The following is a 57,671-nucleotide window of genomic DNA, read 5'->3' as shown; positions in this document are numbered from 1 at the left end:
GTATTCTTGGCTATGATCGCTCATGGCTGATTTATTTTTGTAGTTCCCAACAAATAACCCCATGATAACCATGGCTAAGGGACCAGAAATATGGAAGTGGATACAGGTGGCATAACCTGCCATTACAAAGGCGATTGTAAGCAATACCTCGGCCTCATAGTTATCAATGGATCTCAATAGACGATATAAAATAAAGCCAAGGATCAGTCCAAAGAGTGTACCCCCGACAGCTTCTTGGATAAATAACACGCCGAAGGCTCCGTAGTCGATCTCCCCCGATCCCGATTTAAGTGTGGTCAAGAGGGCTATGAAAACAACCACGCCGACGCCGTCATTAAACAACGATTCTCCGATGATGATAGATTCTATTTTCTTTGGAACATTTGCTTTTGCTAGAATTCCGAGCACGGCGATGGGATCTGTTGGGGAAATCAAAGCGCCAAAAATCAAACAATAGATAAACTCAACGTATACGCCCAACGCCAGGCATAGGCCATACATTAATGTGGCGACGGTGGCACTGGAAATCAATACCCCACCAAATGCGAAGAGGGAGATGGGTTTCCATTGTCGTTTAATGTCGCTCCACTCAGTGTGCAGAGATCCTGCAAAAAGCAGGAAGCCAAGCATGATGTTGAGTATATAGTCACTAATATCGGCATGTTCGATAATATCTTTTATTTCCGAATAGTAATATTGATTCCAGAGCTTGCTACTGATAATAAATAGCGATAAAAGGGTAGACAGAAAAAACAACCCAATCACAAAAGGCATTTTTATGAACCGGTGATTTAGGTAGGAGAAAACGGCTGATATGCCAATCAATATTGTCAACGTAAAGTAAATTCCCATCTGCGGTAGCCATTTGTTGTAAATCCCGGAAAAAGCGCCATGCTCTTGTCGACGAATTGCGTGGTACCGGTTACGTAGCCGTTCTCGTCGGAGGCGAGCCACACGGCTGTTTTTGCCTCGGGCGTCGCCCAGGCATCGTGATTGATATTGGTTTTGATCTCGGCCAGTATGTTTTGCGCATGTTGTTCTTCTGTGTCATAAGGATGGTTGGTAACGCCTTTTGCACCTTTGCTGGCCATTGCGATGGCAATACCGTAGCTGGCCTGGTTTTTTAGGGATAGATCCATGAATCTTTATTTAAAGACTAATATGTCGCCAACGTCAATGTATGACGCCGAATGAATTCGTTTGTGTATAAGAGCCCTCCTGTGGTAACAACTGAGAAGGGGATGTTGTTACAGACGGTCATACGACTGTTTTTTTTCTTATAACTGGAGCCCGCCCCTTACCGCTAGTTCACAACATTAAATCGGTATAATAATTCTACGGGAGGCTTGTTCAGAAGGTGTATTAGGTTAAATCGCGATGGAACATGTTGTATTGATCATATTGACACTTGGATGGTTGATTAGCGGCGCTGCATTATTATTGAAAATCTTAAAACGATTGGGGATTTGGAAATAATCGGTGAATGGCAAGGCTGCGCCTTTGGTTTGTCAGCCCTGTTAAGGTATATGATTTTTTGGGGTAGCGCTTCTTTGAGAGAAGTTGGAAAAGAGAATGAATCCCGCTTTATTTCTCTTGGTAGGGTCCATGATTGAGAGGCGCCTTACAAAAGAAATGTTACGAGTCCTCGCTTGTTACAGGAATGATCGATCTGCTTAACACAGTTATTAATCTTCCTGGGTGTATCACGAATGGCGTGGAATAATATTGGCGATCAAATCCGAATTCTCGCCAAATGTTTTAGCGAAAATGGATTAATGTTGCGTGCGTGCGGATGACGAAGTGTAATCTGTTGCCAGCCAAATAAAAAAGACTGCACTTCCCAGGCCCATGTAGAAGCTATTAACTAGATTCCCCTCCCTATATCCAACGAAAAATGCACCAGCGATTAACGTGAAAGAGATGGCTAGTTCAATCCGGCCGTGTGTTTTGAATGGAATGATCTTGAAAATGCCAAAATCAAAATTTGTACACAGCGTCAGCGCGAGATGAATAGGCCCCCAAGTAAAAATCCAAAACGCAGCTGGAAGCTTGAGGTGAAACAACGCAGGAGCGAAGATTAAGAATACTACGAACAGGTAGTCGATGATGCCGTGGAGCTTAGACTTTATTATTACGAGATGTTTCATTTTCATACTTAGCACACTCCTTTAGTTATCGGGCAGCATGGCCACCACTGTTGCTAGTGGAAAACAATATTCCAACGTCTTGTCTGGTTTTGGGGATGTGCTCAAGGCCTGTCAATTGACCAGCCAGGGAGTTGAACCGATCATCTTCCTGAATGGCCGTTTCATAACCGGCGATGCTCACGTAGGCATAGATCCGGGAAGCGACGGGGGGTGAAAAGATATCGTGCACGATCACATTGGTGAGCTCTTTGACAGCGGTATGAACATATTCCGGGTCATGGGTTTTCGCCCTCCAGTCTTCCAATGCAGGTGACGCGCAACCTGCGATGGTACTGACCATCAGAAGGTAGATTCTTTTTTTCATGTTTGTTCTCACGTTGCGGGTAAGTCAAAACTAATGCATTATCGCGAGGGAACTGGGCTTTAATATCGATTTATAGCCGATTTAATGTGAGTTTAATGGCGCTGTAAACTTCTGTGAAACGTAGCCTCAGGTGGGCTGCCGAATGCGTTTGGGTCGGCCGAATTGATGGCAAAAACAATCGCTCCGGAGAGCGACCGGCCGCAGGCATGGAGAGATTAAAAAGGTCGCATGAGCCCAACCTCTTTGCAGAAGTTAGCCTGACCTTGAGCGGCTTAATGATCAATGGAATTTTCTGAAATGATAACGGTATACTTTCTTTTTCTTTATAAAACTTAACGTGTCGGCATAGTATGGTTTCTTCACGGAATCTCCCACCTGGGCGATGCTGCCAAAGCTGGTGTGCCCATTGAAGGGCACGGGCTCAGGTTGAAAAAAATACTCGGTCGAATCGTTGTTTAACTTGAAATGAACTCCCTGGAATCCTGATTTTATATATGAAATCTCACCCTCCAATTCCGCAGTATAAAAGGTTGTGAAATGTCTTTTCTTATGCCATTTTGTTCTCATCCAGGTTCGGTAGACAAACACGGTGAGCATAAAGCCAATTATTCCGATCAGAATAAGCCTCTTTTCCATAGTCATCGTTGCCTGAACACCAGATAAATTTGAGGATCAGACTAGATTTTAGTTTTTGAAGATATTCATTTAGATGATAAGTCTAACGCCTCCCAATTCGGCTACTTTATAGGGGAACCTATTTCCCGGTGAGGCAATAAACATAAAATTGATTGGGATATTCCAATTTTTGCTGAGCGATCGAACCAGTTCCGGCGTGAAGCTGCCGGTGAGTTGCACAAATTCAATGTCAATTTCGGGGTAGGCTCGGTCCAAAACGTCCAGATCGCTCAGGAATGTCTTTGGCATGTCCTGGCCTTCTTTGAGGACCGTAACGATTTTTAACCTGTTGGTGGGTTCGTTCTCGTGAACGTACATCATTACTTTATTCAACGAAGCAATTGAATCGGCCTTTGAAAAATACACGAATTGTTGGTTGTTAAGCCGGTGCATGTGGAAGGTTAATTTGATCCGCAGGATGCGGGCTATCGCAGATAACGTTGAAAAAAAGCTATCGATCACGACCAGGGCCATTCGGAACAGTTCCACTCGATTTAACATAAGCATGATGATGAGAATGGCGGGAACGAAGTACTGTAGAAATACCAGCAAATATTCCGGATGCAATTTGATGTTACCATACAGAGCCACCGTCACTGCCCCCACGGCCACAACCACTGTTATCGGAGAGGCATAGACAGGCCGTGGTAAACTATCGCGTTTCATTTTGAGAAGAAAATTTCCAATGCCGAAGTAGATCATGACCGACAGGAAACTGATGGTATATACGCCAGCGAGAGCGGCCAACTGGCCCTGCGTTACAAACAGGACGGAAAGGCATAGAAGAAAAAAGAGAATCAAAATTCGATATGCGCTGCCGCGGCGATTTTCCTTTAACGTAAACTGAGGCAAGATGCGATCCAGCGCCATACGTTTAATCAGTCCGCCGACCCCAACATAAGAGGTGAGCACCGCGCCACTGAGCACCAGTACCGCATCTATCGAGATGAGGGTGCGAAGCCATGTTCCTCCGGTAGTAAAGCCGATGTGGGATAGCAGGGCTTCCTGATGGGACACAACCTCTGCTTTCGATACCACCAATATGGCCAGTAACGCCATGAGCGGATTGATGACGGCGACAGAGATCCACATGTTGCGAAGTGTTTTGCGAAATACTCCCGGCGCTTGCTCCTCTACAAAATTGGCCGAGCTTTCAAATCCTGAAATGCCGAGCATGGCTGCGCAAAAACCAAAGTAGATGGCCGACATAAAATTGCCTTCAACAGGGATCTGAAAATTCCACACGGCAATCTGCCAGCCGTGCGTAAACACAAACCAGACTCCGCTCCCGAGGAGAAAAACCATCGAACTGAGGTGAAAAATGAAAATGATGGTGGCCACTACCGACGATTCGGAAATTCCAAGGATGGTGAGAAAAAGGAAGAAACTCAATAAACCGATGGTGGCTAAGAACACAGAGAGGGTGGGCAGCAGGGTGTGCAAATAATGCATGGCCTCCGAAGCGGAAAGCACCGCCGTTGCCATATAGGACAATATAGTCAGGCACGCGGCAACCGAGGCATTGCTCTTGCTGGTGGTGTTGAGTAACACGTTGTAAGCTCCTCCATTCAAAGGCAAAGCCCCGACAACCTCCCCATAGATCTTACGAAACAGATACAGCACGCCGGCGACAATCGTTAGAGCAAGCCATGCATATTGCCCTGCATACACTATGGTAAGGGCCGACACATATAGACAGGAAGACGTGATGTCATTGCCGCAGATGGCCGTGGCATGAAGTTCATTGAGTTTTTTTATCGGATGCATCTGTGGAGTCCGTTGAGATTTTAAAAGTTGGTGCCTGGTAGTCGGCAGGCAGGTAGCGAGCGGGTACCGTTGTCCTATTGCCGTCACGTGCCGAACGGTAATGTGGCGACATGATTTCTACGCCGGCTTCATTGAAGGCATCCTGAATGTTTTGATGCAGGGATGAATAGATCGCCGTCATCTGCTGCGAGTCCTGGGTGTGAAGGTTGATCTGATACGCTACATAAAAATCATCCAGACTGGTTTGAAAAACAAAAGGCCTGTGGTTTTCGTCGACAAATATTCCGGTCGTTTTCAAGGCCGCGGCAATGAGCAGTTCATGGACTTGTTTCCACGGAACATCATAGCCAATGGTTACCGTGGAGTGAAGGATTAGACCGCGCTCTTGCGCCGAGGTGGTGTAGTTGATCGTATGTCCGGTAAGAATGGTGGAGTTGGGTATAGTGATTTCTTCATTTTTGATGGTTCTTATCCGCGTGACGAGCATAGACTTCTCCACCACGTCGCCTGAAACATCGCCGATCTTTACCCGATCGCCCACTTTGAAGGGCCTCATGTACGTGATGACCAGCCCGGCAACCGCATTGGATATGGCCGAAGAAGACCCCAAAGAAAATATTACACCCAGGAATACAGAAACGCCCCTGAACACGGGAGAGTCTGAACCGGGTAGATAGGGAAATATGACGATAAAACTAAAGACCCACAGCAGAAACCGAACAATGTTGAAAGTGGGTTTGGCCCAATCGGGATAAAATCCCTGGATGTTCAACACCTGGCTTTCGATTTCCCCGGCAATAAAGCCAAGGAATTTGATTACATAGTGCGTCACGGCCAGGATCACGGCGATGGCAAACAGGTTGGGAAGGTAATCGATAAGTCCCCAGAGAACGGCCTGTACCGGGGAGAGGATCCAGTCGATAAGTTTATCGGCAATGCTGCGGGTCCAGGGAAAAACGCTGAAGAGCAGCGGTAAGGCAATATACAGCGTGAGCGCGATGATGAATAGGCGAAGGATGTTGACAAGAAAAACGATCACTTTGAGTTCTCTCGCGCTGTCGAGCAATTGGTAGCCTTTGATGCGGATGCCTCGGATGGCGTTGCCTTTCAATCTGGCCAACCGGACCAGTATACGTTTGAAGAGCTTGTTGATCAATCGAATCATCACATAGATTCCCAGCAGGATCAAGAGAATGGACGCCACTCGTGTAAGCAAACTGGTTAGGCTATGCTCCTCTCGTTCGCCCCGTATGGCCTGGCGGATTGCGTCGCGGTAGCGAATAGCCAACGTAACCGGCTTTTCCTCGTACCACATCGCTTCAAGTTCATTGATGCTCATGATGAGTTGATCGTGAAAAACGATCTCCGGCGACATTTCCGAGATGCTTACCTGAAGGGAGTCCGGCTGAAATTTAAAATCCTCATAGAGCTGGACAATTTTTTCACTAATGGCTTTTACTCGATCCTCTGGGCCGAAGCTGCCAACGCGCGTATACACCATAAATAAGGTATCGCCAAATGGCGCCACCGGGGCGCCATGCGAAGAGGCTTTCATGGCCCGCAATTGATGACGCCGTTTTAGTTGATGAAGTGAATCTTGTGTTACCATGGCGTTGAGCTTTGCCATCAAAGCGTCGCGATGACGTGCTTGCTGGCTACCGGTCAGCGCCTGAATTTCTGCTTGAAGAGCCACTCGGCGAAGGGAGTCGGCCGTGTGCGTGCTGTCCATTTGCTGCATCAGCCGCGTGACATGCGGGAGATCTGGGGTGTCCATGGACTGACCATGCAGCGGCTGCGCAAGCATTGAAATCAATGCCCAAAGGAGTACATACTTCATTGTATCGCTGTTAAGTGCACTCAAAGATCGCCTTTTTCTATCAAGGGAATGGAGGGATGATTTTGCAGGGCCGAAATAAGTGTGGTCGAAGGCACTAGCGTCCTTTGGATAATCGGGGCCTCTTTCCAAAAAAAGCGATTTTTGTTCGGATGAGGTCGATGAGACTCGATTCAAGGGCAAGGGGAGTCTGATCGGTCATCTCATGCGGGCTTCTGCGCAAGCTTAAGACTGGCATATGGCGATATGCTGAATCCACGGCTTGTCCCATGGTGGTAGCGCCTACAATGCGCGTGGCCTTTTCCACGGCGCTTGTCATCACCAGCAGTTCCGGACGAAAGCGGTTCAACAGCCGCGGTAAATCGAACTCGACCAGGTGATCATAGATTTTGTGCGTGCAAGTCCCTTGATTGTCGCAGATACGGCCACAGACAAAGTCAAGTAAGGAAGCCAGTCGCCTGAGTTCGTGCCGTTCGCCCGATACGGTCAATCCCACCAGAAGGACCTTTGAATGATTCATCTTCACGAGCCGGCGAACCATTCTGAATTTGTCCAAAACCCGAGGGCTCCACAAGATGGGGATAAGAATCCTACCAAAATCGATCCGGGGTTGACTGGAAGGAATGGTCAGCACAGAGCACGGAGCAAATTCCATCACACGTCGAGTTGTAGATCCGAGTTTCCTTGCATGAATACCCTGGCTCTGTGTGCCAATGATGATCAAGTTCATTTGCATCACACTGGCAACGTAGCAAATTTCATCTGCCGCAACGCCCGACTTCACGGTGGTCTCAATTTCTAGGCCTGTGTCGGAGATCCATTTTGCGGCATGGCGTTGAAGATTTTCTTTCGCCATGCCCATTAATTGCGACTGTGCCTGGATATATTGTTCCTTGTCATCCGTTGTCGACAGGGGGTCGATGTGTTCAATGACCTGGATCAGAACAACCTGCGCATGGAATTGTTGAGCAACGGCAAAGGCCGATTCTAAAACGGCCAAAGACGCCGGAGAGAAATCCAAAGGAACCAAAATCTTCATCCTATCGATAGCGTTATTTATGGCCATGGGTGACAAGCGTTGGAGTATGTTCGATGGTGTGCGCGTTTTTTAACGTGGCGCATTCAATATTCGGGTGGCGGTGGAGCAACGATGAAAAGATCTCTTTCCCCTCGCTGGTCGTCAACGGTTGCTGGAATGCAGCGTTCGCACCCATCCGCAAGTACGTGTCAGCCACCACCGAAGGCATCATGCTGGACAGTACACCGATGAAGCACGCATCCAACGCCCTGTTCTCGCGAAGCGTTTGCAGACAGCGCGTCCCGGATAACCGTTTTAAGTCGGCATCCAAAAAAATGCAAGTCGGCATGTGTTTGAATTCGTGTTGAATCATTTCGAGCGCCTCGTCGGCATAGATGAAGCTAATGCACTGAACCGTTGGACAAACGTCGTGCAAAATGTCCTCCAACCAATCAAGCGTCGTATTGGAATTGGCAATAAGTACAATGTTTTCTTTTTGCATAGGTGCTGCTTCATTATCAACTGCAAACATTCTGCCAACGCCATTTTTAAAAAGCGAAAAGTAGCGCTTTCCTTTTTCATCTATCCCGATAGGGTGTAAAACGAGAATTAAATCGGTATTAAATCGACATTAAACATGGGGCGTTGTAGGATAGGGGCTTGGTGATGGACTTCTGTTCTATAACTTTTTGCTGAACGTTGTTGTTGTTCCTATCGCGTGTATAGGATGAAGACGATGATCAATTTCAGCGTTATGAAAAAAAATCAATATGGTAAATTAATAATGTCAGTCGGAATTTCCGGGGTGACGATGTACGGCGTTATGTTTTTAAATGTTGTACAGGGCAATCATATTTATTTAAGTGCCACGCGACTTTACATGAGCCTTCTGATGACCGCGCCGATGGCACTAATCATGCTGGTGGTGATGCGACACATGTATGAAGACAAACGGGTAAACGCCTTCATCGCCGCCACAGCGATCTCGGTCTTCTTCACATCATTGTTTTTTTTGCGCACGCAAGTGGGTGTCGGAGACAAACACTATATGAAGGCCATGATACCCCATCACTCATCGGCCATCCTCACCAGTGAACAGGCTAACTTGAGAGACCCCGAAGTGCGTCAGTTGGCCGACCATATTGCAACATCGCAAAAGCAAGAGATCGCGCAGATGAAAAAAATTCTGACACGATTGAAGGCTGAATAGGGCTGATATTAAATCGAAATTAAAGACGGATTAAATCGATTATAAAGTTGATGCTGACGCTTGGTAAATGCTCATGGTGGTAGGATTTTTGGTTCTTTCATGGTGAAAAAAGTCCCCCGATAAGCGATCTGCATCTTATGAAAGTTTTAATACACATTTGTCTGTTGGCATTCTCCGGTACGTTTTTTTTTGCATGCAATGAAAGCCGGGCCAGCCGAAATAAAGATACACTGCCCGAACTGGAGGTGATGACCTTACGGGCACAAAACATCTCTATTCCGCGTGCCTACATTTGCCAGATCAATGCGGTGCAGTATGTGGAAATTCACGCCCGGGTACAAGGATACCTGGAAGACATATATATTGATGAAGGACAACTGGTCAGGAAGGGGCAACCACTGTTTCGGATCAGTTCCAACGAATACAAAGAGATGGTCATCAGGGCTGAGGCCAATGTACAACGTGCCCTGGCCGAAGCCAAGGCAAAAAGCCTGGAAGTAGAACGCATTGCTTTGATGGTGGACAAGCACGTGATTTCCGAATCGCAGCTGCAGGTGGCCAAAGCCCAACTGGATGCTGCATCCTCTGGGGTGGGAGAGGCCCGGTCGGTGTTGGAAAACGCAAAGATCAATCTGAACTATACCTTTATACGCGCACCGTTCGACGGGGTCATCGACAGAATCCCTTTTAAGAAGGGAAGCCTTATCAACTCGGGTACACTCCTTACTTCATTGTCCAATATCGATGAAGTGTTTGCCTATTTCAAAGTGTCTGAAACCGAATACCTGCAGTTGCTCGGCAAAGAGATAAAAGGCCGGAAAATCAATGCGGCCCTTGCTAAAATTTCCTTGGTGCTTGCCGATGGGTCCCCGTATCCCTTAAAAGGCACTATCGAAACAATCGAAGGTGATTTTGATCGTGAAACAGGATCGATCGCCATTCGCGCGCGCTTTTCAAATCCTGATTTTATTTTGAAACATGGCGCATCCGGGAAAGTCCTGTTGCAACGCACCTGGAACAACGCCCTGTTGGTTCCGGAAGCTTCTGCCTTCACCATTCAAGATAAAAACTATGTCTATATGGTCGACAAAAATAATATTGCCCGGGCGCGAAATTTTAATACTCTGGCCCGATTTGATCATTGCTTTGTGGTGAGTGGGCTTAGCCCCGGGGAGCGGATCCTCCTGGAGGGATTGCAACAAATTCACGATGGGCAACCGGTGAAGCCCAAAGCTTACTCCGCCGATTCGATCCGTATCAGTCGTCAGTAGAGACCCATCAAAGTAAACATCGCCATGTTCGATATATTCATCAAAAGGCCCATCCTGGCCACTGTCATTTCCATTCTCATCACCTTCCTGGGGCTTCTGTCGCTATTGAAGCTTCCCGTTACACAGTTCCCATCGATTGAGCCGCCCTCTGTGACGGTAACGGCAAATTACACGGGTGCCAACGCAGAGGTCTGTGCAAAGACAGTAGCCACTCCGTTAGAGCGCGCCATAAACGGGGTTCCTGGCATGACCTATATGTCCTCGGTGTGCAGCAACAACGGCATTACGTTGATTCAGATATTTTTCGAATCGGGAACGGATCCGGACCTGGCAACCGTGAATGTACAAAACCGGGTCACCAGTGTGCTTGATGAGTTGCCCGAAGAAGTAATCAAAGCCGGTGTGATTACCGAGAAAGAAGTCAGTAGTATGCTGATGTATCTCAATATCACCAGCGCCGATAGTCTCCAGGATGAAAAATTTGTTTACAATTATGCAGACATAAATATTCTCCATGAACTTAAGCGCATCAACGGCGTTGGTTTCGTGGAAATTATGGGTGCCCGGGACTATGCCATGCGGGTGTGGCTGAAGCCCGATCGCATGGCCACTTACAACGTGTCGGCGCAAGACGTTATCCAGGCCATTCGCGAGCAGAATGTCGAAGCGGCGCCCGGCTCGACGGGTATCAGTTCCGACAAAGAAGCGCAGGTGCTTCAGTACGTGTTGCGCTACACGGGAAAATTCAACACCGAGGAGGAGTACGAAAACATCGCGGTGAAGTCGCGGCCGGATGGTGCGATCTTGCGGGTGAGAGATGTTGCCGATGTAGAGTTTGGATCCCTGGACTATGATATGGTGTCGACCACGGATGGAAAACCTTCCGCCTCCATTATGATCAAGCAAAGGCCGGGCTCCAACGCGCGCGAAGTCATCGCGGCAATCAAATCCAGGATGGCAGAATTGGAGGCGTCCTTTCCGTCTGGGATGGAGTATAACATCGCCTACGACGTTTCCCGTTTTCTCGACACTTCCATTGACGAAGTCGTTCGGACGCTGGTGGAAGCCTTTCTGCTGGTGTCGCTGGTGGTGTTTATTTTTCTCCAGGATTTTCGCTCCACGCTCATTCCCGCCATTGCTGTTCCGGTTTCCCTGATCGGTACGTTTTTCTTTATGGACCTGTTTGGTTTTTCCATCAACCTGCTCACCCTGTTTGCTCTGGTGCTTGCCATCGGCATCGTAGTGGACAACGCCATCGTGGTGGTAGAGGCCGTTCATGTGAAGATGCATACCGAGAAATTGTCGCCCCGCAGCGCCACGCTGGCGGCCATGAAAGAGATCGCCGGTGCCATCGTAGCCATTACGCTGGTGATGTCGGCCGTGTTTATCCCAGTAGGATTTATGACCGGCCCAATTGGTGTATTCTACCGGCAGTTTTCCCTGACGCTTGCCATCGCCATAGTTATTTCTGGCGTGAACGCCTTGACCTTGTCGCCGGCCCTGTGCGCTATGATGCTCCGGCCACAACACGCTGCGAAGCAGGGACTGTTGCAGCGGGCCTTCCATCGCTTCAATGAGATCTATTCGAGGCTTGAACATGGATACCGCAATCTGCTTTCCCGGCTTTTGAAGCGGAAGGCTGTGATCGTGACCATGCTTATGGCCTTTGTGGCGGCAACCGTCGTCACCAGTTCATTTCTGCCGACGTCCTTTATCCCCACGGAAGATCAAGGAATGATCTATGTAAACATAACCTTGCCCGCCGGCGCCACCGTTGAACGCACCCAGGAAGTGCTTGACCAATTGACACGGCTTACGACAGGGGAGGACGCCATCGAATCGGTGTCGACACTGGCAGGCTACAGCCTGATGACTGAATCGGCAGGAGCCTCCTATGGCATGGCGATGATCAACCTGAAGGGCTGGAGTCAGCGGGAAGAATCCGTCAACGATCTCATCAAATCCCTGCAGGCAAAGGCGTCGGCTGTGCATGATGCGGAAATCCAATTTTTTCCACCGCCCGCCGTGCCGGGTTTTGGAAATGCCAGTGGCTTCGAACTGAGACTGCTGGATCACACGGGGGGAGACTTGATGAAGACCGCAGAGGTTACCTCCAAATTTATCGGTGCACTGAACGCGCGCCCCGAAATTCAAAATGCATTTACCAGCTTTGATCCGAATTTTCCGCAATACCTTCTCCGGATTGACTATGATAAGGCCACGCAGCTGGGCGTGTCGGTTAAAAATGCCATGGATGCCTTGCAGACGTTGGTGGGAAGTTTTTATGCATCCAATTTTATTCGGTTTGGACAGATGTACAAAGTGATGCTGCAAACCGGTCCGGGTTTTCGCACACAGCCCCGCGACATTCTAAAGCTCTATGTAAAAAACGATCAGAACGAAATGGTGCCTTTCTCCAGTTTCATGACCCTGGAGCGCACCTTTGGCCCCGAGCAACTGACGCGCTATAATATGTTTACCGCCTCTATGATCAACGGGGAGCCATCCCCCGGCTATAGCAGTGGCGACGCACTGGCGGCCGTAACAGAGACCGCGGCCAGCACGCTACCCAAGGGCTACACGTTCGACTGGTCTGGCGTGTCGCGCGAGGAGGTGAAATCGGGCAACCAGGCGCTGATCATCTTTATGATCTGCTTGTTTTTTGTTTACCTGTTGCTGGCTGCCCAATATGAAAGCTATCTACTCCCCCTGGCCATCATTCTTTCCTTGCCGGCTGGAGTTTTTGGCGCCTATCTTTTTCTGGTGCTCGCCGGGCTGGAAAATAATATCTATGCGCAAGTCGCCTTGGTTATGCTGATCGGCCTGTTGGGAAAAAATGCAATCCTCATTGTAGAATTTGCCATTCAGCGCCGCCTGGAAGGGGCAACTGTGATTGAGTCGGCCGTGGAGGGGGCCAGCGCCCGGCTGAGGCCCATTCTGATGACCTCGCTCGCTTTTGTTGCCGGACTTATTCCCTTGTGCCTGGCCCATGGAGCAGGTGCCATCGGGAATCGTTCCATTGGTACGGCCGCCGCCGGCGGCATGATCACCGGAACCCTGTTTGGGTTAATACTCGTCCCCGGTTTGTATGTGATCCTGGAATCACTCAGCACCCGCACAGTGCAAGAATCCAATGATGCTTCAACTCAAATCCACGTCAATCCATGAAGAACATTTTTCACCGCGCGTTGACTTTCGTATGTGGCGTGGCTGCGCTCTCCTCCTGCAGTCTTTCGCAGGCGCCGCTGAGCCATGAAGCCACGCTGCCAGCCACTTATCAACGCGCATTGCCCGATACGGGAAGCATGGCACAAGAACCCTGGAATGTCTTTTATGCTGACACCAGCCTGAGGGGATTCATCGCCATTGCCTTGCAAAATAATCCAGACACAAAGGCCGCCCTGCAGAGAATCCGCATGGCGTATGCAGATTACGCGCTCATGCAGGGCAGGATGCTGCCCAATGTGAATGCGTTGGTCAAGGGCAACGTTGAGCGTTTCGGACGCTACACGATGAACGGCATTGGCAACGAGGACACCAACCGTTCCGAAAGTCTTCCTGCCGATCAGCAACTTCCCAATCCTTATCCTGAATGGTTTGCCGGACTCTCTTTCAGTTGGGAGGTAAACCTTTGGGGAAAATTATCCAGTCGGCGCCAAGCCGCACTCAATCGCTTGATGGCCTCCGAGGAAATGCACCACGGCGTGATGACCTGGTTAATAAGTGCCATCGCCGAGAACTATTACGAGTTGATGGGCCTCGACCAGGAACGAAAAGTATTGCTCGAAAACCTACGTCTTCAGGAGTTTGGCCTTGAACTGGTGACGATTCAAAAAGCAGGCGGCAAGGTGAATCAGCTCGCCGTCGATCAGTTTGAATCCACGCTGCTGAGTACACGAACGCGCCTGGTACGAGTAGAACAGAACATCCGCGTCACCGAGGCCCGCGTGAACCAGCTGTTGGGGCGCTATCCACAACCGCTTTCCCGCGATTCAATTACACACTACCGCCCGATCCGGGAAGTAAAGGCAGGGCAACCCGAAAGGCTGCTGGCGTATCGCCCCGACATCCGGGAAGCGGAGTTTAATCTGCGGGCCACTCATGCCGATGTTCGCGCTGCGCGGGCGGCGTTCTATCCGTCGCTTAACGTGACGGCGACGGGCGGTTTTTCCGCGTTTGATGTTTCCAAATGGTTTCTAACGCCGGGGTCAAGTGTCTACAGTCTGGGCGCTGGACTTTCGGCACCAATTTTTCAGCGCCGTCGGATCAAGGCACTGTATGCCTCTGCAACGGCACGCCAGCAATTGGCCTTTACCCTTTATGAAAAATCCGTGCTTACCGGCTACCACGAGGTATTTGCACTGCTACACAATTTTTACAGCCTACGCACCCAAATTGATTTGAAACAGCAAGAAACAGACGTTTTACACCGCGCCTTCGCCAGTTCGAACGACCTTTTTGCCGTGGGCTTCGCTACCTATCTGGAGGTCATCATGGCACAACGTCGCGTGCTCGACGTGGAACTGGAGTTGACCGGCCTTCGGATGGAACAATTGAAGAATGTGGCCGCGCTTTACCGCGCCTCAGGAGGCGGATGGAGCCCGCCTGGCGGTCGTTGAAATGACCGCGTGTGGCGAAGGAGAAATGGCGAGGGGCTGTTACTAGTTCTGCTCCTTATTGCGCTGGTCGGCGAACTGGTGATCCAGACTCAACGCAGCCGTGATCAGGCCTAGGTGCGTAAATGCCTGGGGGAAATTTCCCAGGTGTTCGCCTTGAAAGCCAAGCATCTCCGCGTACAGGCCCACGTGGTTGGCATAGCCTAACATCTTTTCGAAGAAGAGACGGGCTTTGTTGAGTTGGCCCGCCCTCGAAAGACATTCTACATACCAGAACGTGCACATGGAGAATGTTCCCTCTCCACCTTTAAGGCCATCGAGTCGTTCGTCGGTGCGATAACGATACACAAGAGAGTCAGACACCAGTTCATCCTCGATGCATTTCAGCGTCGACAGCCACCGCGGATCCGTTGGGCCAATGAACCGAATCAAGGGCATCAGTAGGGTGGCGGCATCTACCGTCTCGGCGCCTTTATATTGGACAAAAGCTTGAAGTTTCTCATTCCAAAATTCATTGTGGATAGAATGGAAAATGGCGTCGCGTTGTTCGCGCCAGACCGGGTTGGTCGGGTAGGAGTGGGCCTCGGCGATCTTGATTCCGCGATCAAGCGCTACCCAGCACATCATACGCGAGTACAGGAATTCCTTTTTACCGCCGCGCACTTCCCAAATGCCCTCATCCTCGCTTTGCCAGTGCTTACTTACCCAGTTCACTTGACGCGTGATGTTCTGCCAGAAATCATAGGAGATAGGCTCAGCATGTTTGTCAAAAAGATAAATCGCATCCAGCAGTTCACCATAAATGTCCAGTTGCACCTGCTTGTAGGCCCCGTTGCCGATGCGCACAGGACGCGATTCTTTATAGCCACTCAAATGATCGAGCTCCATTTCAAAGAGATCCTTGCGGCCATCGATCCCGTACATGAGGCTCAGGTTTCCGGCCTCGCCGATATCCCGGCATTGCTGCTCAACCCAGTTCATAAATTCACGGGCTTCTTTCCGATAGCCAAGTTTCAGCAACGCGTAGATGGTAAAGGAAGCGTCTCGAATCCACGTGTAACGATAATCCCAGTTACGGATGCCCCCGATTTCTTCCGGCAGACCAAAGGTTGGTGCTGCTACAACCGAGCCGTTCTTGCGGGAAGTCATCAATTTCAACACGAGTGCCGAACGGTTCACAATTTCCATCCAACGGCCGCGGTAGTGTGATTTGGCTATCCAGTCCTTCCAGTAATTGATCGTGTCATAGAGGCTTTCGTTGGCGAAGTCTTCAATGGATTCGGGTGAGTCCATTCCTTCTGACACCAACTCGAGCATGAAGATCGCTTTTTCCCCCGTTTTAAGCGTGAAGGATGCTTCCACATCCTGACCGTGATGTTCCATCGGCACGGTGGATCGCAGGCGAAGCGTCATGGGGTTGGAGCCTTCGCTTGTGAAACTGAAGTCCCGCTCGCTGTGGCGGGCTAGCCGGTGTGCGGCGCGGGCATAGTCGAACCGCGGCCGGCATTGCAACGAAAAGGTGAGCGAGCCGCGGACGCATGACACAGTGCGGACCAGTTCTTTACCACTATAGTCTTCTTCCACCGGCATAAAGTCGGTGATTTCGGCCACGCCATCCCGGGCCAGGAAGCGGGTCAGTAGCACGTTTGTGTCGGGAAGGTAAAGTTGTTTTTGGCGTAGGTCGTCATGGCGCGGTGCGATCTTAAAGAAGCCTCCTTTGTCCTTATCCAGCAAGGCAGCAAAAATGCTGGGCGAGTCAAATTTCGGGAAACACAAAAAATCAATGGATCCATCTAAGCCCACCAGGGCGACAGTATTCAAGTCGCCGATGACGGCGTAATTTTCAATGGGTTGATAGCTTTCCATGGATGGCGCGTTTTGGGTGATGAGGCAAGCAAGGGTTGGTAATAAAAAGACCCGGAGAACACTATCCGGGCCTTTTTCCATTAAAGCAACAACTGTAGCATGAAACGGTTTAGTTTAGGTTGTTTTTATAGTCCTGTTTGAAGTAAAGATTAAGGACGTTGCAAACACCCTGGTAGTTATAGGGCCTGAAATAGATGGCCAGGGCGCCCATTTTCTGAAGCTCAATCACCCGGTGGTGTGCGGGAACCGAGGAGTGGACAATCACGGGCACTTCCCGTAACAAATCTGTCTTTCTCATCGCCTTTAAAAATTGCAGGGCGTCGATGCCCGGTACGCTCAGCTCTACAAAAACACAATCCGGCGAAAGATTGTCCTCCTGAAGAATTTCTAACGCTTCCACGCTATTTCGAGCCAACATGAAAAGCGTTTCCGGCGCCACATCAAGCAACGCCTCTACGAAGATCGCTTGATCCATCGGGTCATCGTTTATCAGCAGACAAGATTTTGCGATCTGGATCATAGGGAGTGTTTTAGAAAAAAATATAGCCTTTCCATCTTCCTTTTTTCTGGTAGTACCGAAGGCTGTCGAATAGCCGGATATTTTCTTCCCGGATTTTTTCAAGAAAGTTTTGTTCTTGTGCCAAATTCGCTTCTGCGATTTTCTGCTGGGTTCTTGCTTTTCCTAGATTGCGAAGGACCAGGTCGCAACGTGCCGACAGCACCTGATAATTTTGGGTCTGCTCACTTAGCCGCTGGCGCATCGTTGTAATTTGCTCGGTGAGCAATGCCACCGTATCCCTTGCAATGGCGAGCAACTGGTCCAGCTCCGCAGCGGATTTTTCGCCCAATAATTTTTCAGCAAGCAATGCCTCGCTTCGAAGTTTTTGCTGGTCTAATTCCCGGCGTATAGCTTCGTTGGAACCCTGCGTCGACCACAGCCAGGAAAATGCAATTGCAAAAAGAATCGCTGTAGCCACCGTTATAATTCTAGCCGTCTTGAGACTGTCCATAGAGGTCCATTCCTTTCATACAAGAAACGATATTTGGCCCGCGTTGGAAATGAACGATAATTAAATCGAAATTAAATCGATATTAAAACACGCTAGACCGTGCGAACCGGAAACCGTACGGTGAATTCGGTGACCTCTCCCGGCACCGACCTGACCGTAATGGCGCCGCGGTGAAGACTAACGATACGTTTCACCAGGGATAGGCCAATGCCAGAACCCTTAATGGACAGATTGCCTTTGCCGCGAAAAAAAGGATCAAATATTTTGGTGAGTTCATCGGCATCAATGCCTTTACCCAGGTTGACAAACCGTAGGGTGATGAAATCGGCGCTCCCGGCCTCCAACTGAATCACAGTTCGATTATCGTCCGAATATTTACAGCCGTTGTCCATCAGGTTGAGGATGGCCACTTTAACTAAATGTTCGTCGCCGAACACCGAGAGCGAATCCGGCTCAATCTTTAAATCGAAGTCGATGTCAACTTTGTATTTGGGAAAGGCCTTCAGAAGTTCTTCTTTCATTTCCCAAAGTGCATCGTCGATGCGAAACATGGTGAAGTTTGTCTTAGGCTCCGAGGCGCTGGTTTGGGCCAGCAGTAGCAACTGCGTGGTGAGATCATTGAGGCCGCGCAGTCCCCCAAGCACCGATCGCAAAACCTTTACATAGTAGTCCGGGTTTCGTGGTTGCAGAAGCGATACATCGATCTCGGACGTCATGATGGTGATGGGTGTCTTGATTTCGTGCGAGGCATTGGCGATAAAATTTTTCTGCGACAAGAACGCCGCTTGCAACCTTTCCAACATGCTGTTGAAGGTCTGTGATAGTTTGCTCAATTCGTCTTTTTGGTTTCCCTCGTCCAGCCTGCGGTTCATATTGACCTCAGTAATTTCACTGACCTGGGATACAATTTTGGAAATCGGGCTGAGCACTCGCCCGGCATATACCCAGCCCAGGACAGAAACCAGCAGTAAGCTAAGGGAGAAAGTCAGCACCAAGACGTTGCGTAGATTGGCCAGCGCGTCCCGTCCATACACATCGGTGGCGGCTGCCACGACGGTAAAGCGATCATAGCGGTCGGCGAACAGAAACCCGAGCGCTTCAACCTTTCCCTCCTTAAAACTTATTTCCTTTTGCAGACGAATCCGGTTGAGAAGGGCGGTGTCTATGTTGACAACGGGAGTGCCATCAGAGCTATATAATTCCTCATTGCGGTAGTTGTAGATAGCAATGTATTGGTTGGGTAGGCTGGCTGGATTGTTTCGCTCCATGCGTTTGAGCAGGTCGGCGTTCACTTCCTTCACCTCGGTGAGAACTTGGGCTGTGTTGGTTGCCCGGTTTTTCAGACGTCGGTAAAAATCCTCTTTTCGGTAATTGTCTGAAAAGAAATAAATGGAAATACAAATCACAGATAACATCACCACAACCAGGCTGAAAAAGATCAACGTTAAGCGCGTGCGGATGTTCATGCTTCGTTGCTTAAGACGTATCCCAACCCTATCCGGGTTTGCAATAGTTTTGGTGAAAAATCCCGGTCAATCTTGTTTCGTAGCATATTGATATACACTTCCACCACGTTGGTACCCGTGTCGAAGCGAATGTCCCATATTTTTTCGGCCAGTTCGGCACGCGAGATGACTCTGCCGGGATGGCGAATAAAGAACTCCAGCAAGGTGAATTCTTTTGCGGAAAGTTTGATGGTTTTTTCCCCTCGGACGGCCACCTTTTTTTCAAGGTCTAACTTCAAGTCCTCAAATCGAAGAACGTTCGAATAGGTACTACCCGTCATAGTGGGCCTTCGCGCCAGGGCGCGCAGGCGGGCGGTGAGTTCTTCAAATTCGAAAGGCTTGAGTAGGTAATCGTCGGCACCTGCATCAAAGCCAGTCACCTTGTCGGCTGTTGTGCCAAGCGTGGTAAGCATGAGGATCGGAAGGTTCGGTTTTTCTTTTTTTATGATCATACACAAGTCAAATCCATTGATCCCGGGGATGACAATGTCGAGCAACACCACGTCATAGTCGCGGCCCAGGGCGAGCCGTTCGCCGATGTTTCCGTCAAAGGCCACGTCTACCTCGAAGGATTGCTCCTCCAGTCCCTGCTTTATGAAAGCAGAAACCTGCATCTCGTCTTCAATAACCAATACTTTCATGACTCAATTTATTAAATGATGTCTTACGGTCCACAAGCTACCAAGATTTTTACCTGGCTCAGTTTCAATGCCACTTTAATGTCTTTTTAATGTCCTTTTAATAGCGCGAAGACGACCTCCCGCGGCCAAACCGTTATCTTTGTATATCAAGGTTTAACCAGCATATGGTTAAAAGGTCTGAAATCAGAAAAACCCACTGGCCATGCTGTGGGTTTTTCGCTTTAACTACGATTGTCATGTCAGCACATTTCTCTAAGAGGCTTATCATCGTATCCAACCGGTTGCCCTTTCAACTGATCAAAAAAAATAATCAATTGGAAATCAAGGAAAGTGACGGCGGACTGGTGAGCGCCTTACAGAGTTACTTCCAAAATACGAGTTCGGGGAAGACCGCCTTCGAGGCAACCCTCTGGATTGGTTCCGCAGAATTTAACGAGGCAAACTGGGACAGGCTCGACAAACAAAGATTAGAGCATTTGGCCTATAGTGTTGACCCTGTTTTTGTGGACAAGAAGGTATACAATAAATATTATAACGGCTTTTGCAATGCGACCCTTTGGCCCTTGTTCCACTATTTTCCCTCCTTTGTAGAGTTCGACAACGAAACATTTAAAGCCTACGAGGAGATAAACCGGCAGTTTGCCGATCGGATCCTGTCACTGCTGATGCCGGGTGATGTGCTGTGGATACATGATTATCAACTCATGTTGCTGCCCGGCATGATCCGGGAATCCCGACCAGAGGCTACCATCGGATTTTTTCTCCATATCCCATTTCCCTCCTTTGAGGTTTTTCGGCTTCTTCATCGTCCGTGGAAAGAAAAGATTGTACAGGGACTGCTCGGTGCCGACCTGATCGGGTTTCACACCCATGAATATGTACAGCACTTTTTGACGACAGTTCAAATGGTGAAAGGATATGATCATCAGTTTCGCTCCATCATGTTGCCGGACCGCCTGCTAAAGGCTGAGATGTTTCCATTGGGAATTGATTTTGAAAAATTTCACGCCGGCGCCCACCTCCCCGAGGTTGTCGAACAGCAGCGGATCATTGAGAATAGCTTTCCTGATAAAAAAATTATTTTTTCCGTCGATCGCCTGGACTACACCAAGGGTGTTACACACCGTCTCCTGGGATTTGAACGCTTCCTGGAATTGCACCCGGAGTGGCGGGAGAAAGTGATCTTTATTTTGGTGGTTGTTCCTTCCCGCCAAATTATCTCCAAATACAACGAGCGGAAGAAGCTCATCGAAGAGGAGATCGGCCGCATCAATGGAAAGTATTCAACCCTCGGGTGGCAGCCGATCATTTACCGCTACAACTCCCTGAGCTTTCATGAACTGGTAGCCATGTACCTGAGCGCCGACGTGGGGCTGATTACACCGCTGCGCGATGGAATGAACCTGGTGGCCAAAGAGTACCTGGCCAGTCGCATCGATCGTGGCGTGTTGATTCTAAGTGAACTGGCGGGCGCAGCAAATGAATTGAGTGAGGCATTGCTAGTCAATCCCATGGATCGCGATGAAGTAGCAAATACCATCCTCCAGGCGCTACGCATGCCGGAAGAGTTGCAACTGCAGAAAATTGAATTACTACAGAAGCGATTGAAGGAATATACCGTCAACCATTGGCTTGCTGATTTTTTGCGGCAGTTGGAGGACACCAAACTCCTGCAGCATACCCAACGCACGCGACATCTTTCCGCGCGTACGACGCGCGACATCGTGGAAAAATTTAAGACAGCCGAAAATCGATTGCTTCTGTTGGACTATGATGGAACGCTGGTTCCATTTTCCAAACATCCTCTGTCGGCCCGGCCCGATAAAGAACTGATGCACTTGCTTACTCAACTGGCCGCGGACAAACGCACCGATCTCACCATCATCAGCGGACGCGATAGCCACTCGCTGCAACAATGGTTTGGTGAATTGCCGGTGAATTTGGTTTCAGAGCACGGCGCGGGGCTGCGACTCAAAAACAAGTCCTGGCAGCACGACCCGGATATTGATCAGTCCTGGAAGAGTTTTATCAGGCCCATGCTGGAGGTATTCGTTCAGCGGAGTCCTGGGTCTTTCATAGAAGATAAACTACATACCCTGGTGTGGCACTATCGCAATGTGGGTGCGGAACTTGGATTTATCCGCTCGCGCGAATTGCTGGATAACCTGCACCACCTGGTGCGCAACGCCAATCTGCACATTATTGACGGAAACAAGGTCATTGAAGTGCGCGTGTCCGGAATCGACAAGGGGGTTGTCGCCAAAAAACTGGTTGATGACGGTCATTATGACTTTGTGATGGCCATCGGAGACGATAAAACCGACGAGGATATGTTTCGTGCCCTTACGGACAAAGGGTTTACGCTCAAGATAGGCCCAGGTCATACTGCGGCACAGTTCTACCTGACCGATCAGCGAGAAGTGCTGGGACTGCTTAGAGAATTGCCAACTGTGGCGGGGTAAACCCCCGGATTAGATATTCATCAGGTCGATCATGAGATTAAAGGCATCCAGAGAGGAAGGACTTTCCAGTTTCAAGGGCTTGGTAATGAATCCGGAGATACCATGGAGTTGCGCAGCGTGTTTATCCGACACCTCATCGGAAGTAGTCAGAACGAACACCTTCACGTCCTTCCACCTATCGTTTGCCCTAAGGGAAGCCAGGACCTCGAACCCGTTACGCTTTGGCATGTTAAGGTCTAGTAAGATGATGTCCGGTTTTTCAATGTCTTCATCTGTATTCTCAATCATTTGAATAGCCTCTTCGCCATTGGTCAAAATAGTGAGGCGATGCAGGATATTTCGTCTCTCCAATGTGCGTTTTACTTCCATCTGATCAAGGGTGTCATCTTCGATAAGCAGGATGTGGATTACTCGTTTCATGTTCTTCATGTTTAGGCCAGGTGAAAGAAAACGTAGCGCCTTTGCCCGGCTCGGAGGTTACGCTGACAAAAAGCTGTCTGTCGTCCAGTATTTTTTTAACAATAGCCAGTCCGACGCCTACACTCTCTAGTGTATCCCGCTCCTGGAGGGTCTGGAAAATGGCAAATATTTTCTGGTGATATAATTCGGGGATGCCCGGTCCATTATCGGATACAAAAAAATGGTAGTATTCGCCCTCTTCCCGCCAGGATATGGTGACAGCGCCATTTTTTTTGTCATGGTATTTAAATGCATTCACAATCAGGTTGCTGAAGACTTGGACAAGGGGTACACGTTGTGTAAAGAGGGTCGGCATTGGCTTTTGGATCTCCAGGGCAATGCCAGTGTAGGTGCCCAGGTCGCCACGAATCTCGGCTAACACTTCGTTTACGTCTACCACTTCGCGGTCGGGAGCTTCCCGTCCCGCGCGGGCATACATGAGAATACCCTTGAGCAAATTTTCGGCGCGGACGATGCGACCCTTAATAACTTTCAGGTACTCGTTCACTTTCGGTGGCAGATCGAAACTATGGTCTTCTTCGATCCAGGTCACCACGTTGTCGATCCCGCGCAAAGGTGCTTTCAGATCGTGCGAAACAATGTGGGCGAATTGATCTACCTCGTCCTTCTGGCGTTTCAAGACCGCGATGTGAGAACCCAGGATGCTGGCCATGTTGTTGAGGGCGCGCGTAAGCTGGCTAAGTTCGCTGTTCCCTTTTTCCTGCATATAGACCGCATAGTTGCCACCGGCAATTTCGTTCGCCATTTTAACCATGCGCACAATGCGGGTGGAAATATAATGCGCAATAAAGATAGCAATGCCTGTGCCCAGAATGACGGAGATGGTGGTCAGATAAAACGAAATGCTTTTTGTGTTTTGTACCGTGTGCGCCAGGTTCTCGCGGTCGCTGATCCGATGGCCATATTCGTAGTTCGTGAAATCAGAGAACTTCCGCTGAAGGCTCGCCTGAACATCTTTTTCTAATTTGTTCAAGAGTTTCTCCCGATAGAGTTTGTGAAATGCCTGATTTTCCTTTTCAGAAATGTCCGCATTTCTTTTTGCCTCCAGCAAGGGCGTTGCAAATTCACTGACCCAATATTTCTGAAGCTCCCGAATGTCGTCTAAAATGATTTTTTGATCGGACCCCTCTGGTACCAGGGTGGTAAGTTCGCTTAGGATGTGTTTGTTCTCCACAACGGCAGAATCGTAAGTCTGCAGGAATGACGTTTCATTGGTCAGTAGATAACCCCGCAAGCCGCTGACCATGTTTAGAAAATTTCGTTGAAACCGGTTGCTATTTCGTACAATCAGGGTGGAGCGCTCAAGGCGCTCTGCATTCTCGTTGACTAACCCGTATTGCTGGTAGTTTATAAAGGTGGTGATCGAAAAAAGAATTAGTATACTGAAAAAGCTAACCAGGATAATGTGCGCGATTTTCATTGGAAAAAAATATTATGAGGATGCCAATTGTCTTCATCTTGATAAAATTAAGTCCAATTTGAACAGTGCAGACTCCCGAATCGTGAGTTTAATGTCGATTTAATATCTTTTTAATCCGGCCCATACCCTAGCGATTCACTTTCCAAATGTTGAACTCCAGATCGTCGACACGTTGATCGCTGTTCTGGTCAGCATAGTAAAATATTCCCCTGGCCATCTCCAGTTCACTGATCGACCCATCGCAGGAGGTGTCCCACACGGCGGCTAGCGAGGACTTTTCAATGGCGCGCATGAACTCTTGGCGAGATAACGCGTCGTTGGCATCGGCATCCCAATCCTTGAATTGTTCCCGGAATTGATCGTAGTAGAATTTCTTGACCTGCGTGTCGAACTCATAGCGGCTGATGGAATTATTTCCGTCTTTGTCAACGGTTGTGTATACACCGTCGTAAAAGTTGAGTAGTGTAACCGTCCGGTTTGAAGACCACTTCGCAAAAGCGTGGGTCTGCAGATAGGCCGTCACAAATTCGCCCTGATCAATGCCGGCGCTTTTGTCGCTGTCCCAATCCTGGTAACCCCAAGGTGGAGAGGTGACGCTACAAGCCGCTGTGAGCAGGCCGATCGATACGGGAAGAAATAGCCTCATGCCAGTGACGTTGTTTTTAATTATTGTTCATGCCCTTATGCGATACGTCAAACGGCGATGCCTCCAGCAACGCCTTCTGGCCCTTTGGCAGTTTCAGCGAATAGGTTGGATACGCAAATTCAACACCTTCTTTGGCAAGTGTCTGAAACAGCTCAAGATTGATGGTCTGTTGAATATCCATGTAACGATTATAGTCGGCACTGAGCACATAAAAAACCACTTCGAAATCAAGACTGTAGTCGCCAAACTTCACAAAATGCGTTCGATCAAAGCGGGTCTGCTGCTGCCTTTCGATTATGCCGCGCACCAGCGCAGGAATGCGTTCTACTTTTTCGATGTCCGTCTCGTAGACAATGCCGAAACGAAACAGAATTCGACGCTCTTGCATCCGCTTATAGTTGTGCAGGCGTGAATTCGTGAGATTGCTATTGGAGATGATGATTTGCTCGCCAGAAAGGCTTTTGATTCGCGTTGTTTTCAATCCGATATATTCCACCGTACCCATTTTGTCATCTACGATAATGAAATCACCCACCTCGAATGGCCGGTCAAAAAATATCACAAAATAGTTGAAGATATCGCCAAGAATGGTTTGTGCCGCCAGGGCAATGGCAATGCCTCCAACGCCCAGTCCGGTCAGCACGGCGGTGACATTAAAACCCAAATTGTCGAAAAGGAAGATGGTTCCCATCACCCACAATACCCCGTTGAGGATGATGACTATGCCACGGACCTGTTTGGCTTTGTCGCCGCTTTGATCCTGCCGGGAAAGGTAAGAGTAGATCGCCGTTCGCACCGCGGCGGCCAGCAGTCGAATGGCCAGGAAGACAAGCACGATCTTAAATGCGTACGCCGCGAACTTGGCCACGCTGACGGTGGCCGTGAACCATTGGAAAACCGTCATGAACAGCGCCACATAGACCAATGGATATACGTATTTTTCAATCTGCCGAAAATAGTCGAGAAACGGAGACTGCGCGCGCGTCAACTGTTTGTGAACGACACCGCGCACGATTTTGATGGCAACAATTCCAACGGCCAGCAGCAGCGCCCCGACCAGGTAGTCCTGGATACTGTTCAAATAGAGAATTTTGTCCAAAAGGGTTTGTCCCGGGATTTGCTGGTAGGTGAGTGTGTCGTTCATGCGCAATGATGGTAGATTATAACTTCTTTCAAGGTTTAACGCGGAGCGGTTTAAAGTGAAATTAATTCGGCATTAAATCGACTGTAAATCGCCATTAAGAGGTGCGTGGTGGGGGCATATTCGCTACTTTTAAGGTCTGTATCCCGAAAAGGATGCCGGGAGCGCCTGTAGAATCACGCTAAGCAGTGGGGGGTCTCGCAACCGCCTAGAAAAACCTATCACCCTATGATCAGTTTTATGAGCCGTCCGATCTTTTATCTACGGAACAAACTTTCGGAACGTCATTTCATTATCCTGTCTAGCATCCTGGTGGGCCTCACTTCAGGGGGTGCCGCTATTTTGCTCAAGTACATGGTCCATCATATCGAGCAAGTCGTGGCCGATTCGCGCAGGACCGAAGATTTTTTTGTGTTTGCCATTTTCCCGTTGCTGGGGATTTTGCTCACCGTATTTTTTATCCGCTTCTTCCTCAATAATACCCTCAAAAAAGGAAGCGCCGAGATTGTATATAGCATTGTTAAAAAGTCAAGTATTCTCCCGGCGCGGGATATGTTCGGCCATTTGATCACCAGCGCTTTTACCGTTGGTTTTGGAGGGTCACTGGGGCTGGAGTCTCCCATGGTCTCCACCGGCTCGGCCATTGGGTCCAACTATGGTCATGCAAATCGGCTTACCTACCGTGAGCGAACCGTTCTTCTGGGCTGCGGCGCATCTGCAGGTATTGCTGCAGCCTTTAATTCACCCATCGCCGGGGTGCTGTTCGCCGTGGAAGTATTGCTGACGGAAGTGACGGCATCAGCTTTCATTCCATTGATAATTTCTGCCGCCTGCGGCGCACTGCTTTCCAAAATCGTTTTGGCCGAGGGCGTGACACTGGCCTTCTCTCTGAAGCAGCCCTTCGACTATAAGAACGTTCCCTACTATGTTGTTCTTGGCATCTTGTGTGGGCTGATATCGCTCTGTTACGCGAAAGTTTTTCATGGCATCGAATCGCGAATTGGAAAAGTAAGCAATCAGTGGGTTCGTGCCATTATCGGGGGACTTTTGCTCTTTGGCATCATCTCGGTTTTTCCGCCCCTGTTTGGAGAGGGGTATGACAGCGTTCGCGCATTGGAAAGCAAGAACGCGCTAATGCTGACGGAAGGAAGTTTTCTGGGCGGTCTCATTGACTCAGAAGGGATGCTGCTGGTCTTTATCGGCGCGTTGATTATTTTCAAAATGATTGCGGCAGCCCTCACCATTGGAAGCGGCGGAAATGGTGGGAGCTTTGCGCCTTCCCTGGTGGTCGGGTCGTATCTGGGATTTTTATTCTCCCGTCTGATGAACCTGTCTGGACTCACACAGCTACCCGTGAGTAATTTTACGCTGGTGGCCATGGCCGGTATTTTGAGTGGCGTGTTCTATGCACCGTTAACAGCTATATTTTTGATCGCTGAAATTACCGGAGGATATCACTTGATTATTCCGTTGATGCTAGTTTCCTCGCTGAGTCTCACGGTCGTGCATTTTTTTGAGCCCTTGTCGATGGAGGCAAAAAAGCTTTCAAAAATGTTGCACTCCACCGTGGAAACGCGCGACAAGCTTTTGCTGAGTCGACTTGACCTTTCCGAACTCATTGAACGAAACTTTTCAGTGGTGCCCGAGGAGGCCAGACTCTCTGACCTTGTCAAGATCATCGCCTCTTCCAATCGAAATCTGTTTCCCGTGGTGGACAAGGGGCAGAAACTCATCGGCCTGATTCACATGGACAGGGTGCGAGGGATTATGTTTGATAATTCCAAATATGATGTCATTAATGTGAGGGAGCTCATGACCAAACCGGAGGCGGTGGTAGAACTGGATGAAAACCTCCATGAGGTCTTTGCTAAATTTGATTCCACCCACCAGTGGAATCTTCCTGTAATCGAGGATGGTATCTATCTTGGTTTTCTCTCCAAATCCTCGATACTAAACCGCTATCGGAATGAGTTGATAGAATCCTAGCCAGGTGGTGACGTTGATCTAATCGGTTACTAATAAACAGCGACGTTGACGGCGGATTATACCTTGGCACCATCACGCTATCCATCGGAGGGGTTTATCCAAAGGATCGTCCGATTTTTGATGAATAGGTTCCAGCACAATGAACACGGTCAAGAAATTTGATTCAAAAGCATGAGAGGTGGCAACCGGCTCGTGCGAGGTTTCTGATCTCCATCGATGATTTGAAAATGCTTCCATTCCCGGTCAATCGTGTTATTTCAAACTGATTTCATTTTCTGACTTTAGAAACATGTTTAACAGACCAAAACCAACAATTCCTGCTAAGACAGAGGAAATAAGGATGACGATTTTGGATTGATCAATGGCGGCATCCCTGTTAAAAGCCAACAACGTGATGAAGATTGACATCGTAAAGCCTATACCTCCCAGGAACCCGGTCCCTAGTATATGTGTCCACTTCAAGTCGGACGGAAGTTTGGCTATGCCGATAAGGGAAGAGCAAAAGGAGAACGTTAAAATTCCCAGTGGCTTGCCTAAAAAAAGACCTGCAAAAATTCCGAGGCTGTTTGCCTCCACCAGGGAATGAACCCAATCGGCGGGGAGCGCCACCGCGGTGTTGGCAAGTGCAAACAAGGGCAGAATCCCAAAGGCAACAGGACGATGTAAAAAACGCTGCAAGATAAAGGAGGTTGATTTCTGATCGCCGTTTCCAAAAGGGATGGCAAAAGCCGTCAGAACGCCTGCTATTGTGGCGTGAATCCCCGAATGGAGCATGAAGTACCACATGGCCACCCCGCCAAGGAGGTAGGGGATCAGGTTTCGAACTTTAAGTCGGTTCATAACCAGGAGTACACCAAATACCGAAATCGCGGCCATAAGGTTGACCCACACAACGGAACCGGTATAGAAAACGGCTATGATCAAAATGGCTCCCAGGTCATCAATGACGGCAAGAGCCGTTAGGAATATTTTTAACGAATTTGGGACACGTTTGCCCAACAGTGAAAGCACCGCTAAGGCAAAGGCGATATCGGTCGCCATGGGGATACCTGCGCCGGCTTGCGTTTCTGTGCCCCGGTTAAAGAGGAAATGAAGCCCGGCAGGTACAAGCATACCACCCAACGCAGCCACCACGGGAAGCAATGCATTCTTGAGACTTGACAATTCGCCGATATATACTTCGCGCTCCAGTTCAAGGCCAACCAGCAGGAAGAATATAGCCATCAGGCCATCATTGATCCAGTGGGAAAGGCTATGACCTGAAAATTCGAGGTGCCAGAAATGCAAATAGCTATCGGATGCGCCGCTGTTGGCCAAAACCAACGAGATGACTGTGCATGCCATCAACACCAGGCCCGCTGCCTTTTCGCTGTGGAAGAAATCTTCGAATAAGTGAGTCATTTTCATGGACGCGCGCTTTAAATAAAAAGGCCCGGATATACTCGCGTAATACCGGGCACCGTAGCCTGTAAACTACTTATGGTATTATTAATTGTGTTTTGCTTTTCGGCAAAGTTAAGTGATTTTATTGGTCAGCTTGAATATGTATGAAAATTGCCAAGTGCGCTATCACATACAGGGCCGCGAAAGTGCGGATTGTATTCGATTGCGTAAACATCGATTCGGAGTATCACCTTGCTTCATCACCGCTCGGAATTCGTGTTTTTGTAAGGCGCTTTATTCGATGAAGCCGGGCTTTGATTGAATCGACAGGATAAGGGGGATACCGGGTTTGGCAGAATGACCAGTTCCTCCCTTTTGCCTTTTTAATAGGATCGATTTTTTAAACTCCGATGGGCTTAGGTTAGTATGCTTCTTAAAAAACCGGCTGAAATGTGCTGCGTCTTCAAATCCTAGTTCTGTATAGACCTCTTTGGCCGATTTGTCGGTATAATAGAACAAGCGGCGAGCCTCCAGAGCAATTCGTTCATGGATGATCTGGGAGGGGGACTTCTTGCCATACAAGGCAAAAACGTTGGCCACCGTCTTTGATGATCGATGAAGAGCTTCGGCGTAAAATTGTACGTCGTGCTGATTTCGATAGTTAAGTTCGACCAGTAAGTTGAATTGGCGGAAGAGCTGGAATTTATGGTCGTCCGTGTCGGGCTCGCCGCCTGCGTATTGCTGTTTGCCCAGCCGGGTCAATGTGATAATGAGTCGAACTAGCAACATGCGGAGCATCTCACCCTGCACTTGGTCGGCTTGTTGAAATTCGTCTTTGAAGACTTCAAATAGGATTTGGATCTTGCGCTGATGGGCTTGATCCAGATCTATGAACATAGTCTGCGACGAACCGTAAAATAAGAAACCGACGCAGCTCACTTCCTGGTCATGGGTGATGATGCAATAAAAATCCCGATTAAACTGCCATGCAATAACATCCTCTGGGCATGAGAAGTGGAAGGATTGATTTGCCATCAGGGGAAGCATCGTGTTGGATGGAAACACATATTCCTGCTCATCTACCCCAACCCGTTGTGATTGGCCCGTGTTCCAGGCAATGGTGAGAAGGTCGTTTTTCCGGTGGGCTCTATAAGAGGATTTCTCGAAACCAGTTTCGCCGATGAGCAGGTGAAATTCCGCATTTTTTTCCCTGTCAGAAAAAGTCAATTTCATATTTTCCAAAGCACCGGGTCGTTCCATTTTCAGTTTCATTTCCAAAGCTTTCCACCTGTTGGCGAAAAGGGGTCGGAAATTTAATGGAAATAGACGGCAGGATCGGATAGCATCCATGTCGGCTGGGTGACAATGTGACTAATAAGCTCACCTGTGATCTTAGCCCCGGAGTTGTCCGCATTGGCGAGAAGTCTCGCGGCGTGGTTGTGCGATTTAAAGCCCCTCACCGGTTTTGTACTTCAGCGCCGTGACCTTTGGCCAAAGTTCGTCCGCCTTTTTGAGGAGGCGTGGCTCGCTCTTGATCCAGGTATCGAGCGAGTTGACCGTTTTCGTCCCGGATTTTCCGTAGAAGAAAAGGTAAAGCTTGCCATTTGTTATTTTAAACGCCTCTGGATTGATGGATACTTTTTTTCCGTAGCTGACCGCCAATGCACAGTAACCATCGTATTGTGGTAGATAGTGCGCGGGGTCCCCTTCAAAGAGTTTTTGATTTTCTTCATTTATAAACTGATAGGTAACGCCCTGGTAGACCGATGCATTGGCGGGGAGGCCCCTAATGGCCTTGCCGCCGTTGAAATAGGCAACAAGATCGTAACCGCCGATGGCGAGATTATTTTTGTCGATGGGGTCTACCTGAGCTGATGCTTTTGTGCATAGAAGCACGACGATCCAAAAGATGTGACTTGTTTTCATGACCTTGAGATTCAGTTCAATATAAGGGTTTTCATTTCATGATTATTTTTCTTTTAATGCTTTTAGCGCACTCAACAGCAAATCTCCCGGTACGCGTTTTTTGAAATCCGGATTGATGTATTCAAAGATGATCTCGCCCTGGCGGTTTACTACAAACACCGAAGGGACTGGTAGCATGTCTGGATTTTGATTGGCGGAGGCATCACTGAGTACCTTACCGTATTGTTCGGGTGCCTTGTAGGCGATGCCAAACTGGCGTATGGCTTCCGCCTGACTATCACTTACCAGCTTGTAGGTAAGACCGGATTTGTCCATCGACTCTTTTAATTTTTTTGGGGTATCGGGGCTTATGGCAATAATTTGATAGCCTGCTTTAATGACTTCACTTTCGATGGATTGCAAGTCCTTCAAATGCAGGTTGCAGTACGGGCACCAGCCACCCCGGTAGAAGATCAATACCGTTTGCTTTTCGGTAATCAAATCCGTGAGCACGACTTCCCGGGAATTCGTATCGTGCAATGTGACTGCCGGAATTCTCTCACCAACCAGCAAGGGGGAGATGTCGGTTGGAAGCGCAGGAAGGACCTGGGCCATGGATGTGAAGGCAAACAAGAGGCAGATGAAGAAAGCAAGGGTAACACTGCTTTTTCTACCGAGGAGAAATGTTGGTTTATTCATGGGTGGATAAGGATGTTAAGTAGGGGCAAAGATGGCGTGAATGCCACTCACGTCGATTAGCGAATATTCCCGAACTGTTGATCATTTTTCCCGCAACCTGCCGCAGGCTCGGCAAGCAATGCCACCTGGTGCAGGTTGCTAGCGGTCAAATCTCGAAACCATATGGGTGCCTAGAAAAACGCGCCCTCGATTACCTATCCGATCTCATTAAAGTGTTTAGGGGCAAATTGCTTCACTTCCTGGTTTTAATCTCGATTTAATTTCGATTTAATGGTCACGATTTATAGTAACCCGGGTAAAATTGTTTCTTGTCATAAGAATAATAGCAGCGTGATCGATGAACTGAAAACGACCCGGATAATCGCTTTGGCCACCGCTACAGCAGTCGCCTGCGCGATCGGATGGAGTTTGGCTGTCTGGCGATCTAAAGCGCAGATTCAGTTTGCGCGCAATCATGAGCGCTTGCGCATTGAAGCATTGCTGGCGGAACGGTTGAGGGTGGAAATCGCCGTAGATAAGACACAACGTCTCCTCAGCCAAACAGAACATTCAATTGATCAATTGTCCAAACAAGTGGAGGGCCGCAACCGTGGCCTGGCTTCAAGAAAAGCATCTCAACAGTTGGATCTTGTCAGAGCGCGAAAGAAACAACTTGAAAATCGGCTGAGCAATACGCTAGGTGAAAAACGGATAGTCATTGAACAAACAGGCCTGTTGATGGATAGCATCCGTGAAATACATCGCCGGAACGCGGAATGGACCAGCGTGTTGAAGATGGAAATTATTGGCCTGAATGAATAAAATGACCGTGTTACTCGTCGGGGTGTCGGGTGGTTTGACTGATCTCACAGGAAATGATTAACTTGGATGATATGGGCGGACTGTCGAAGCAACGTATTTTCTGGATATTATTGGTGACTGCCGCAGCCGCGATATTCCTCTTCATCAGGCGCTCGATTCCTTACAGTGACAGCAAGAATCTGCAGGCGGCAAATATTTCGCTAGACAGTATCTGGTCGTTCGGCCCAACCGTCGGAATATATGACAAAGCTTCCCATCGGTACTTCTGGCTGAAATCTTACACCTCTTTTGATAATACGGCGATGGACACGCTTCAATCGCGGCGAGCCAATATCCGTTTTATGAAATTTATGAACGGGCCGCTTGAAAATAGAATTTACTGGATGCAGATTGACTCGACGGTTGTGTTTGATCAGCTAGTTAACCGCCAGTAACGGGAACCCCATACGTTACCCGTCGTGAATGACTTTATCCGTGACATATCGATGCTATCGAAAATCATCGGCTGGCTGGAGATTCCGACCCCATCGATCACTTTGTTTCAGGGGGGCGTGACCAGCTAAAGTTACCTGGGGACTTGGACCTAAGTTTCGAACCCCTTGATTGCTAGACTCGTTTCTGGTCAAATGGTGGCGGAATTGGCGGTCACGTGATCTGAAAATTGATGGTCAGACAAAACGGAAAAAGATGGTCAAGCACTTCGTATTCTTCACCGACGAACTTCAACATCATTCCGGATTGAAAAACAACTTGAGCCACGGGTTAACCAGTCTTAACTCTTTAAACAATTAAACTCTAAATGACTACTATGCTAAAAATTGCAATTATAACCGGAAGTACACGTCCTTCCAGAGTAAACAAACAAGTAACGGATTGGGTGCTGTCTCAAGTCCAAAACAGAGCAGATGCTACTTTTGAGTTGGTAGACATTGCCGATCATAATTGCCTTTACTGAATGAACCTTTTCCTATTAACCCAATTTTGGGTGCCGGATTTTCGCCTTGTCAGTCAAACGACTGCCTAAATTCTAAAGGTGAAAGATTTGTTTTTGCCTTAAATAGTTTGCTAAATGATTGTAAATGTTCAAAACCCAATTGATAAGCAATTTCACTGATAGACATATCTGTTGTAGATAACTTTTCTTTTGCTTTTTCTATTAGCTTGTTGTGAATATGCTGTTGCGTATTTTGTCCGGTAAGCGCTTTAAGTAAACTACTTAAATAACTTGGTGATATGTTTAATGCCTGGGCAATGTATTGAACCGTTGGTAATCCTTTTGTTGCTGAATTGTCCCTATTGAAATGCTCAGTCAATAGTTCTTCTAAACGTTCTATTATTTGATGGCTGGATTTTTCTCTTGTGATGAATTGACGGTTGTAAAACCTGTCCGAATAATTAAGTAATGCTTCAATGTGAGAAATAATAATTTGCTTGCTGAATTTATCAATGTTGGAATGATATTCCTGTTGAATGTTTTGAAGAATACCATTGATGATCATTTCTTCTTTATCGGAAAGAAACAATGCTTCATTCACTGAATAATCAAAGAATTCGTATTGCTTTATATGCTTGGCAAGTGCAGTGTTCCATAAAAAATCCGGGTGAATAAGCAGAACCCATTGCCAACCTGATTGCTTTGCTGTTTCATTCGAATTATGTTCTATCCTGAAAACCTGACCGGGCGCCATAAAAAACATCGTGCCTTCGTTAAAGTCATAGTCTTGCTGCCCATATTTGAATGAGCCCGTAAAAGTTTTCCTCATGGCAACAGAATAAAGGTCAAGCACCAAATTGGAAACGCTCTCTGGAAATTTTTCTACGCCCTCAAGATTTACCACACTGATTAGAGGGTGCGCTGGTTTTGACACGCCTCTTAGTTGGTGAAACTCATTGACTGACTTTATACGAAGCAGTTGCTTGTTTGTCATTGTTTTATATTTAAATCAAACACCGTCAAATTTTTTGATGGCTTCAGGCGTAACAGGTGTAAAGAAATTGACAAGATTTCCGTCTGTATCACGAAATAAAAGTGATTTATTTCCCCAAGGCATTATTGTCGGTTTTTGCACAAGGTAAGGTTGGATAAACTTTGCGAGTCTTTGGTAGTCCTCATCTACATCTTTCACTCTGAATTCTATTATGGCAGAACGATTTTGCGCTGATGCTGCAACTTCACCGCCACCGAAAAATTGTAACGTATTGGTACTCCCGATTGCCAAAGTTGCCGATTGCATTTTCACTTCGGCAAAATCAGGTGTGTACTGAATTGCGGATATGCCAGTTATTTGCTCATAGAATGTCGTTAGGTTTTTGACATCAGCAGTAATGATTCTAATTGAAACAATATTCATAATTCTGTATTTTTTGTTGGTTCAAAAGTCACCAACAATTCCAGAATAAATTTAGCCAAAACAACTTTTGGTTTAGTCAAAATGCGATTTCAAAAAAGGGTGGAAATTCCGACCCCATCGACCACTTTGTTTCAGGAGGGGGGCTTGACCAGCTTCCGAAAGTTTATTTGAGGAATTGAACTTTCCCGCGGAATTGGGTTGTCACGAGATCTAAAAATTGATGGTCAGGGCAAAACGGAAAAAGATGGTCAAGCACTTCGGATTCTCCATTCAGAACACTATTTGAATATTTGGGTTTGTGATATCCATGGTTTCTATGGATATGCTATTCCAGCAGGATTAGGGGAACGGATTTCCCACGAACGAGATGGTGTGGTAATTAGATATGACGTATTCGGCAGAATTGAACGTGATACGTTTGCGTTTGGGAGAACGGCTACACATGAAGTGGGACATTGGTTGGACTTGCAGCATATTTGGGGCGGATGTTTTCCTGACAATCCGTGCTGTTCAGCCTGTACGGACGACGACGGCCTGGTGGACACCCCGATTCAGGACCGCTGCAATGAAGGCAAAGTTCAACTCTGAAAATATGCCAAGTAGCTGGGAAAATGGCGGCGATTTGTTTGTGAACTGTTAGATTTGTATCTCCAGAATTGTGACTTGCCTCGAAGTCGTTGAAATCGACAACTGTCGTCTAATGGATCTACCGTTTTAATATTTTTACAGTTTTGAGTATGCCAGCGTTAGTGATCTTTAACAAGAGTATGCCACTGGGAAAGCCGTCCAGGGATACAGTTGTACTAAAGTCGTCGTTAATGGGGTTGATGCATTCGCCAACTTTGTCGCCTTTATTGGTGAAGGTTTCGATTTTTAACAGCCCATCTTCGGGAAGCACAAATTCCTCTTCGTTGTTCAGGTCTAACGTCACCGAATTGCCTGCGGGGTTGGGATACGCCGCGGTGGTCGGTAGCTCGGTGTTGCGGCCTGCGGCGGCAGACTCGTGTGTTGCTTCGGCTCGCGCAATGCTGGTGTTGCTTTTGCCGCCTTGGTTAGGACAAGTTACGGCATCGACGTCGAAACCATCGGAGGCGCCATTAAAAGCCAGGATCTGGATTTCAGCGCATTGGGTACCCCGTTTTTTGGCCATGGCGTTGGTGATGTCCACCAGCTTGATGTAATCGGCACCAGTTTAGTTTGCCGGCCAGGTCAAGGTCGGAGTCGAGCTTCTGGGAACGTCGGCCTGTTCGGGATAGTCTTATGGATTTTCGTATTTTCGTGCCCGTTGTTGTTATCGCATAAAGATCGAGAGCAATCCGAGAGCAGAAACGGAAATTTGAGTGTAATTGATTGATAAATAGATTCTTACAATAGAAGGCGTGATCCCTGTCGGATCACAAATACATCAATCAAATCATTCAAAAGCTCGAAATCTCGCTGATTTCGAGCTTTTTTGTTTTCCAGAAGGTGTCAATTCGTCCATATTTTATCAAACTTCTGGTGAGCAAATAGAGACCAAGAAATTCCTGGTGAGCTTAGGTTGCGGCATGTCGTGGCATTTGTTGGTTCTTTAAAAAATATGTCAGCATTATTCAGAATGCTATCAAACACGCCATTTACGATAGCTGAAGGCGATAAAAGGCATAAACCGCATATCCAAGCGGGATCCCTCACTAAATTGGAAATTCCGTGCACAGAGATCGCCTTTCTAGAATCACGTGGATTACTATCCTATGTCAATAGTCAGCAATCCAAAATAGTGCATGTCACGAAAGGTGTAATCAACCAGCACCGAATTTCCAATTGGACTTAAACTTTTACTAAGCCGTCTCTTTCAACGCCTCTATCAATTCTGAGACCTGGATGTTCGCGACCAACTTGATGTCTTCGCCCAATCCTAAATTACCGGTGTCGGTCAGGACGTTCCAGGTCATTCCAAATTCTTTGCGATGAATGGTGCCTGTTACTTCAAAGCCATGTTTGATAACACCTTGTAGGCTTCGTTGAGAACCTCCGTATTCAACATTCAATTCAATAGACTTCGTTACACCTTTCAAAGTAAGATCACCAATCATTTTGAAATGGCTACCTCCCTCATTCACAAATGAAGTAGACTCGAAGGTAATCTGCGGATACAGATCAGCTTCAAAGAAATCACCATTTTGCAAATGCTGGTCGCGCTGTGGCTGGTTGGTGTCGATACTTTTCACATCAATGGTAAGAGATACTTTTGCATGCTCAAATCCTTCTCCTTCAGAAACAGCGCGGCCTTCGAACTTGCGGAATGATCCCGTGACCGTAGAAATAACCAGGTGCTTGATTTTGAATATCACATCAGAGTGAAGCGGGTCTATCACCCATGTCTTTAAATTTTTCATTTCTTTCTTTTTTAGTTACATCGTAAAATTATGTAGGTTTACTATTGAAAGGTTAGTAGTTACCCGCAGGTAAGTAGTTACCTCCAGGTAAGTGGGTGAACTGAAAAAGCAATGAATCAAAAAACACAGTCATGCCAGCAGAAACTCCGCATCTCGAGAGACGCGCTGGAGGTAATACAAGGGAAATGGCGGATGCCAATCGTGCTGGCCCTTACCTTTGGCAACAAACGATTTGGTGAACTTCAAAGAGACATCGTGGACATATCACCGAAAATGCTTTCTCAGGAACTGAAGGCGCTTGAAGAAAATAAAATCATTACGCGTACACTGTATGACAGCATGCCGGTGACTGTCGAGTATTCGCTAACTCCTTTGGGAAAGTCCATGAAGAAACTATTAGACGAAGTGTTAATCTGGGGGGAACATTTCCGGAAGGAAGTCATTGGGAAGTAGTCATAAAAAAAATGCTAAGAAACCACCAAACTCTTTTTCCGCGATGGCTGGTTTAAGGCTGGTGACGTATGCACAATCATCAAGCTTCTGTCACTATATGTGATCATCAAATTCCACTATCGCTTGACCAGAAACGAATCTGACAATCAGGCGTTCCAAACTCAAGCAAAGTTCTATCCCCCAGGCAACTTTAACTGGTCACGCTCTCTTGAAAAAAGTGGTCACCGGGTCCAGAATCTCCACGAGGTAATAAAACTAATTATCTACGAATCGAGACTTAAAAGGCACTCAACTTTTGGATCATAAATCTTCTTTTTGATAGCGGGCCTTAGAAATTACTTAGGCTGGAGATTGAGGGGATGCATAGGGGATGACCAAGTGAAAAATTTCTTCTTTTGCTGTATCTTTCGTTACCTCCAACCTACCGGCTATTCTATGAATAAAGTTTTTTTGCTTTTTTTATCTTGCCTGGCCACTTGCTTTGCATTTGCACAGGGCGAAATAAATCAACCGCGTCGCTTTGATCTTCGCATAAATGCAGGAAGTACTTTTACACTCGTGCAGGATTTCAACAACACCGTGATTTATGGAAAAAACATGATGATACCGGGATTCATCGATCCTTCCAATGCGCAGTCAGTATCTGTCTCCTCGGCCACGTCCACAGCGCGGTCGCAGTTAGGGTGGCATGTCGAAGCCGAACTGTTTTACAGACTACCACAAAACCTCAGGTTATCGGTGGGAGCGGGGCTTAAAAAGGTGCGCTTCGATACCAACTCAAGATTTACGTATTTCGACAACGGACAATCGAAGACCTACAACCTGGATGACTTCGACCGTAGATTCGGAGAGACCAGACTGCTGTACCTTTCCGTCACACCGGTCAATATCTCTAAAGGATTGTTCGAAAACCGGCTTGTACTGCAAGCTGGCCCGGCATTTAACTTCCTTCTGAGCCACGATGTCGAGAACGTGCTGGTGATCTATCATTCCACGGATTCGCAAGCCAACAGAACTCCGGACGAAGCATACTTCGACACCATCGGTAACATGCGAAATCTAATCTGGGGATGTAATCTCGGTGCGTCCTACAAAATCATCGCACCCCTGTCTGTCAAACTTTCAGCACAGTATTATATCAACTCGATGTACGAAGACAAGTCAGGCGGCTTTGATGTCGAAAAGATCCGGGCGCTCACCGTCCAGGCAGGTGTATCGGTAGCTCCGTTTGCTTTCTAAGACTGGAAATTCAGACCCCATCGACCACTTTGTTTCAGGAGGAGCGTGACCAGCTAAAGTGATTGCTAGACTCATTTCTGGTCAAATGGTAGCGGAATTGGATTGTCACGAGGTCTAAAAATTGATGGTCAGGGCAAAACGGAAAAAAATGGTCAGCCACTTCGGATTCTCCACGGAGCCTTGCTGCACTTGTTGTCATCGGGAACGGCGTGAGTTTTTTTACGATGCGATGTCATCATTTATTCACATTTACTTAGGAGCTCTTTGTCGAATTATACTTTGTTCGTAATAAAGTAAAGGAGGCAGCCCTTATATCCAGGCTGCCTCCTTTGTTTTTTTAACGTTGCAACCAATACGTATCAATCAATCAATAATGATTTTTCGAATCGCATTATTGTTTGCGTCCGCAACGTATACGTTACCATTAGCATCTGTTACTATTCCCATCGGCATACTAAACCTAGCGGTACTTCCCACGCCGTCAACAAAATTCGCTTCCGACTGTAGTCCAGCTACGGTCGATACCTTGCCGTCGGGGGTTATTTTACGGATACAATTTCCATCTACGATGTATATATTTTCGCTCTTATCTATTGTCATATGACCCAACGCCGAACTGAACTTGGCGTCTGTCAGTGTGCCATCCTTAAAGCCCGTGCCTGCCATCCCGGCAAATGTTGTGACTTGACCGTTGGTTAGTTTTCTGATTCTCGCGTTGCCGTTGTCAAGAATAAGGATATCCCCGTTAGTGGCAGTTGCCAGGTAGGAAGGGGCATTAAACCGGGCTAAGGTTACCGATCCGTCAATCATCGATGGCCCCGCGGTGAGTGAACCTGCAAGGGTCGTCACCGTGCCATCCGGCGCAATTTTCCGAACAGCATTGGCTTCGGCCAGATACAAGTTGTTGGCGACGTCAGCACTAAGTCCGGTTGCGTCGCGGAAACGTGCCGTATTTCCTTTTCCGTCAACGGCGGAACTGCCCTGAAGGGCAAAATTGCCAGCGAAGGTTGATACCTGGTTTTGCGTATCAATTTTACGGACACCATAGGCGTCGGTAACAAAGATGTTCCCGGTCTTGTCTACCGCTATGCCCAGTACCTCGTTAAATTGAGCCGTCGCCACCGGTCCGTCAGCATAGCCACGGACAGAGCCTGCAAGGGTTGTTACATTTCCTTGAAGCGTTACCTTACGAATGCGGCCCATCATTTCACCCACAAGCAAGTTGCCGTCATTGTCGCGTGTCAACGAATAGGGCATAAGGAAACCGGCCGAAGTCCCAACACCGTCTGCGTCTCCCCATTGACCACCAGCCAGTGTGCTAACGGTATACGTCCAAATGAAATCAAAAGATGGTCCATCAGCTTTTTGATCACCCAACTCAACCTTGATATTACCAGTGCCCGCTGCTGCTGGCACTTCGACAACAAGCGATGTTGTGGTAGCCGATATCACTGTGGCTGCTTTCCCGTTGAAGGTCACTTTAGTATTGGATGGAGTACTACTGAAGTTGCTTCCGCTAATGGTAACCTGCGTTCCTTTCGCACCTGTTTTCGGGTTAACGTCGGTGATGACAACCTTTGCCAATATTGTAAATATGGGGCCGGTAGTGGATTGGCCGTTTACCGCCACAGTTATTTCGCCAGTCGTCGCTGATGCGGGCACGATAATCACGAGCTGCGTTGCTGAAGCAGTTTTTACTTCGGCCTGCACACCGTTGATTTTTACGACGTTGGAGGCTGCCGTACCGCTGAATCCTGTTCCGGTAAGAGTGACCTCGATACCTGCAACGCCACTTGTTGGCTCGATTGAAGAAATGGCAAGAGCCGTTGCTGTAAGGACCTTAAACTCCGGACCGGTTGCCGTATGGCCATTTACAGTCACTGCAACGGGGCCTGTAGTCGCATTGGCAGGAACTTTGGCGACAAGGGTCGTTTCGGTTGCGCTCAGCACGGTTGCAGGCACACCGCTAAAAGTAACTGCGTTGTTACCAGATGTCGCGCTGAAGTTCGATCCCGTAATGGTAACTTCAGAGCCTACGTTACCTTCCGTGGGATTAATTGCCAAAATAGCGGGCAGCTGCATAGCAACCTCGTTGTCATCACTTTTACACGATGTGATATAGGCCGCACCGACCATCAGCGCGGCTGACAACAATAAAAAATAAGCGATTCGTTTTTTAATTGATTCAATAGATTTCATAGGCCATTAGATTTATTTATTCAAACATCTGTTGTGAAACTGCAATGTCCTTTCAGTTTCTTGCTAAGGGCTAAAGGCTGAGAGATTTTCCCGAATCACGGGTTGAATCGACCTTGAAAGAGGACGAAATGCGTTGATTACAGTGTATGATAAACGTGAGGAGTTCGACAATCTGTAGTTACGACTGTTTATCTTTGAGCTTCCGCTTTGGAGGATAAGTAACGAGCAACACGTAATGACCAAAAAAAAGTATACAACTGGTGCAGAGCATCGTAAATGCTACCTGAATAAGCTTTTTCTCATATGGAAACAATTGTAAAAATTAGTTATTGGAGAACATGGATTGATCGAGAGCTAAGTGGTTTAATGAACTCGATACCTGCGATCTGTTTGCTCACCTTATCCATTTTGTCTCACCAACTGGAATGGGGGCGTACCTTTTCGGTCTTTTTTCCTGGCTTTTTTCTGTCGGTGTTTATTTTATATTTTACTCGGTTTTACAATAATGCCACGTTAGAGATAAATTCTGACGGACTTGTGATTAGGAAGAGACGGGCGGAAATATTTATTGAATGGTCAAGTGTCAGAAGTATTCATTTTGAAAAAGAAAAAGATGATATGATTAATCCGCCGATTAAGATGAATGTGGTGACTCAAACGGAAGAATTTAACCTTTTGATAGATAAATATCTAACAATGAGGCCTTCAAAAAAATATGAACTGATCCTGGAGTGTATTAAAACGTATGGGCACAATTCAGTTTCTGTGCAGAGCTTATGAAGCGTGGATGAAGATTCAGAAATTCAAGTAGATTCACTGGCTCCACGGGTTAAAATAAAACGCAAAGTTAGAAGAATGTATTGCTCTAGAATTCATGGGTCTGGCTGGAAAATTATAAAGGTGGATAGATAAGATATGAAAGTACTCTGGTTAATTTTTTTTTTTCCTTTAACCTAGGTTTAGGATTTGGCCAAGACCTTGTGGTGAATGGCAGCTTTGAGGAATACTCTAAGTGCAATTGTGACGATGGAGAAATTGATTTTTCAATCGGATGGTTTCAGCAAGTTGGAAGTACAGATTACTACAATGCCTGCTGTAAAAGGAAAAACCTCACCAGAGTTCCATTCAATAAAAGTGGTTTTCAACAACCCTTTGGTATTGGTAACGCTTATGCAGGGCTGTTTTTATTTTATCACGAAAAAAAGGACCGCTCTAATGGATATTTTAATAGGGAATATTTGCATACGAAATTTCGCGAGCCTTTAGAAGCCAACAGAAAGTATTTAATATCTTTTTACTATAGCATGGCAGATAGTTCTGTATTCTATACAGATCATTTTAGTGTGAACTTATCCAGGGAAAAGACTCTTAAATATTATGATGGAATGGAGGATGTGTTAATTGGTGAACATATGCTCTCTGAAAAAGTTGGCAAAGTGGATGCAATGGATACGGTGAACTGGCATAAGGTTGAATTTCAATATTTATCTAAAGGAAAGGAAGAATATTTGACCGTTGGTTTTTTTAAAAGCGATTTATCGAAACGAGGGTTTCAAAGTATCGTAGAAAAAAATAGATTAAGAAAGACCAATACTTTTGAGAACGCCTGCTATTACTACATTGATAATGTTTCAGTGGTACCAATGAAAGTTAAAGAAGAATTTAGCCACCAATGATTGGACCAATTCACGGTGAGGTAAACAATGAACTTCGGATGGAAACAAATAGAAGTGCCTTGACCGTAAAATTCCCCTGTGAAGCTACGCTCGAAAGTAACAATTATCGTGGGAAGGTGACACCCCAAGGGCACGGTTCCCTACCTTCCAGAAACCCACACGAATTTCATCCCCCTTCCCCTTAAAATTATTCCGTAAAAGTATGATCTTGCAAGTAGCATAACACTACCTGTCCCTATGACTCAAACCCCAAGCGCAGCAAACCCCGTGTCACGGATACTCGCCGCCAGCCTGATTGGAACCACCATCGAATTTTTTGATTTCTATATCTATGCCACCGCAGCCGTATTGGTTTTCCCTACGCTGTTCTTTCCGGCGGGCGACCCCATTGCGGCAACGCTGGCATCATTGGCAACATTCGCGTTGGCCTTTTTTGCCCGGCCTCTGGGCGCTGCGCTCTTCGGGCACTTTGGCGACCGGAAGGGACGTAAGGCTACGCTCGTGGCGGCGCTCATGACGATGGGACCGTCAACGGTGGCCATCGGGCTTTTGCCGTCCTATCATTCCATCGGCATTGTGGCGCCAATCTTGTTGGCGGTGTTTCGGTTTGGTCAGGGGTTGGGGCTGGGTGGTGAGTGGGGTGGTGCTGTGTTGCTGGCCACGGAGAATGCGCCGAAGAATAAGAAGGCGTGGTATGGCATGTTCCCGCAGTTGGGTGCGCCCATCGGGTTCCTGTTGTCGAGCGGAACATTTTTTATTCTTAGCAAAACCATGAGCGACGAGCAGTTCCTGTCGTATGGCTGGCGAATTCCATTTATAGCCAGTGCGTTGCTTGTTTGGGTTGGGCTCTACATACGTCTGAAAATAACGGAGACGCCCGACTTTCTGAAGGTTATGGATAACAAGGAACGCGTAAAAGTTCCGGTCATCGCCGTCTTTGCCCGACACACCAAAGCCGTCTTCCTGGGAACGGTGGCCACGATCACCACCTTCCTGGTGTTTTATATCATGACGGTTTTCACCTTAAGCTGGGGAACGTCGGCGTTGCACTATCCCCGCGAAAGCTTTTTGATTGCCCAGATGATTTCCATGTTGTTTTTTGCGTTGGGCATTCCGGTGTCGGCCGTCATTGCCGATCGCAGGGGCAGGCGCACCATGCTCATGGTGTCGAGCATTGGCATCTTTGTCTTTGGTTTGTTTCTCGCGCCCTTCTTCAGCACGGGCAGCCTCCTGGTTACGGTGGTGTTTCAGTCGACCGGCATGTTGCTGATGGGGTTGAACTACGGGCCGGTAGGGACTGCGTTGGCAGAGATTTTCCCAGCAGAAGTTCGCTACACGGGAGCATCGTTGTGCTTCACACTGGCGGGCATTCTGGGCGCATCGCTCACGCCCTATTTGGCCACCACGCTGGCCACAAGCTATGGTCTTTCTTATGTGGGATATTATTTGTCGTTTGGCGCGGCCATCAGCATCGCGGCCTTGCTGGCATCGCGCACGTTGATGAAGGGTGAACCGGGAAGCTGACGGTTCAATGTGAGCATGACGTTAACGTATAGGCTCACATTCTTCATTGTTCATTTACTTCGTATCAACCAGCAGCGTGCTCATGCACCTGAATTACATTTGTCCCGTTAAAACCCATTCAATTAATCCCTATTTTCGGCGTACTTAATTTTGACCGACCTATGCGCGTTATGACCAGAGGGCTTCTGTTGCTCGTTGTTTCCCTGAGTGCCTGCAGCACCTTCAAAGATGCTCCCAAATACCAGTTGAGCGATGGCACCTATCGATTCAAACAAACCGGAGGCAAATATCAACGGGCACAGATCTATGTTCAGGATGATTCAACCCGAATTCATTTGGCGGCATCGTCAAAAACACCGATGGTGCCAGACCCGTCCAAGGATCAGATCTTTGTGAAACCCAGCTTCGACATCGATGTGATGACCGTGCCTTTCAAGTACAGAACGGCCACAGCAAATCTTCCCCGCCAACTGACCACGGAGTTTAACGGCAATGCCTACTTCGGCTACCGGCTCGACCGCTTTCGCATCCGCTATAAACAAAGTCCGTTTGGAACAAAAAAAACCTTCAGCCACCGCGGCCTGACCGTCGGTGGTTTTCTTGGTTTAGGATCAACGGCCGTTACGCCGTGGACCACCAACAATCAGACACTCGACGAATACAACGGACTGGTGTTGAGCCGTGGCCTGTCGTGCATGATCGGCATCAACAATCTCACCGTGGGTCTTGGCATAGGGTGGGACTCGCTGACCGATCGTGACAAAGACATCTGGATTTATCAGAACATTCCGTGGTATGGCTTAACCCTAGGGCTCAACCTTAACTAACACTAGATTCTCTTTTCAAACACAAAACCCTCACACGGCCATGCCCATCATTCAACACACACCAGAAGGTGTATTCCCACCCTATCGCAACTATAGCCACGCCGTGGAAGTGAAAGGCGATGCACGGCTGTTGTTCATCAGCGGATTGAACGGCTATCATGAAGACGGACAATCGATGCCCGACGCGTTCGAAGCGCAAGGCGAGCTCATCTGGAAACATATCGGCACCATTCTCAAGTCTGCCGCCATGGACTACACAAACATCATATCCGTGCGCACCTACCTCGCCGATCCGTCGTTCGACGAAGCCAACGTGCAACTGCGAATGAAATACCTCGGCAACAACAAACCATCGCTCACCGTCATCTGCTGCCAGTTGTTAGAGAAGAAATGGAAACTGGAAGTTGAGGTAGTGGCGGCAAAGGATTGATTCAAAACGTTGATTGGGGTTGGCAAGTCAACTCAAAAATGAGGGATGCCCCGGGGACAGCTTTATGCGTTTTAATGTGGGCAATAACGATGGTTGAATCGTGCTTTTTGAAGGATAGATGTCGTATTGTGTTGCCCGGCAAAATATGTGTTGTTGAAATAGAATGGTCGTCGGAAATTATTTCTAGATTGAACATGCGCTTAGCATCCGGAAGATAAAAACTGATATGCAGCCTCGCGCAATTGTTTGTCAACACCAAAGTAGTACTAACCTGACACCGTCATGCGGACTTTAGCCAGACTCAGTGCTTTGGCAACACTGGTGGTCGCGCTTTGCGCAGACCCGTTTCTTGTACATGCACAGTCTGGAGCCAACCCGGAAGGGAAGCAGTCGTTCAGGAAACTTCAGTCGCAACACAACGACAAACGTAAAGTTCATTCGCTCGTTACGCTGGGATACCACTATGTCTCCCGTTTGCCCTTGCCCGCAGCAAAAGACAGTGCCAACGCTATCTTTCGCTTCGCCGACTCGGTGAGTATCCACCTGAAGTACGACAGCGGCAAGCTGGAAAGTCGGCTCGGACTCGCACAGGTGTGGATCAAGATGGCCGAACATGACATGGCCGACGACGAACGCCTGCCGTTGGATCTGAACCCGCTGAAACGCATGTTTGATGGCATCGCTTCGTTGGTAAAAACAAAACAAAATTTCGAAACGACCGGTGAGACTTATTACAAACTGGCCATGCTCCTGTCTCGCCGCACATATTTTTTCGACTACAGGATAATGTTGTTTGATTCGGCCGCATTCTTTTTTCACCAGTCGGGAAACCGGAACAGAGAATCGGAGACCTGGAGACAGTCGGGCGAAAGTTGTCATCAACAGTCGAAGCTCGACCTGGCTGTGGAGAGGTATTATAAAAGTATCGAAGTCATGCAAGGAGGCCACAGAAAAGGGCTGTCTGATCCCTATTCGTTGTTGGGTAATATTTTTTTATACCAGGGGAATTACAAGAAAAGTCTTGAGCTGCTGTTGGTGGCCTATGACCTGGCCGAAAAGGAGAATAAGGAATCAGAATCATTCGGATGGGTAAATCTTTTTTTAGGACTTTACTATAAACGAGTCGATGATCTGGATCTGGCACTGAAGTATTATCAGAACGCGCTACAGGTTTTTGAAAAGCTTGACCGCACGAACGCAGAGGATCTTATCTATGCCGTCACCAATGCGTGTAAGATAATTGTTATCAAAAGCCCAAGCCAGTCAATACAGCTTATGGATCGGATTGTTAAAGAGCATCCGATGGTTGTTGGTGAGCATATGTACGTCATCATTCTCAACGAGCGCATGATAGCCTACGCCCGGATGAAAGACTATGCCATGGCCCAGAAATATTGCGACCAGGTGGTAAAGAGAATAAAGACGAGAGATTTGGCAGCCTCAAAAACGTTGGTCAGGGATGTTATTGATTTCCTGGTCGACTCTCGTCAATATGTGGAGGCTCGGAAATATCTGGCGCTCTACCAACCGGTTGTTCGAAAGGAAAAACCAGCGCTTCGCGACAGCTATTACGTTATGCACCGGATCGATTCGGCAGAAGGGAAATTTGAAGCAGCGTTGATCAATTTTACAAAATTTAAACTGCTGAGCGATTCCCTGCTGGGGCAGACGAAACTAAAAGAAATAGCCGAACTGAAAATTTCCTATGAATCTGAAAAGAAGGAGCAGTCCATTGCCTTGCTCACCAAGGATGCACAGATCAAAGATATTCAGCTTGTTGAATCCAGGTTTGCACGCAACATCATCATTGGTGGTGCGTTGATTTTGTTTTGTGTTCTTATCCTGGTCTTTACACTCTACCGGAAAAGGAAACAAATCGGTGAAGACCTTCAGGTTCAGAAGGATGAAATTGATAAGAAAAACCTGATTTTGCAGCGGGTGATTGGCGAGAAGGAATGGCTGGTGAAAGAAGTGCATCACCGCATCAAAAATAACCTGCACACCATCGTAAGCCTGCTGGAGTCGCAGTCGTTTTATATAAAGAATCGCGAGGCCTTGTCGGCAATCCAGGATAGTCAAAGCAGGATTCACTCCATGTCGCTTATTCATCAGAAGCTGTATCAATCCGAAAGCAATTCTTCCATTGCCATGGGGCCCTACGTCATCGAGTTGCTCGATCATCTGAAACGAAGCTTGAACGGACCCAAACAGATTTTTTTTGAGGTTGATGTCGATGAGATTTCCCTCGGCATCGGCCAGTCTATTCCCATCGGACTGATGCTGAACGAGGCCATCACTAATTCCTTAAAATATGCCTTCCCAACTCCCGGAAAGGATAGAATTTCGGTGCGCATGAAGAAGCATGAAAACCGTGTGCGACTCGTCATTGCAGACAACGGCATAGGACTGCCGCCAAATTTTGATCGAAAAAACAAACACCAGGGGTTGGGCCTGCAACTGATTCATGGCCTCACCGCGGAGATCGGCGGCGAGTTGACGCTGACCTCTGAAGCCGGGTTGACAATTGACATTGAATTTAAAGTAAACGACAAGCTGGAGCAGATCGCCGATCAGTATGCGTATGACGTTGCTCCATACACCGCCGCATTGTTCGACAGTGAAATGCAAGATGGCAAAGATTGAACAACGCAGAGCGCTTGGCCGTCAACAAAAGCAAAGAGCCCCGCATGGTCGGGGCTCTTGCTCTTTAAAAAATAATTATTGCTTATTTCAAGACAACAATGGAACGCGCCTGTTTTCGCGATCCCCGTTCCACCCGCAGCCAGTACACGCCGTTGGTTAAGTCATCCACATCAAGCGTGAGCGTGTTTGCGCCTTCTTGCAGTCCCAAATAGGTCTGCGATTTTACTACTCTGCCCGAAGCATTCATAAGGCTCAATCTTACCTCCGGATAATTTCCCGCGCGAACATGCACAAAGAGTTGACGGGCCACCGGGTTGGGATAAGCAGAAAGGCTGGTGTCATCTTCACTGTGCATGGAAGTTGCCTCCAGCGCCAACGCCGCCACACCGGAAACATTCTGGATGGCGATGTTATCCACATTCGGACCGCTGCTGCCAATGGCCGTGATGCGGATTGTGTTTGCGCCGGCATTCAGATTGGTAGTGATGGTAACGGTCGACCACGTTGTCCACGCGCCCGTCGACGAAAAACCCAGCGAGGCATTCACCACCACACCATTCACGTTCACCGCCAACGGTCGCGATCCGCTGGCCAGTGCATAACGAAATTTCAAGGTGTAGCTGCCCGCAGTGGGAATTGAAGCCGACCATTGAACATAATCGCCCGACGCATTTTGATAATCGGCAAAGCCTGTACCGGTATAGCCTGCATGATCGCTCACGGCCTTGGCGCCCGACAGTGTCGCGCTTTCGGCTTCCAGGGTTTGGATGGGGGCCACCGTGCCGTCACGATAAAATGCACTTGCCGGGATGAGTTGTTTCGCAATGCCTGGTCCGGCATAGCTCGTGGTGAGAACGGCCGAGCCAAGGTGTTCAAAAAATGTAATGGTCATGGCGTGCTTGCCGGCCTTCAACCCAATGCTTCCGCTCGCTTCTAGCGTGGCATGCAGGCCATCGTTGTTCACCACGGTGGTGGTTCCGATCTGTAGCCGGCTGCCGTCGTCGGAGCTGGTGTAGAATGTATACAGGCCGTCCGTTGGCACGTTGATGTAGCCGGTATATCGGAAGGCATAGTCATCTTCGCGGTTGCGCGGTGTCAGGTCAACGTTGGCCACGTTGCCCGACTCTGCGGGTGTCAGGGTGGCAAAGGCAGGCAGTGCACTCCAGACGCCCTCGTAGTAATCATACTTTAATCCGTTCACGGTGTTGGCCGGGTTCTCCGGATTGCGCAGTGTGGTGAGGCGATACACGGCGGTGTAGGTGATGTCGTTCACAGGTGTGGAGATCGTCTGCGTGGCTGCGCCGCCGTGCAGCCAGCGATCAAACTCATAGGTTTGTCCGCCCACGGTCTGAGGCGACACGACGCCGATTGCACGTTGAATGCCTTCCACACTCAGATCAGATAGAGGAGTGGTCACCGGTTGCCCGTCGAGTGTCACTTGCAGGCCCGCGGGTTGGGTTGCCAAACTAATGGTTGACTTTTGCGGGAAGATGTCGCGGAACACCGTGTCGCGTAGGCCGCCTGCGTCGGTCACAATGAGAATGAGCCTATACCACACGTTGTCGGCCACTTCGCCGCTGGTGGGAACAACAAACGATCCGGACTTCGCACCCGATGCCACCGGCGGGCCGTCGTGACGGTGTGTGTCGTGATGAAAGTCTACATGCCAGGTGAAGGCGCTGGCGGGCAGCGTGCCGTCTTCCGTGTCGGTGGCATCTCCTGAAAAGCTGATCGTGTCACCGCCGCGATACAACGCGCCCGATGCCGGTGTGAGTATCTGTGCTACCGGTGGTGCATTGAACGCATTCACCGTGAGTGTGGCGGCTGCACTGGAGGCACTGCCCGCAGCATTCGAAACCACCACGCGATACGAACCTGCGTCGGCCGGTTGTGCACTGGCCAGAGTGAACGAGGCCGCGGTGGCACCCGAAATGTTGACATTGTTTTTCTGCCATTGATAGGCGAGGGGCGCCGTGCCTGTGGCCGTCACCGAAAACGTGGCGGGCTGCCCCGCGGCCACCGTTTGATTGGCGGGTTGCGTGACAATGGCAGGAACCGTGTTGACGGTATAGATTATTTTAAACAAAGCCCCTGTGCTGCGTTCGAGGTAATATAAATTACCATCATTGCCAACGGAGATGCTGAGCGCATCGCCGCCCAAACCCGTGGCAAAGGGAAGACGCGTGGGCGTTGCCGTGGTGAGGTCGAGCATGTTGATCCACCGGTTGCAGAGATCCTGAAAAAAGTAACGTCCCTGATAGGCCGGCGGATAGTTGGAAGAGGCTGCATTAAAAAACACACCGCCGGTAATGGCACAGCCCGTGCCATCGCCCGAGCCATGCGGATAGCTATACACCGGATTGGTGAACGCCGGATTGGTGCTGGTGCCTTCGGCCGAGGGCCAGCCAAGGTTTAGACCGCCGGTGGTGGCATCATCAATTTCCTCCCAGGTGCCCTGGCCCACGTCGTTCACAAAGACCTTGCCTGTGCCGGGTTGAATGCTGAACGTGTAGGGGTTTCGCAGACCGTAGGCCCACACCCTGCGCCGTTGTTCCGACCCCGTGGCAAAAGGATTGCCCGCAGGAACAGAACCGTTTGGATTGATGCGCAATATTTTTCCAAGATAGGTGTCGAGGTTCTGCGCGTTTGCACCGTTGGCATTTTCGCCCACGGCCACATAGAGCAACCCGTTTTTGAAGTGCATGGCGCCGCCGTTGTGGTTGGTGGCAGAGCTTAGCGGATCAAGGTTCAGCACCACCACCTCGCTGCCCGGCACCACCACGTCGCCATTGCCGGTGAAACGACTGATGCGGTTTCGCGACCCGTCGGGCAAGGTGTAGTAGAGGTAGATAAACTGGTTGGTGGCAAAGTTGGGATCAAGGGCAATGCCAATGAGGCCGCGTTCGCCGCTTGAATTCACACTGACCTGAACAAACGGTGTGGTCAGCAGTGCTCCGTTTTTGATCACACGCAAAGCACCGTTTTGCTGTGCCACAAAAATTCGGCCGTCGGGAGCAAAGGCCATCACCGTGGGACTGCCAATGCCGCTGGCCACTTGCACCCGGCTAAAGCCGGAAGGAAATACTTGAGCGAAAGCCTGAACCCCGATGAGGCAGGCAAGAGAGAGCAACATGCAAACCTTGCATACTGCGGTTAACAATACATAAAAACGTGTCATGGAGGTTGGGGGTAAAATTGTTCAAATCGTTGCGGTTGTTTTGAAAATGTATTACAGCTATTCTCAGTTGGTACTGAAATCCGCCCCCATGGACATGTTAACACTTTCCCGAAGACAATGTTTAGCGGAATCGGGAAATATCCTTTTTGGTTTTAAATTTAGATGCGCTCTGCGCACACGTAAACCAATCCTGCAGTGGCACTATCCATCAAACGAAGAACCTTTATCCAGCAGTCGGGCCTGCTCGCGGCTGGCCTCATGTCAACACACTTGCCATCTCTGGCAGCGCCCGCGCAAGGCAATCCTACCCTGGAGAAAAAACTGGATCGCAAATGGATTGCTTCGCTCTTTGAAAGGGGAGCCCCAACCACCTATCTCAAATCCAGAAAAGAACTTGACTACATCGGCATGCCCGTTGGCGGCATTGGTTGTGGCACACTCTATCTGGGTGGCGACGGGCGCCTGTGGCTCTGGGATGTGTTCAACAAGAACCAAACCGGGGTGATCTACAAGAATGTGAAGTGGCACGAGAAGATCCAGTTCAACTATGACTTCCTGCGTCCGTTCGACGGCGCCAACTATGTGGAACCTGTGAAAGACATCCGGCCACTCGACCAGGGATTTGCCATTCGGATTGAGCACGATGGAAAAACAATCATGAAGCGCCTTCAGGCAGACGACTGGGACGAAGTGTCTTTCGAAGCAACCTATCCCATGGCCACGGTGCGATATGTGGACAAGACCGTTCCGTTGTCCATTACACTCCGGGCCTATTCGCCCTTCATTCCGCTAAATGCAGACGACTCGGGATTGCCCGTTACCATTCTTTCTTTCACCGTCGAAAACAAAACCGCGAGCCATGCCACCATAACCCTTGCAGGCTGGTTGGAAAACAAGGCCAGCATCTACAGCGCCAACAACGAAGAATATTATCGCGTGAACGAAGCCGTTCGCGACGCAGCATTTTCGGGCGTGATGGCATCGTCCAACAGCTACAATTGGGCCGACGAAACGTTTACATCTGCTGGCGACTTTGGCAATTTTTTCCTGGCCTCTTTCAACGCCAACACAAAGGTGAACACCGATGCCTCACCCGATCTCACCGCCCCATTGTTCGACAGCGAAAATGCTACGGCAGCAAAAATTGAGCAACGCAAAGCGCTCGCCACTGTGAGCAACACCACCACGGTGCCGCCCGGAGGTCGTGTGGAGTTGAACTATGCTGTGGCCTGGTATTTTCCGAATCTTTCTTTCGACCTTCTCAAAAAAGAAGGTGGACGGTATTATGCCAACACTTTCAAATCGTCGCGCCAAGTAGCAAGCTATGTGCACGCCAATTTTGAACGTCTCTCATCCGAAACCAAATCGTGGTGCGACGCCTGGTATGAGCAGAGCACGTTGCCCTACTGGTTTCTGGAGCGCACGTTCCTGAACATCTCCACACTCGCCACTACCACCGTACACCGTTTTCAGTCGGGGAGATTTTATGCGTGGGAGGGCGTGGGCAGTTGCCCCGGCACCTGCAACCATGTGTGGCAGTATGCGCAGGCCGTGGCCCGCATCTTTCCCTCGCTGGAGCGCGACACCCGCGAGCGTGTAGACCTGGGCGTTGCGTTTCACGACGACGGTCACATCGGGTTCCGCGGAGAGTACGACACGCAACCCGCCATCGATGGACAGGCCGGAAGAATTCTCGGCATCTATCGCGAACACCAGATGAGCGCCGACAACAGTTTCCTGAAACGCCAATGGCCCAAAACAAAACACGCACTCCAATACCTGCTCGCCCAGGACACCAACGGCGACGGCATGACCGACACCCAACTCGAAAACACCCTCGACGCCAAATGGCCCGGTGAAATTGCCTGGATCGTAGGCCTCACCCTGGCCGCCGTGAAAGCCGGTCAACGCATGGCTGAAGAAATGAACGACGAACCCTTCGCGGCAACCTGCAAACGCTACGTGACCCTGGGCGCCGCGAACATGGAGAAGCACCTCTTCAACGGCGAATATTTCATCCACCGCCCCGACGCGCAAAAGGGACGAACGGTGATCGGCTCCTACAACACCTGCCACATCGATCAGGTCTATGGCCAGAGCTGGGCACACCAGGTAGGCCTGGGCCGCGTGCTCGACAAAACCAAAACAATCTTTGCCTTGAAGGCACTCTGGAAATACAACTTCACCACCGACGTGGGCCCTTATCTTAAAGAACACCACGGCGGCCGTCCCTATGCACTGCCCGGCGAAGGCGGCATGATCATGAACACAAACCCGCGCAACGAAGAAGTTCCCTATGGCGTGAAAGACGCGTGGCAGGTAACCTACTTCCACGAGTGCATGACGGGGTTCGAGCACCAGGTGGCCTCGCACATGATGGCCGAAGGCATGACAGAAGAATCGCTCATCCTCACCCGCGCCATCCACGACCGCTACCACGCCGCCAAACGCAACCCCTTCAACGAAGTGGAGTGCAGCGACCACTACGCCCGCGCCATGGCCAGCTACGGAACATTCATCACCGCCTGCGGCTTCACCTACCACGGGCCCACGGGCAGCATTGGCTTCCATCCCAAACTAACTCCCCACAACTTCAAAGCCGCCTTCACTGCTGCAGAAGGGTGGGGAACGTATGCGCAAGAGAAAAAAGGGAAACAGCAGGTGCATCAATTGGAGTTGAAGTATGGGAGATTGATGTTGCGGAGCATACAGTTGGAAAGAGCTGACAAAGCCAAAGATCTGACGGTGACGTTGGACAATAATTTCGTGAAAGCAACGATCGAGCAGGAGGGCACGTCTGCGAAAATTAGCCTGGCGCAAGCTGTGGTTTTGGAGAAGGGGCAGAGGCTTAGTGTCGTATTGTGATTTCTAGAACGCCGTGGAACGGAATTAAACCGATAAATTCATTTAGAGAAATCATAACTAAAAGGAGTGAATGGCTGGTCTAATGCACTTTTCCAGTCGAGGCATTATTGCACTTTTTCCTTTCTATCACGGTTTGTTTTTACAGATAACCCTACAGATTTTTTAGTGGTTTTTGGTGTGCTTCGCAAAGGCTTGTCATTGACGCGTTTGTTTTTCTGTGTTGCCCAATAGTCTTTGATATTCACAAACTCCAAGCGGGGAACTTTACCCATCAGTAAAGATAGTTCGATCAGTTTCTTAAGCGTGAAGTTAAAATTTCCTTTAAGAATTTGATTGATATAGGACGTGCTCACCCCAAGTTTTGCTGCTACTTGTTTTTGAGTCAGGCTGTTGTTGTCCATGTATTGGGACAATTGCCGGAATAGTTCCGCCTGGTATTTGGACAGCAAATAGTCTGGCTGTTTAAGAAGCTTACTTTTTGAGATCATTGTTGATGCTCTTTAAGACGGACAAGGTCTGTGGTTTGATCTTTCTTTTTCCCGCCAATAACAATCACTTGACCTGTTCTATTTTCGTGGAAGAAATAGGTTCGCAAATGCTTCGACTTGGCTTCGTAGGCTTGAACCTTGATCTTTCCTAACCGTAGCTTTTTGCATCTGGGATGCGGTTTGCCACTAGCAACGTCCTCGATAATCTGATAAATTGTGCCGATTTCACCTTCTAGATTTGTGTTTTCAATCTCTTCGACAAAGCTGTCAAGCAAACATTTTCCATTCCTTATGAGCTTGTAAACTTCCTGTACGGTTGAATCGAACTCTGTTATTCTTGCCAATGTGAAAATAGTCATAAATTAAGTTATAACTTAAGTTGATGGATAATTTATTTACAAGAGAAATCAGGAAGAGGGACGTTCCTGAAGAAGAGGGATGAACGAAATTAAATTTTTTTCTGACTTGTTTGAGGTGAAATATAATATTTCGATTTGGACTGAGTTGAAGAACGAATCCCGGAAAAACAGCGCGGTTTTTTTTAAAAAAGAGACGCGTATGATTATTGTGAAGAGTATACTGTGTGAATAGAAATTGGGCTGTTTAGAAACAACTAATCGCCGGTTTCTCAATCCGGCGATTTTGAGAACTTAAATATGCATTCAAGCGCCAGGCATGCATCGTCTCGATGTGGTCGAGTTCATGGCGCGCAGAGTGCATCACCCGATGCAGCGCGCACTTCGCGCGCCAATACAATGTGAAGATCGATGAAGTTGGTGCTGTGGCGTGAGGTACGTGTGAAGTGTTTTTCAAATCGCCGGGTGGGAACCCGGCGATTTAGCAGATTAATAGATACAATGTTTCTCTTGTATTACTTGAAATGAGTGCACACTATTTCAGTGAACATTCACTTGCCCCGCCGCCACCAACCCCGCAATCGCCTTCTGCGACCTCACCTGCACCCCTGCCGGATCACACGCCACATTCTTTCCATGCTCATCCACAAACCCTGCCTGGCAATTGTCGGCCAGTTGCAGTTTCACGATTTTCAGGATCTCTTCTTTCAGCGTGGTTGAATAGATGGGGAAGCATACTTCGATGCGGCGGTAGATGTTGCGGATCATCCAGTCGGCAGAGCCCATGAAGTATTCGGGGGTGCCCGCATTTTCGAAGATGAAGATGCGGCCGTGTTCGAGGTAGCGGTCGATGATGCGTTTCACGGTGATGTTTTCGCTGAGGCCGGCCACGCCGGGCATGAGGCAGCAGATGCCGCGCACGACGAGCTGGATTTTTACGCCAGCTGCGGAGGCTTCATAGAGTTTGGCCACGAGCACGCGCTCTTCGAGGTTGTTGAGTTTGATGATGATGCCGTTAGGCTTGCCGTTGCGCGCGTGTTCAATCTCGCGGTCAATGAGGTCGAGGAAGCGGTGTTGCAGGTTGAAGTGGCCCACCAGCAGGTGTTTGAAAGCGATGTCGGTTTTGCGTGAGCGTTTCTTTCTTTTCTTGAGGAAGTCGAACAGCGATGCCACTTCGGCCAGCATCTTTTGGTGTGCCGTCAGCAGCACGTGGTCGGTGTAAAAGCGGGCCGTGCTTTCGTTGAAGTTGCCGGTGGCGAGGAGGCCGAGCAGTTCGGTTTTGTTGTTGTGGCGCCGTTTCACCAGGGCGATTTTGGCGTGCACTTTCAGACCGGGAATGCTTTCGATGATGCGCACGCCCGCGGCCTTCATTTTCTTGGACCACTTCAGGTTGTTGGCTTCGTCGAAGCGTGCTTTCAGTTCCACAAACACCACCACGCGTTTGCCATTGCGGGCCGCACTCATCAACGCCTGGGCAATGCGCGAGTCGGCTGCCACGCGATAGAGCGTGACGTAGATGGCCTTCACCGAAGGATCGAGCGACGCTTCGGCAAAGAAGCGCAGCACGGTGTCGTAGCGATGGTAGGGCGGATGCAACAGCAGGTCCTGCTTCCTGATTTCGGCAAACAGCGAAGACTGCTGAATGGGCAGTTGGGTGACGGGCCAGGGCTCATAATAAAATGCATCGCCCTTAAGCGGCAACGACGACAGATCTTTCAGGTTGTGGTGTGCGCCGCCCACAATGAAGTTTGCTGTGCCGAGGTTCAGGTGTTTTTTTAGCGACCGCAGGGTGTGTGGCGGCAGGTCGGGCTCGTAGAGGAAGCGTGTGGCAAACCCCAGGTCGCGGGTGCCGATGCGTTGTTCTATTTTTTCGGCGAGGTTGCCGGTAAATTCGTCTTCGAGGTTCAGGTCCGAGTCGCGCGTTACTTTAATGCTGTGGCAGGTGAGCACGGTTTCATAGAACACCTGGTCGAGGTTGAGCTTGATGATGTCTTCGAGGAACACGATGTATTGCACGCTGTCGTGGCGCACGGTGAAGAAGCGGGGCAGCTCGTCGGAGGGAACGTTCACGATGTAGACCCTGGCACCTTTCTTTGCCGAGCGTGTGGTCACCGTGAGGTAGAGCTTGTTGTTTTCGGGGAAGAAGGTGGTGTGTTTGTCGATCTCCACCGGTTGCAGGAAGAGGGCCACGGTGTGGATGAAGTAGTCGGTCACCGT

49 protein-coding genes (2 of these 49 only partly in view) are annotated in these 57,671 nt (G+C 48.7%); 19 read left to right on the top strand and 30 right to left on the bottom strand.

Annotated elements, in window-relative coordinates:
* The 8 genes from JI741_RS23270 to JI741_RS23235 all read right to left on the bottom strand — a co-directional run.
* Positions 1-852: the 5' portion of a cation:proton antiporter gene (locus JI741_RS23270; protein WP_202013817.1), read on the bottom strand. The gene continues 417 nt to the left of window position 1, outside the view; the window shows 852 of its 1,269 coding nt (coding positions 1-852); its start codon is at positions 850-852; the stop codon falls past the left edge of the window.
* Positions 831-1,139 carry a hypothetical protein gene (locus tag JI741_RS23265; protein ID WP_202013816.1) on the bottom strand — a complete coding sequence of 103 codons (309 nt, stop codon included), beginning with the start codon at positions 1,137-1,139 and terminating at the stop codon, positions 831-833. The genes JI741_RS23270 and JI741_RS23265 overlap by 22 nt, the downstream gene beginning before the upstream one ends.
* A gap of 633 nt (positions 1,140-1,772) precedes the next feature.
* Positions 1,773-2,153, bottom strand: coding sequence for a hypothetical protein (locus tag JI741_RS23260; protein WP_202013815.1), 381 nt, complete (start codon positions 2,151-2,153; stop codon positions 1,773-1,775).
* A gap of 19 nt (positions 2,154-2,172) precedes the next feature.
* Positions 2,173-2,511, bottom strand: a complete 339-nt coding sequence (locus JI741_RS23255; protein WP_202013814.1) for a hypothetical protein — start codon at positions 2,509-2,511, stop codon at positions 2,173-2,175.
* Positions 2,512-3,216: 705 nt separating this feature from the next.
* Positions 3,217-4,953 carry an APC family permease gene (locus JI741_RS23250; RefSeq protein ID WP_202013813.1) on the bottom strand — a complete coding sequence of 579 codons (1,737 nt, stop codon included), beginning with the start codon at positions 4,951-4,953 and terminating at the stop codon, positions 3,217-3,219.
* Complete coding sequence (locus JI741_RS23245; protein WP_202013812.1) at positions 4,928-6,790, bottom strand: mechanosensitive ion channel family protein; 1,863 nt, start codon at positions 6,788-6,790, stop codon at positions 4,928-4,930. The genes JI741_RS23250 and JI741_RS23245 overlap by 26 nt, the downstream gene beginning before the upstream one ends.
* 94 nt (positions 6,791-6,884) lie before the next feature.
* Entirely contained in the window at positions 6,885-7,826 is a 942-nt protein-coding gene (locus tag JI741_RS23240) for a universal stress protein (protein WP_236676239.1), read from the bottom strand.
* Between the two features lie 13 nt (positions 7,827-7,839).
* Positions 7,840-8,337: a response regulator gene (locus JI741_RS23235; protein WP_202013810.1), complete on the bottom strand. Its 498-nt coding sequence runs from the start codon at positions 8,335-8,337 to the stop codon at positions 7,840-7,842.
* A gap of 222 nt (positions 8,338-8,559) precedes the next feature.
* Here JI741_RS23235 and JI741_RS23230 point away from each other — a divergent pair, with 222 nt between their 5' ends.
* The 4 genes from JI741_RS23230 to JI741_RS23215 all read left to right on the top strand — a co-directional run bounded on the left by JI741_RS23230 (position 8,560) and on the right by JI741_RS23215 (position 14,905).
* Positions 8,560-9,015: a DUF305 domain-containing protein gene (locus JI741_RS23230; protein WP_202013809.1), complete on the top strand. Its 456-nt coding sequence runs from the start codon at positions 8,560-8,562 to the stop codon at positions 9,013-9,015.
* 137 nt (positions 9,016-9,152) lie between these two features.
* On the top strand, positions 9,153-10,286 hold the full coding sequence (locus JI741_RS23225) for an efflux RND transporter periplasmic adaptor subunit (RefSeq protein WP_202013808.1): 1,134 nt from the start codon (positions 9,153-9,155) through the stop codon (positions 10,284-10,286).
* A gap of 24 nt (positions 10,287-10,310) precedes the next feature.
* A complete protein-coding gene (locus JI741_RS23220; RefSeq protein ID WP_202013807.1) occupies positions 10,311-13,454 on the top strand; it encodes an efflux RND transporter permease subunit in 3,144 nt (1,047 codons plus the stop codon).
* Positions 13,451-14,905, top strand: coding sequence for a TolC family protein (locus JI741_RS23215; RefSeq protein ID WP_202013806.1), 1,455 nt, complete (start codon positions 13,451-13,453; stop codon positions 14,903-14,905). Before JI741_RS23220 ends, JI741_RS23215 begins: the two co-directional genes overlap by 4 nt.
* Positions 14,906-14,947: 42 nt before the next feature.
* Here JI741_RS23215 and JI741_RS23210 read toward each other — a convergent pair whose 3' ends face one another.
* The 5 genes from JI741_RS23210 to JI741_RS23190 form a co-directional block, all read right to left on the bottom strand.
* The gene (locus JI741_RS23210) at positions 14,948-16,768 is read right to left on the bottom strand and encodes a glycoside hydrolase family 15 protein (protein WP_202013805.1); all 1,821 of its coding nucleotides are present in this window, start codon (positions 16,766-16,768) and stop codon (positions 14,948-14,950) included.
* 109 nt (positions 16,769-16,877) lie between these two features.
* Positions 16,878-17,288, bottom strand: a complete 411-nt coding sequence (locus JI741_RS23205) for a response regulator (protein WP_202013804.1) — start codon at positions 17,286-17,288, stop codon at positions 16,878-16,880.
* Between the two features lie 10 nt (positions 17,289-17,298).
* Positions 17,299-17,778: a hypothetical protein gene (locus JI741_RS23200; RefSeq protein ID WP_202013803.1), complete on the bottom strand. Its 480-nt coding sequence runs from the start codon at positions 17,776-17,778 to the stop codon at positions 17,299-17,301.
* Positions 17,779-17,870: 92 nt separating this feature from the next.
* Positions 17,871-19,244: a HAMP domain-containing sensor histidine kinase gene (locus JI741_RS23195; RefSeq protein WP_202013802.1), complete on the bottom strand. Its 1,374-nt coding sequence runs from the start codon at positions 19,242-19,244 to the stop codon at positions 17,871-17,873.
* Entirely contained in the window at positions 19,241-19,924 is a 684-nt protein-coding gene (locus JI741_RS23190) for a response regulator transcription factor (protein ID WP_202013801.1), read from the bottom strand. Before JI741_RS23190 ends, JI741_RS23195 begins: the two co-directional genes overlap by 4 nt.
* A 236-nt stretch (positions 19,925-20,160) precedes the next feature.
* Here JI741_RS23190 and JI741_RS23185 point away from each other — a divergent pair, with 236 nt between their 5' ends.
* Positions 20,161-22,386 carry a bifunctional alpha,alpha-trehalose-phosphate synthase (UDP-forming)/trehalose-phosphatase gene (locus JI741_RS23185; RefSeq protein WP_202013800.1) on the top strand — a complete coding sequence of 742 codons (2,226 nt, stop codon included), beginning with the start codon at positions 20,161-20,163 and terminating at the stop codon, positions 22,384-22,386.
* A gap of 9 nt (positions 22,387-22,395) precedes the next feature.
* Here the strand turns inward: JI741_RS23185 and JI741_RS23180 are convergent, their stop codons facing one another.
* The 4 genes from JI741_RS23180 to JI741_RS23165 all read right to left on the bottom strand — a co-directional run bounded on the left by JI741_RS23180 (position 22,396) and on the right by JI741_RS23165 (position 26,076).
* Positions 22,396-22,806 carry a response regulator gene (locus JI741_RS23180; protein ID WP_202013799.1) on the bottom strand — a complete coding sequence of 137 codons (411 nt, stop codon included), beginning with the start codon at positions 22,804-22,806 and terminating at the stop codon, positions 22,396-22,398.
* Positions 22,769-24,286 (bottom strand): sensor histidine kinase, encoded by a 1,518-nt coding sequence (locus tag JI741_RS23175; protein ID WP_202013798.1) that lies wholly within the window; start codon positions 24,284-24,286, stop codon positions 22,769-22,771. Before JI741_RS23175 ends, JI741_RS23180 begins: the two co-directional genes overlap by 38 nt.
* 127 nt (positions 24,287-24,413) lie before the next feature.
* Positions 24,414-24,932: an EF-hand domain-containing protein gene (locus JI741_RS23170; RefSeq protein ID WP_202013797.1), complete on the bottom strand. Its 519-nt coding sequence runs from the start codon at positions 24,930-24,932 to the stop codon at positions 24,414-24,416.
* Positions 24,933-24,948: 16 nt separating this feature from the next.
* The gene (locus JI741_RS23165) at positions 24,949-26,076 is read right to left on the bottom strand and encodes a mechanosensitive ion channel family protein (RefSeq protein WP_202013796.1); all 1,128 of its coding nucleotides are present in this window, start codon (positions 26,074-26,076) and stop codon (positions 24,949-24,951) included.
* Positions 26,077-26,301: 225 nt separating this feature from the next.
* Between JI741_RS23165 and JI741_RS23160 the strand changes: the two genes are divergently transcribed.
* Positions 26,302-28,059, top strand: coding sequence for a chloride channel protein (locus JI741_RS23160; RefSeq protein WP_202013795.1), 1,758 nt, complete (start codon positions 26,302-26,304; stop codon positions 28,057-28,059).
* 252 nt (positions 28,060-28,311) lie between these two features.
* On the opposite strand, the gene nhaA is transcribed toward JI741_RS23160, so the two are convergent.
* The 4 genes from nhaA to JI741_RS23140 form a co-directional block, all read right to left on the bottom strand.
* Positions 28,312-29,466, bottom strand: a complete 1,155-nt coding sequence (nhaA, locus tag JI741_RS23155) for a Na+/H+ antiporter NhaA (RefSeq protein ID WP_202013794.1) — start codon at positions 29,464-29,466, stop codon at positions 28,312-28,314.
* Between the two features lie 270 nt (positions 29,467-29,736).
* Positions 29,737-30,714 carry an AraC family transcriptional regulator gene (locus JI741_RS23150; RefSeq protein ID WP_236676238.1) on the bottom strand — a complete coding sequence of 326 codons (978 nt, stop codon included), beginning with the start codon at positions 30,712-30,714 and terminating at the stop codon, positions 29,737-29,739.
* 174 nt (positions 30,715-30,888) lie between these two features.
* On the bottom strand, positions 30,889-31,368 hold the full coding sequence (locus JI741_RS23145) for a YHS domain-containing (seleno)protein (RefSeq protein ID WP_236676237.1): 480 nt from the start codon (positions 31,366-31,368) through the stop codon (positions 30,889-30,891).
* A 42-nt stretch (positions 31,369-31,410) separates the two neighbouring features.
* Positions 31,411-32,046 carry a peroxiredoxin-like family protein gene (locus JI741_RS23140; protein ID WP_202013793.1) on the bottom strand — a complete coding sequence of 212 codons (636 nt, stop codon included), beginning with the start codon at positions 32,044-32,046 and terminating at the stop codon, positions 31,411-31,413.
* Between the two features lie 270 nt (positions 32,047-32,316).
* Between JI741_RS23140 and JI741_RS23135 the strand changes: the two genes are divergently transcribed.
* The 3 genes from JI741_RS23135 (at position 32,317) to JI741_RS33105 (ending at position 33,802) form a co-directional block, all read left to right on the top strand.
* On the top strand, positions 32,317-32,847 hold the full coding sequence (locus JI741_RS23135; RefSeq protein WP_202013792.1) for a hypothetical protein: 531 nt from the start codon (positions 32,317-32,319) through the stop codon (positions 32,845-32,847).
* Positions 32,848-32,918: 71 nt separating this feature from the next.
* On the top strand, positions 32,919-33,281 hold the full coding sequence (locus JI741_RS23130; protein ID WP_202013791.1) for a hypothetical protein: 363 nt from the start codon (positions 32,919-32,921) through the stop codon (positions 33,279-33,281).
* Between the two features lie 365 nt (positions 33,282-33,646).
* A complete protein-coding gene (locus JI741_RS33105) occupies positions 33,647-33,802 on the top strand; it encodes an NADPH-dependent FMN reductase (RefSeq protein ID WP_369411844.1) in 156 nt (51 codons plus the stop codon).
* A 49-nt stretch (positions 33,803-33,851) separates the two neighbouring features.
* Here the strand turns inward: JI741_RS33105 and JI741_RS23120 are convergent, their stop codons facing one another.
* Together JI741_RS23120 and JI741_RS23115 are read right to left on the bottom strand one after the other, a co-directional pair.
* The gene (locus tag JI741_RS23120) at positions 33,852-34,775 is read right to left on the bottom strand and encodes a helix-turn-helix domain-containing protein (protein ID WP_202013789.1); all 924 of its coding nucleotides are present in this window, start codon (positions 34,773-34,775) and stop codon (positions 33,852-33,854) included.
* A gap of 15 nt (positions 34,776-34,790) precedes the next feature.
* Complete coding sequence (locus tag JI741_RS23115) at positions 34,791-35,198, bottom strand: VOC family protein (RefSeq protein ID WP_202013788.1); 408 nt, start codon at positions 35,196-35,198, stop codon at positions 34,791-34,793.
* A 372-nt stretch (positions 35,199-35,570) separates the two neighbouring features.
* Here JI741_RS23115 and JI741_RS33100 point away from each other — a divergent pair, with 372 nt between their 5' ends.
* Positions 35,571-35,786 (top strand): M43 family zinc metalloprotease, encoded by a 216-nt coding sequence (locus JI741_RS33100; RefSeq protein ID WP_369411846.1) that lies wholly within the window; start codon positions 35,571-35,573, stop codon positions 35,784-35,786.
* 118 nt (positions 35,787-35,904) lie between these two features.
* Here JI741_RS33100 and JI741_RS23105 read toward each other — a convergent pair whose 3' ends face one another.
* Together JI741_RS23105 and JI741_RS23100 are read right to left on the bottom strand one after the other, a co-directional pair.
* Positions 35,905-36,348, bottom strand: coding sequence for a T9SS type A sorting domain-containing protein (locus JI741_RS23105; RefSeq protein ID WP_202013787.1), 444 nt, complete (start codon positions 36,346-36,348; stop codon positions 35,905-35,907).
* Between the two features lie 670 nt (positions 36,349-37,018).
* A complete protein-coding gene (locus JI741_RS23100; protein WP_202013786.1) occupies positions 37,019-37,576 on the bottom strand; it encodes a YceI family protein in 558 nt (185 codons plus the stop codon).
* A 111-nt stretch (positions 37,577-37,687) separates the two neighbouring features.
* Here JI741_RS23100 and JI741_RS23095 point away from each other — a divergent pair, with 111 nt between their 5' ends.
* Together JI741_RS23095 and JI741_RS23090 are read left to right on the top strand one after the other, a co-directional pair.
* Positions 37,688-38,029 (top strand): winged helix-turn-helix transcriptional regulator, encoded by a 342-nt coding sequence (locus JI741_RS23095; RefSeq protein WP_202013785.1) that lies wholly within the window; start codon positions 37,688-37,690, stop codon positions 38,027-38,029.
* Positions 38,030-38,464: 435 nt separating this feature from the next.
* Positions 38,465-39,268: a hypothetical protein gene (locus JI741_RS23090; RefSeq protein WP_236676236.1), complete on the top strand. Its 804-nt coding sequence runs from the start codon at positions 38,465-38,467 to the stop codon at positions 39,266-39,268.
* Positions 39,269-39,631: 363 nt separating this feature from the next.
* Here the strand turns inward: JI741_RS23090 and JI741_RS23085 are convergent, their stop codons facing one another.
* Positions 39,632-41,467 carry an IPT/TIG domain-containing protein gene (locus JI741_RS23085; RefSeq protein WP_202013783.1) on the bottom strand — a complete coding sequence of 612 codons (1,836 nt, stop codon included), beginning with the start codon at positions 41,465-41,467 and terminating at the stop codon, positions 39,632-39,634.
* A gap of 303 nt (positions 41,468-41,770) precedes the next feature.
* Here JI741_RS23085 and JI741_RS23080 point away from each other — a divergent pair, with 303 nt between their 5' ends.
* From JI741_RS23080 to JI741_RS23055, 6 genes are all read left to right on the top strand, one after another.
* The gene (locus JI741_RS23080) at positions 41,771-42,247 is read left to right on the top strand and encodes a hypothetical protein (protein ID WP_202013782.1); all 477 of its coding nucleotides are present in this window, start codon (positions 41,771-41,773) and stop codon (positions 42,245-42,247) included.
* A 200-nt stretch (positions 42,248-42,447) separates the two neighbouring features.
* Positions 42,448-43,143 carry a hypothetical protein gene (locus JI741_RS23075; protein WP_202013781.1) on the top strand — a complete coding sequence of 232 codons (696 nt, stop codon included), beginning with the start codon at positions 42,448-42,450 and terminating at the stop codon, positions 43,141-43,143.
* Between the two features lie 267 nt (positions 43,144-43,410).
* On the top strand, positions 43,411-44,667 hold the full coding sequence (locus tag JI741_RS23070; protein ID WP_202013780.1) for an MFS transporter: 1,257 nt from the start codon (positions 43,411-43,413) through the stop codon (positions 44,665-44,667).
* A 170-nt stretch (positions 44,668-44,837) separates the two neighbouring features.
* The gene (locus JI741_RS23065) at positions 44,838-45,494 is read left to right on the top strand and encodes a hypothetical protein (RefSeq protein ID WP_202013779.1); all 657 of its coding nucleotides are present in this window, start codon (positions 44,838-44,840) and stop codon (positions 45,492-45,494) included.
* Positions 45,495-45,534: 40 nt separating this feature from the next.
* Positions 45,535-45,924, top strand: a complete 390-nt coding sequence (locus JI741_RS23060) for a RidA family protein (protein WP_202013778.1) — start codon at positions 45,535-45,537, stop codon at positions 45,922-45,924.
* A gap of 282 nt (positions 45,925-46,206) precedes the next feature.
* A complete protein-coding gene (locus JI741_RS23055; protein ID WP_202013777.1) occupies positions 46,207-48,567 on the top strand; it encodes a histidine kinase dimerization/phosphoacceptor domain -containing protein in 2,361 nt (786 codons plus the stop codon).
* An 82-nt stretch (positions 48,568-48,649) separates the two neighbouring features.
* On the opposite strand, the gene JI741_RS32620 is transcribed toward JI741_RS23055, so the two are convergent.
* Entirely contained in the window at positions 48,650-51,745 is a 3,096-nt protein-coding gene (locus JI741_RS32620) for a PQQ-dependent sugar dehydrogenase (protein ID WP_236676234.1), read from the bottom strand.
* 195 nt (positions 51,746-51,940) lie between these two features.
* Here JI741_RS32620 and JI741_RS23035 point away from each other — a divergent pair, with 195 nt between their 5' ends.
* Positions 51,941-54,610: a GH116 family glycosyl-hydrolase gene (locus tag JI741_RS23035; RefSeq protein WP_369411843.1), complete on the top strand. Its 2,670-nt coding sequence runs from the start codon at positions 51,941-51,943 to the stop codon at positions 54,608-54,610.
* Positions 54,611-54,714: 104 nt separating this feature from the next.
* On the opposite strand, the gene JI741_RS23030 is transcribed toward JI741_RS23035, so the two are convergent.
* The 3 genes from JI741_RS23030 to ppk1 form a co-directional block, all read right to left on the bottom strand.
* Positions 54,715-55,098 carry a helix-turn-helix domain-containing protein gene (locus JI741_RS23030; protein ID WP_202013776.1) on the bottom strand — a complete coding sequence of 128 codons (384 nt, stop codon included), beginning with the start codon at positions 55,096-55,098 and terminating at the stop codon, positions 54,715-54,717.
* Positions 55,095-55,457 carry a hypothetical protein gene (locus tag JI741_RS23025; protein ID WP_202013775.1) on the bottom strand — a complete coding sequence of 121 codons (363 nt, stop codon included), beginning with the start codon at positions 55,455-55,457 and terminating at the stop codon, positions 55,095-55,097. The genes JI741_RS23030 and JI741_RS23025 overlap by 4 nt, the downstream gene beginning before the upstream one ends.
* A 537-nt stretch (positions 55,458-55,994) precedes the next feature.
* Positions 55,995-57,671 carry the 3' portion of a polyphosphate kinase 1 gene (gene ppk1, locus JI741_RS23020; RefSeq protein ID WP_202013774.1) on the bottom strand. It continues 378 nt past the right edge of the window, so 1,677 of the gene's 2,055 nt are visible here — the last part of the coding sequence; the start codon falls outside the window, past its right edge; it ends in the stop codon at positions 55,995-55,997.

The sequence above is a fragment of the Chryseolinea lacunae genome (genome assembly GCF_016735595.1).
GTDB classification, from domain to species: Bacteria; Bacteroidota; Bacteroidia; order Cytophagales; family Cyclobacteriaceae; genus Chryseolinea; species Chryseolinea lacunae.
Note: the sequence above shows the minus strand (reverse complement) of the source record. Positions and strands in the feature narration are given on the sequence as shown.

Coding starts and splice junctions, on each gene's coding strand:
- JI741_RS23145 (WP_236676237.1), bottom strand. CDS start 31,368: ATGAAAACAAGTCACATCTTTTGGATCGTCGTGCTTCTATGCACAAAA.
- JI741_RS23185 (WP_202013800.1), top strand. CDS start 20,161: ATGTCAGCACATTTCTCTAAGAGGCTTATCATCGTATCCAACCGGTTG.
- JI741_RS23190 (WP_202013801.1), bottom strand. CDS start 19,924: ATGAAAGTATTGGTTATTGAAGACGAGATGCAGGTTTCTGCTTTCATA.
- JI741_RS23120 (WP_202013789.1), bottom strand. CDS start 34,775: ATGACAAACAAGCAACTGCTTCGTATAAAGTCAGTCAATGAGTTTCAC.
- JI741_RS23240 (WP_236676239.1), bottom strand. CDS start 7,826: ATGAAGATTTTGGTTCCTTTGGATTTCTCTCCGGCGTCTTTGGCCGTT.
- JI741_RS23090 (WP_236676236.1), top strand. CDS start 38,465: ATGAATAAAGTTTTTTTGCTTTTTTTATCTTGCCTGGCCACTTGCTTT.
- JI741_RS23150 (WP_236676238.1), bottom strand. CDS start 30,714: ATGAAACTGAAAATGGAACGACCCGGTGCTTTGGAAAATATGAAATTG.
- JI741_RS23085 (WP_202013783.1), bottom strand. CDS start 41,467: ATGAAATCTATTGAATCAATTAAAAAACGAATCGCTTATTTTTTATTG.
- JI741_RS23130 (WP_202013791.1), top strand. CDS start 32,919: ATGGGCGGACTGTCGAAGCAACGTATTTTCTGGATATTATTGGTGACT.
- JI741_RS23245 (WP_202013812.1), bottom strand. CDS start 6,790: ATGAAGTATGTACTCCTTTGGGCATTGATTTCAATGCTTGCGCAGCCG.
- JI741_RS23205 (WP_202013804.1), bottom strand. CDS start 17,288: ATGATCCAGATCGCAAAATCTTGTCTGCTGATAAACGATGACCCGATG.
- JI741_RS23100 (WP_202013786.1), bottom strand. CDS start 37,576: ATGAAAAATTTAAAGACATGGGTGATAGACCCGCTTCACTCTGATGTG.
- JI741_RS23115 (WP_202013788.1), bottom strand. CDS start 35,198: ATGAATATTGTTTCAATTAGAATCATTACTGCTGATGTCAAAAACCTA.
- nhaA (WP_202013794.1), bottom strand. CDS start 29,466: ATGAAAATGACTCACTTATTCGAAGATTTCTTCCACAGCGAAAAGGCA.
- JI741_RS23170 (WP_202013797.1), bottom strand. CDS start 24,932: ATGAGGCTATTTCTTCCCGTATCGATCGGCCTGCTCACAGCGGCTTGT.
- JI741_RS23055 (WP_202013777.1), top strand. CDS start 46,207: ATGCGGACTTTAGCCAGACTCAGTGCTTTGGCAACACTGGTGGTCGCG.
- JI741_RS23255 (WP_202013814.1), bottom strand. CDS start 2,511: ATGAAAAAAAGAATCTACCTTCTGATGGTCAGTACCATCGCAGGTTGC.
- JI741_RS23140 (WP_202013793.1), bottom strand. CDS start 32,046: ATGAATAAACCAACATTTCTCCTCGGTAGAAAAAGCAGTGTTACCCTT.
- JI741_RS23095 (WP_202013785.1), top strand. CDS start 37,688: ATGAATCAAAAAACACAGTCATGCCAGCAGAAACTCCGCATCTCGAGA.
- JI741_RS23135 (WP_202013792.1), top strand. CDS start 32,317: ATGGTCACGATTTATAGTAACCCGGGTAAAATTGTTTCTTGTCATAAG.
- JI741_RS33105 (WP_369411844.1), top strand. CDS start 33,647: ATGACTACTATGCTAAAAATTGCAATTATAACCGGAAGTACACGTCCT.
- JI741_RS23080 (WP_202013782.1), top strand. CDS start 41,771: ATGGAAACAATTGTAAAAATTAGTTATTGGAGAACATGGATTGATCGA.
- JI741_RS23260 (WP_202013815.1), bottom strand. CDS start 2,153: ATGAAAATGAAACATCTCGTAATAATAAAGTCTAAGCTCCACGGCATC.
- JI741_RS23180 (WP_202013799.1), bottom strand. CDS start 22,806: ATGAAACGAGTAATCCACATCCTGCTTATCGAAGATGACACCCTTGAT.
- JI741_RS23210 (WP_202013805.1), bottom strand. CDS start 16,768: ATGGAAAGCTATCAACCCATTGAAAATTACGCCGTCATCGGCGACTTG.
- JI741_RS23235 (WP_202013810.1), bottom strand. CDS start 8,337: ATGTTTGCAGTTGATAATGAAGCAGCACCTATGCAAAAAGAAAACATT.
- JI741_RS23030 (WP_202013776.1), bottom strand. CDS start 55,098: ATGATCTCAAAAAGTAAGCTTCTTAAACAGCCAGACTATTTGCTGTCC.
- JI741_RS32620 (WP_236676234.1), bottom strand. CDS start 51,745: ATGACACGTTTTTATGTATTGTTAACCGCAGTATGCAAGGTTTGCATG.
- JI741_RS23230 (WP_202013809.1), top strand. CDS start 8,560: ATGAAAAAAAATCAATATGGTAAATTAATAATGTCAGTCGGAATTTCC.
- JI741_RS23175 (WP_202013798.1), bottom strand. CDS start 24,286: ATGAAAATCGCGCACATTATCCTGGTTAGCTTTTTCAGTATACTAATT.
- JI741_RS23200 (WP_202013803.1), bottom strand. CDS start 17,778: ATGGACAGTCTCAAGACGGCTAGAATTATAACGGTGGCTACAGCGATT.
- JI741_RS23250 (WP_202013813.1), bottom strand. CDS start 4,953: ATGCATCCGATAAAAAAACTCAATGAACTTCATGCCACGGCCATCTGC.
- JI741_RS23105 (WP_202013787.1), bottom strand. CDS start 36,348: ATGGCCAAAAAACGGGGTACCCAATGCGCTGAAATCCAGATCCTGGCT.
- JI741_RS23215 (WP_202013806.1), top strand. CDS start 13,451: ATGAAGAACATTTTTCACCGCGCGTTGACTTTCGTATGTGGCGTGGCT.
- JI741_RS23065 (WP_202013779.1), top strand. CDS start 44,838: ATGACCAGAGGGCTTCTGTTGCTCGTTGTTTCCCTGAGTGCCTGCAGC.
- JI741_RS23060 (WP_202013778.1), top strand. CDS start 45,535: ATGCCCATCATTCAACACACACCAGAAGGTGTATTCCCACCCTATCGC.
- JI741_RS23025 (WP_202013775.1), bottom strand. CDS start 55,457: ATGACTATTTTCACATTGGCAAGAATAACAGAGTTCGATTCAACCGTA.
- JI741_RS23165 (WP_202013796.1), bottom strand. CDS start 26,076: ATGAACGACACACTCACCTACCAGCAAATCCCGGGACAAACCCTTTTG.
- JI741_RS23265 (WP_202013816.1), bottom strand. CDS start 1,139: ATGGATCTATCCCTAAAAAACCAGGCCAGCTACGGTATTGCCATCGCA.
- JI741_RS23225 (WP_202013808.1), top strand. CDS start 9,153: ATGAAAGTTTTAATACACATTTGTCTGTTGGCATTCTCCGGTACGTTT.
- JI741_RS23220 (WP_202013807.1), top strand. CDS start 10,311: ATGTTCGATATATTCATCAAAAGGCCCATCCTGGCCACTGTCATTTCC.
- JI741_RS23195 (WP_202013802.1), bottom strand. CDS start 19,244: ATGAACATCCGCACGCGCTTAACGTTGATCTTTTTCAGCCTGGTTGTG.
- JI741_RS23160 (WP_202013795.1), top strand. CDS start 26,302: ATGATCAGTTTTATGAGCCGTCCGATCTTTTATCTACGGAACAAACTT.